This is a genomic window from Citrobacter sp. Ca225, assembly GCF_030337175.1.
Taxonomy (GTDB): Bacteria; Pseudomonadota; Gammaproteobacteria; order Enterobacterales; family Enterobacteriaceae; genus Citrobacter_A; species Citrobacter_A amalonaticus.
In genome coordinates, this window is sequence record NZ_JAOWCD010000042.1 from 1 (window position 1) to 49,817 (window position 49,817).

Consider the following 49,817-nt stretch of genomic DNA (forward strand, 5'->3'; position numbering starts at 1 on the left):
ATTGCTTTCATGCAGCGCCGGCACGCCGCCCCGCGCCAGCCAGAGCGATTCGCTGCGGCTGAAGGCCGTTTCACCGGGAAACAGCGGCTCAAAGTGGATGCTTCTGCCGCCGTTATCGTTAATGATCAGTTCGTTATCGTGGATTTGTAAGCGGATATCGAAGGGCGCTTTCCAGCCGGGGCCAAAAATACCCACCGGTGCAGGCGTTTTCGTCCGGTAGCTGTTGTAAGTCCTCGAGAGCACAAACGGCAACGGACCCGGCAGGGCGAAATCGGTTTCACCGGGCTGCACCTTAGCACCCAGCAACGGATTGACCGGGTTACCGGAAGTCATCCCTCCCGGGCAGACCGAACAGGCCACGCCTGTTGGCGCACCAATCATCACGCCCGCCGAGCCCTGAACAATGCTACCGCCCGTCTGCGTCATGTCGCCCTGACGCGCCGCCGGTTTTCCGCTCATGCTCAGTCCCTTTTGTTGTCATTCCCGCGATGGATACACAATAAATTTCTGAAGCAGAAAATAAAGTTTCACGTTTAAAGAAAAGATAAAACTAAGAATTTATTTAGATAAGTTAAAGGAATGTTCTTTTTGATTGATTGCGGCGGCCAAAAGAATGTTCTGCCATTTCGGCAGTGAGACTTCCAAAAATACGACCCCATTATTAGTGATCCACTTCACCTTTTAAATCACCTTGCCGAATTTTGTTATTTACCCTGACAAAAAATTGCTACGATAAGCTCAGTCTTAACACAGGCGGTGAGCAATGGATAAAGAACGCATCATTCAGGAATTTGTGCCGGGCAAACAGGTCACGCTGGCGCATCTCATTGCGCATCCAGGTGAAGAACTGGCGAAAAAGATCGGCGTTCCCGAAGCAGGTGCCATTGGCATTATGACCCTGACGCCGGGTGAAACGGCCATGATTGCCGGCGATCTGGCGATGAAGGCGGCTGACGTACACATCGGTTTTCTCGACAGATTCAGCGGCGCGCTGGTGATCTACGGCTCGGTTGGCGCGGTAGAAGAGGCCTTATTGCAAACGGTCAGCGGGCTGGGTCGGTTATTAAATTTCACGCTCTGCGACCTGACGAAAAGCTAATTTTGAGGTGCTCATGAAACGTATTGCGTTTGTTGGCACTGTCGGCGCGGGAAAAACAACGCTTTTTAATGCATTACAGGGAAATTATTCCCTCGCCAGAAAAACCCAGGCCGTGGAATTTAATGAAAATGGCGATATCGATACGCCGGGGGAATATTTTAGTCATCCCCGCTGGTATCACGCCTTAATTACTACGCTGCAGGATGTAGATACGTTGATTTATGTCCATGCGGCCAATGACAAAGAAAGTCGCTTACCTGCCGGGCTGTTAGATATCGGTGCCAGTAAACGACACATCGCCGTGATCAGCAAAACGGATATGCCGGATGCCGACGTAACCGCAACGCGGGAATTACTGCGCGGAATTGGGTTTCAGGAGCCGATTTTCGAGCTCAACAGCCATGACCCGCAAAGCGTGCAGCACCTGGTGGACTATCTGACTGAGCTCAGCCAAAAGGAGGAAGGGGCAGGTGAAAAAACTTATCACAGCTAACGATATACGTGCGGCGCACGCACGAGGCGAACAAGAGATGTCGGTGGTGCTGCGCGCCAGCATCATCACTCCGGAAGCCCGTGAAGTCGCGGAGTTACTGGGCATCACGATTGTGGAGCGCGAGGGATCCGCGCCAACGGCAGCGTGCAGTGTCGACGAGGCCAAATCTGAAACCCAGCGCATTCGTGAAACTATCATCGCGCAACTACCAGAAGGGCAGTTTACCGAAAGCCTGGTTTCACAGCTGATGGACAAGGTGCTGAAGGAAAAACAGTCGCTGGAGCAGGGTGAGATGCAACCGGGTTTTCACTCGGTGACCGGCAAAGGCGGCATCAAAGTGATCGACGGCAGCAGCGTTAAGTTTGGCCGCTTCGATGGCGCGCAGCCACACTGCGTAGGCCTGACCGATCTCGTCACCGAGCAGGACGGCAGCAGTATGGCCGCCGGGTTCATGCAGTGGGATAACGCATTCTTCCCATGGACGCTGAACTACGACGAAATCGACATGGTGCTCGACGGTGAATTGCATGTGCGCCATGAAGGCGAAACGATGATCGCTAAAGCCGGGGACGTCATGTTCATCCCGAAAGGCTCGAGCATTGAATTTGGCACGCCGACGACCGTGCGCTTCCTGTACGTTGCGTGGCCTGCGAACTGGCAATCGGTATGAAAGATTTCATCACCGAAGCATGGCTCAGAGCGAACCATACGCTCAGCGAAGGGGCGGAAATCCATCTCCCCGCTGACGCTCGCCTGACGCCCTCTGCCCGCGAACTGTTGGAAGGCCGTCATCTGCGCATCAAGTTTCTGGATGAGCAGGGCAGTCTGTTTGTCGACGACGAGCAACAGCAGCCGCAGCCGGTGCACGGGTTAACCAGTAGCGATACGCATCCCCAGGCCTGCTGTGAACTGTGTCGCCAGCCGGTGGCGAAAAAGCCTGACACCTTGACCCACCTGACGGCGGACAAAATGGTCGCCAAAAGCGATCCGCGTCTGGGCTTTCGCGCCGCGCTGGACAGCACCATCGCGCTGGCGGTGTGGCTGCAAATCGAACTGGCGGAGCCGTGGCAGCCCTGGCTTGCGGATATTCGTTCGCGGCTGGGCAACATTATGCGCGCCGATGCGATGGATGAACCCCTGGCGGCACAGTCCATCGTTGGGCTGAACGAGGATGACCTGCATCGTCTTTCCCATCAACCGTTGCGTTATCTGGAGCACGATCATCTGGTACCTGAAGCCAGTCATGGTCGTGAGTCCGCGCTGCTGAATCTGCTACGTACCAAAATTCGCGAGACGGAAACGATCGCCGCTCAGGTCTTTATCACCCGCGGATTTGACGTCCTGCGCCCGGATATTTTGCAGGCGCTGAACCGTCTCTCCAGCGCGGTCTACGTGATGATGATTCTGTGTGTCACCAAACACCCACTCACCGTCAACCAGATCCAACAGCGACTGGGAGGTGAACAATGATCATTGAACGCGCCCGTGAACGGGCTCAGCAGGCGCCGGCCCGGGTGGTCTTCCCAGATGCGTTAGACGAACGCGTGCTGAAAGCGGCGCACTACCTGCAACAGCACGGTCTGGCGCACCCCATTCTGGTGGCCAGTCCGTTTGCACTGCGCCAGTTTGCCCTCACACATCGGGTGGCGCTGGACGGTATTCAGGTTATCGACCCGTACAGCAATCTGGCGATGCGTGAAGCGTTCGCCCAGCGCTGGCTCGCCCGGTCTGGAGAGAAAACGCCGCCGGATGCCCTTGAGAAACTCAATGACCCGCTGATGTTTGCTGCGGCGATGGTAAGCGCAGGCCAGGCGGATGTCTGTATCGCTGGCAACCTTTCATCCACAGCTAACGTGCTGCGTGCGGGCTTACGCATTATTGGCCTGCAGCCGGGATGTAAAACGCTGTCGTCCATTTTCCTGATGCTGCCGCAGTACGTCGGACCCGCGTTAGGGTTTGCCGACTGCAGCGTGGTGCCGCAGCCGACGGCGGCGCAACTGGCAGATATCGCGATCGCCAGCGCCGACACCTGGCGCGCCATCACCGGTGAAGAACCGCGTGTGGCGATGCTGTCATTCTCCAGTCAGGGTAGCGCCCGTCATCCCTGTGTGGCGAACGTGCAGCAGGCAACGGAGATTGTTCGCGAACGTGCGCCCACGCTACTGGTGGATGGCGAATTGCAGTTTGACGCCGCCTTTGTGCCGGAGGTCGCTGCGCAAAAAGCGCCCGCCAGCCCTTTGCGCGGTAACGCCAACGTGATGGTTTTTCCGTCACTGGAGGCCGGCAATATTGGTTACAAAATCGCCCAGCGTCTGGGAGGGTATCGTGCCGTCGGGCCGCTGATTCAGGGGCTTGCCGCACCGCTTCATGACCTTTCGCGAGGCTGTAGCGTACAGGAAATTATCGAACTGGCGTTGGTGGCAGCCATGCCGCGCCAGACTGACGTGAGACGCGAACGTGACTCACAAACCCTGGTTGTATAAATGGTCCCGTTCTGGACCCCATGAGAGGAAAACACAATGGAAGCTTTAGGAATGATTGAAACCCGGGGCCTGGTTGCACTGATTGAGGCCTCTGATGCGATGGTAAAAGCCGCACGTGTGAAGCTGGTTGGTGTGAAACAGATTGGCGGCGGTCTGGTGACTGCGATGGTTCGTGGCGATGTCGCGGCCTGCAAAGCAGCAACAGATGCCGGTGCCGCTGCGGCACAGCGTATCGGCGAACTGGTCTCCGTTCACGTGATTCCGCGTCCGCATGGCGATCTGGAAGAAGTCTTCCCGATCAGCTTCAAAGGCGACAGCAACATCTAAGCAGGACTGGGGGCCGGATGGCGCTGCGCTTATCCGGCCTACAGGATCGCAGCACAACGTAACCCACGGAGGCGGGTATGAAACTGGCAGTCGTCACAGGACAAATCGTTTGTACCGTACGCCATCAAGGACTGGCACACGATAAATTGTTGATGGTGGAGATGATCGATGCCCAGGGAAATCCCGACGGGCAGTGTGCCGTCGCCATTGACAGCATCGGGGCGGGAACCGGGGAGTGGGTGCTGCTGGTTAGCGGCAGTTCTGCTCGCCAGGCGCATCGCAGCGAAGCGTCCCCTGTCGATCTGTGCGTGATTGGTATCGTCGATGAAGTGGTGGCTGGCGGTCAGGTGATATTCCACAAATAGGACTGAACATCATGAATCAACAGGATATTGAACAGGTGGTGAAAGCGGTACTGCTGAAAATGAAAGACAGCAGTCAACCTGCGACCGCCGTTCATGAAATGGGCGTCTTTGCCTCCCTGGATGATGCGGTGGCGGCAGCAAAAGTCGCTCAGCAGGGGCTGAAGAGCGTGGCGATGCGCCAGCTTGCCATTCACGCCATCCGTGAAGCGGGCGAAAAGCATGCCAAAGAATTAGCGGAACTTGCCGTCGCAGAGACCGGCATGGGACGCGTCGACGATAAATTTGCCAAAAACGTGGCACAGGCTCGCGGGACGCCGGGCGTGGAGTGCTTATCGCCGCAGGTACTCACCGGCGATAACGGCCTGACGCTGATCGAAAATGCGCCGTGGGGCGTCGTCGCCTCAGTGACGCCATCTACTAACCCGGCGGCGACGGTGATTAATAACGCCATCAGCCTGATTGCCGCGGGTAACAGCGTCGTGTTCGCTCCCCATCCGGCGGCGAAAGGCGTTTCACAACGCGCTATCACACTGCTTAACCAGGCGGTGGTGGCGGCAGGTGGCCCGGAAAACCTGCTGGTGACCGTAGCGAACCCGGATATTGAAACTGCGCAGCGGTTGTTTAAGTACCCAGGCATTGGTCTGCTGGTCGTCACCGGCGGCGAAGCGGTGGTCGACGCTGCCCGCAAACACACCAATAAACGTCTGATTGCCGCCGGTGCCGGTAATCCGCCGGTGGTCGTCGATGAGACGGCGGATCTGGCGCGGGCTGCACAATCCATCGTCAAAGGCGCTTCTTTCGATAACAACATCATTTGCGCGGATGAAAAGGTACTGATTGTCGTCGATAGCGTGGCGGATGAGCTGATGCGCCTGATGGAAGGCCAGCAGGCAGTCAAACTGAGCGCCGCACAGGCCGAACAGCTCCAGCCGGTGCTGCTGAAAAATATCGATGAACGCGGCAAAGGCACTGTCAGTCGTGACTGGGTTGGACGCGACGCGGCAAAAATCGCCGCCGCCATTGGCCTGCAAGTTCCGCCGCAAACCCGTCTGCTGTTTGTTGAAACGTCAGCCACGCATCCTTTTGCCGTCACGGAACTGATGATGCCGGTTCTGCCGGTGGTGCGGGTGGCAAATGTCGACGAGGCGATTGCGCTGGCGGTGCAACTGGAAGGCGGCTGCCACCATACCGCTGCGATGCACTCACGCAACATCGACAACATGAACCGGATGGCGAACGCCATTGATACCAGCATCTTTGTCAAGAATGGACCGTGCATTGCCGGGCTGGGGCTGGGCGGTGAAGGCTGGACCACCATGACCATCACCACGCCAACCGGGGAAGGGGTGACCAGCGCGCGTACGTTTGTGCGTCTGCGTCGCTGTGTATTGGTGGATGCGTTTCGAATTGTATAAGGGATGAATGATGGCGCACGACGAAGAAAATTGGCTCACGCCAAGACTGCAAAAAGCCGCTGACCTGTGTAATCAGGCGCCTGCGACGAGCGATTCCGCGCTGTGGCTGGGTGTTGATCTCGGCACCTGCGACGTGGTGTCGATGGTTGTCGACGGTGACGGACAGCCGGTCGCGGTGTGTCTTGACTGGGCTGACGTCGTGCGCGACGGCATCGTCTGGGATTTCTTCGGTGCGGTCACAATTGTGCGCCGCCATCTCGATACGCTCGAACAACAGCTCGGTAGCCGGTTTACCCACGCAGCGACGTCGTTCCCGCCGGGCACCGACCCGCGCATTTCCATCAACGTGCTGGAATCTGCCGGGCTGGAGGTCAGCCATGTGCTGGATGAACCAACCGCGGTCGCCGATCTGCTGCAACTGGATAACGCCGGTGTCGTGGATATCGGTGGCGGCACGACCGGGATCGCCATCGTCAAACAGGGCAAAGTGACGTACTCGGCGGATGAAGCGACGGGCGGCCACCACATTTCGCTGACGCTGGCCGGAAACCGGCGCATCGAACTGGAAGAGGCCGAGCAGGTCAAGCGCAGCAACGCGCAGGAGATTTGGCCGGTGGTGAAACCGGTCTACGAAAAAATGGCGGAGATCGTTGCTCGTCATATCGAAGGACAAGAAATAGCCGATTTATGGCTGGCGGGCGGCTCTTGTATGCAACCGGGCGTAGAGGCGTTGTTTCGCCAGCGCTTTCCTGAACTCCAGGTACATCTGCCCCGGCATAGCCTGTTTATGACACCGCTGGCGATCGCCAACAGCGGGAGAGAGAAAGCGGAGGGAATCTATGCAAGCTGAATTGCAGACGGCGCTCTTTCAGGCATTCGATACCCTGAATCTGCAACGCATGAAAACGTTCAGCGTACCGCCGGTCACGCTGTGCGGGCTCGGGGCGCTCAGTTCCTGCGGACAGGAAGCGCAATCGCGAGGCTTAAGCCATCTGTTCGTGATGGTCGACAGTTTCCTGCATCAGGCGGGGATGACCGCGTCGTTAGAGCGCAGTCTGGCGATGAAAGGCGTGGCGATGACGGTCTGGCCGTGTCCGATGGGTGAGCCGTGCATCACCGACGTCTGCGCAGCGGCCGCCCAATTGCGCGAGTCAAAATGCGACGGCGTTGTTGCCTTTGGCGGCGGTTCGGTGCTGGATGCGGCAAAAGCAGTCGCCCTGCTGGTGACGAATCCACATCAGACGCTGGCCCAGATGACGGAATACAGCAGCTTACGCCCGCGACTGCCGTTGATTGCTGTCCCCACCACCGCCGGAACCGGATCGGAAACCACGAACGTAACGGTGATTATCGACGCGGCGACAGGACGCAAGCAGGTGCTGGCACATGCGACGCTGATGCCGGACGTGGCAATCCTTGATGCCGCGCTGACTGAAGGCGTACCGCCTCATGTGACGGCAATGACCGGGATTGATGCGCTGACGCACGCGGTTGAGGCATACAGCGCGCTGAATGCCTCGCCGTTTACCGACAGCCTGGCGATTGGCGCGATTGCGATGATTGGCAAATCGCTGCCGAAAGCGGTGGGCTACGGTCACGACCTCGCCGCACGGGAGAGCATGCTGCTGGCCTCCTGCATGGCAGGAATGGCGTTTTCCAGCGCCGGGCTGGGGCTGTGTCATGCGATGGCGCATCAGCCTGGCGCCACATTGCACATTCCGCACGGCCAGGCGAACGCCATGCTGCTGCCAACGGTGATGGGCTTTAACCGTATGGTGTGTCGCGAACGCTTTAGCCATATCGGACGCGCCTTGACCAATAAGAAAGCAGACGATCGCGACGCTATCGCCGCCGTCAGCGAACTGATTGCGGAGGTGGGCCTGAACAAACGGCTCGCTGATGTCGGCGCAAAACCAGAACACTACAGCGTCTGGGCGCAAGCCGCGCTGGAGGATATTTGTATACGCAGCAACCCACGCACCGCCACGCAGAGCGACATTATTGAGTTGTACGCGGCGGCACAATAAAAGCATACCAGGACGTAGGCCAGATAAGGCGTTCGCGCCGCCACCCGGCAAAACGCGACATCATTGCCTGATGACGCTGCGCTTATCCGGTCTACGAAAACCCTGGCAAATGGAGATAAGGGTATGGGAATTAACGAAATCATCATGTACATCATGATGTTCTTTATGCTGATTGCCGCCGTGGACAGGATCCTGTCGCAGTTCGGCGGGTCGGCGCGTTTCCTCGGGAAGTTCGGCAAAAGTATTGAGGGATCCGGCGGTCAGTTCGAAGAAGGGTTTATGGCGATGGGCGCTCTGGGACTGGCGATGGTCGGTATGACCGCGCTGGCGCCGGTGTTAGCCAAACTGCTCGGGCCGGTGATTATTCCGCTGTATGAAATGCTTGGCGCGAACCCATCCATGTTCGCCGGAACGCTGCTGGCGTGCGATATGGGCGGCTTCTTCCTTGCCAAAGAGCTGGCGGGTGGCGACGTCGCGGCGTGGCTCTACTCGGGGTTGATTCTGGGGGCAATGATGGGGCCCACCATCGTGTTCTCTATCCCCGTTGCGCTGGGCATTATTGAGCCGTCTGACCGCCGTTATCTGGCGCTTGGGGTTCTGGCAGGCATTGTCACGATCCCTATCGGCTGTATTGCCGGTGGTCTGGTCGCGATGTATTCGGGCGTTGAGATCAACGGACAACCGGTCGAGTTCACCTTCGCGCTGATCCTGATGAACATGATCCCGGTGATTATCGTCGCCGTGCTGGTGGCGCTGGGGTTGAAATTCATCCCGGAAAAAATGATCAACGGCTTCCAGATCTTCGCCAAATTCCTCGTTGCGCTGATCACCATTGGTCTCGCCGCGGCAGTCATCAAGTTCCTGCTGGGCTGGGAGCTGATCCCCGGTCTCGACCCCATCTTTATGGCACCTGGCGACACCCCCGGTGAAGTGATGCGTGCCATTGAAGTGATCGGTTCTATCTCCTGCGTACTGCTCGGGGCGTATCCGATGGTGCTGTTACTGACCCGTTGGTTTGAGAAACCGCTGATGCGCGTCGGAAGCCTGTTGAAAATCAACAATATGGCAGCTGGCGGCATGGTGGCGACACTGGCGAATAACATCCCGATGTTCGGCATGATGAAGCAGATGGATACCCGCGGCAAAGTGATCAACTGCGCCTTCGCCGTCTCCGCAGCCTTCGCGCTGGGTGACCACTTAGGCTTCGCGGCGGCCAACATGAACGCCATGATCTTCCCGATGATTGTCGGCAAATTGATTGGCGGTGTTACGGCGATTGGCGTGGCCATGATGCTGGTGCCAAAAGATGAAAACGTTCCGGCAGAAACGGAAGTGGAGGCGCAATCGTGAACACGCGCCAGCTACTGAGCGTCGGTATCGATATCGGCACCACGACCACGCAGGTGATCTTCTCGCGCCTGGAACTGGTTAACCGTGCGGCAGTGTCGCAGGTGCCCCGTTACGAATTCATCAAACGCGACATTAGCTGGCAAAGCCCGGTCTTCTTTACCCCCGTCGATAAGCAGGGCGGGTTACGGGAGGACGACCTTAAAGCGCTGATCCTCGCGCAGTATCAGGCGGCGGGGATCGCGCCGGAATCGGTTGATTCAGGAGCCATCATCATCACCGGCGAGAGCGCGAAAACCCGCAACGCGCGCCCGGCGGTGATGACACTCTCCCAGTCGCTCGGTGACTTTGTGGTTGCCAGTGCCGGACCGCATCTGGAATCGGTGATTGCCGGTCACGGCGCCGGGGCGCAAACCCTGTCTGAACAGCGGATGTGCCGGGTGCTGAACATCGACATCGGCGGCGGCACTTCGAACTATGCGCTGTTTGATGCCGGAAAGGTGAGCGGCACCGCCTGTCTGAACGTCGGCGGGCGTCTGCTGGAGACCGACGGTCAAGGGCGCGTCGTACATGCCCATCAACCCGGTCAGAAGATTGTCGATGAGGTATTCGGGGTGGGTACCGATGCCCGTTCACTGACCGTCGCGCAGTTAGGGCAGGTGGCGCAGCGGATGGCGAGTCTGATCGTAGAAGTGATCGACGGCGCGTTGTCGCCGCTGGCGCAAACGCTGATGCAAACCGGGTTACTGCCAGCGGACGCGAAGCCGGAGGTCATCACCCTGTCCGGCGGCGTGGGAGAGTGCTATCGCAATCTGCCTGCCGATCCGTTCTGCTTTTCTGATATTGGGCCGCTGCTGGCGACGGCGCTGCATGAGCATCCGCGTCTGCGTGCGATGAACGTGCAGTTTCCGGCGCAGACCGTGCGCGCTACGGTGATTGGCGCAGGGGCGCACACGCTGTCGCTCTCGGGCAGCACCATCTGGCTGGAAGGGGTTCAGTTGCCGCTGCGCAATCTGCCGGTGGCGATCCCGATGGATGACGCCGATCTGGTTGGCGCGTGGCAACAAGCGCTGACGCAGCTCGATCTGGATCCACAGACTGACGCATACGTACTGGCGCTTCCCGCCTCGTTGCCGGTGCGTTACGCCGCATTACTTACGGTCATCGACGCGCTGCTGGCCTTCATCGCGCGTTACCCGAATCCGCATCCCCTGCTGGTGGTGGCCGAGCAGGACTTTGGTAAAGCGCTGGGCATGCTGTTGCGCCCACAGTTACAGCAACTCCCGCTGGCGGTCATTGACGAAGTGATTGTCCGGGCGGGCGACTATATCGACATTGGTACGCCTTTGTTTGGCGGATCGGTTGTGCCGGTGACGGTGAAATCACTCGCATTTCCTTCCTGAGGGAACGACTTATGAAACTAAAGACCACATTGTTCGGCAATGTTTATCAGTTTAAGGATGTAAAAGAGGTGCTGGCAAAAGCCAACGAACTGCGTTCGGGGGATGTGCTGGCCGGCGTCGCGGCGCAAAGCTCGCAGGAGCGTGTCGCGGCGAAACAGGTGTTGTCGGAAATGACGGTGGCGGATATTCGCAATAACCCGGTGATTTCCTATGAAGAGGATTGCGTCACACGCCTGATTCAGGACGATGTCAACGAAACGGCCTACAACCGCATTAAGAACTGGAGCATCAGCGAGCTGCGTGAGCATGTGCTGAGCGATGACACCTCGGTTGATGATATTGCCTTTACGCGTAAAGGACTGACCTCGGAAGTGGTGGCGGCAGTGGCGAAGATCTGCTCTAACGCCGATCTGATCTACGGCGGCAAGAAAATGCCGGTGATCAAAAAGGCCAACACCACGATCGGTATTCCGGGCACCTTCAGCTGTCGTCTGCAGCCGAACGATACCCGTGATGATGTGCAGAGTATTGCCGCGCAAATCTACGAAGGGCTCTCTTTTGGTGCCGGCGATGCAGTGATTGGCGTCAACCCGGTGACCGACGATGTGGAGAACTTAAGCCGCGTACTGGACACGGTTTATGGGGTGATCGACAAGTTCAACATCCCGACCCAGGGCTGTGTGCTGGCGCACGTTACCACGCAGATTGAAGCGATCCGTCGCGGTGCGCCGGGTGGACTGATCTTCCAGAGTATCTGCGGCAGTGAAAAGGGCTTAAAAGAGTTCGGCGTAGAGCTGGCAATGCTGGACGAAGCGCGTGCGGTAGGGGCGGAGTTTAACCGGATCGCCGGAGAAAACTGCCTGTATTTCGAAACCGGACAGGGCTCGGCGCTGTCCGCCGGGGCGAACTTCGGGGCGGACCAGGTAACGATGGAAGCACGTAACTACGGCCTGGCGCGTCATTACGATCCATTCCTGGTGAACACCGTGGTGGGCTTTATCGGGCCGGAGTATCTCTACAATGACCGCCAGATTATTCGTGCCGGTCTGGAAGATCACTTTATGGGCAAGCTGAGCGGCATCTCGATGGGCTGTGACTGCTGCTACACCAACCATGCCGATGCCGATCAGAACCTCAACGAAAACCTGATGATTCTGCTCGCCACCGCGGGCTGTAACTACATCATGGGTATGCCGCTTGGCGACGACATCATGCTCAACTACCAGACCACCGCCTTCCACGATACGGCGACCGTACGCCAGTTGCTGAATCTGCGTCCGTCGCCGGAGTTTGAACGCTGGCTGGAAACGATGGGCATTATGGCAAACGGTCGCCTGACCAAACGGGCGGGCGATCCGTCACTGTTCTTCTGATGACGCGGGGATGACAAACAATGGATCAAAAACAGATTGAAGAAATTGTACGCAGCGTAATGGCGTCAATGGGACAGACACAGCCGCAGACCGCCGCCCCGTCGCAGTCCTGCGACAAACCTCAGTGTGCGGCACCGTCGACTACAGAGAGCTGCGCGCTGGATTTAGGCTCCGCTGAAGCAAAAGCCTGGATTGGCGTGGAGAACCCGCATCGCGCAGAGGTGCTGACCGAACTGCGGCGCAGTACCGCAGCGCGCGTTTGCACCGGGCGTGCCGGTCCGCGTCCACGCACTCAGGCGCTGCTGCGTTTTCTCGCCGACCACTCACGCTCAAAAGACACCGTACTGAAAGAGGTGCCGGAAGAGTGGGTGAAAGCGCAGGGACTGCTGGAAGTGCGTTCGGAAATCAGCGACAAAAATCTCTACCTGACGCGCCCGGATATGGGCCGCCGTTTGAGTCAGGAAGCCATAGAGGCGCTGAAATCGCAGTGCGTCGCAAATCCGGATGTTCAGGTGGTGGTGTCTGACGGCCTGTCTACCGATGCGATCACCGCGAACTATGAAGAGATCCTGCCCCCGCTGCTGTCCGGTCTGAAGCAGGCCGGACTGAAGGTCGGGACACCGTTCTTTGTCCGCTATGGCCGCGTGAAGATTGAAGACCAGATCGGCGAGATCCTCGGAGCGAAAGTGGTGATTCTGCTGGTCGGTGAACGTCCAGGACTGGGGCAGTCGGAGAGTCTCTCCTGCTACGCGGTCTATTCACCGCGCGTGGCGACGACGGTGGAGGCCGACCGTACCTGTATTTCCAACATCCACCAGGGCGGTACGCCGCCGGTAGAAGCCGCTGCTGTCATCGTGGATTTGGCCAAACGCATGCTGGAGCAGAAAGCGTCCGGCATCAACATGACCCGTTAAGGAGGCATCATGCCAGCATTAGATTTGATTCGACCGTCGGTCAGCGCGATGCGCGTGATTGCTTCCGTGAACGACGGGTTTGCACGCGAACTTAAATTACCGTCGCATATACGTAGCCTCGGTCTCATCACGGCAGATTCTGATGACGTGACGTATATTGCCGCAGACGAAGCGACAAAACAGGCGATGGTTGAAGTGGTGTATGGCCGTTCGCTGTACGCCGGGGCGGCCCATGGGCCATCGCCGACAGCCGGTGAAGTGTTGATTATGTTGGGCGGTCCAAACCCGGCGGAAGTGCGCGCCGGGCTGGATGCGATGGTGGCGCATATCGAAGGCGGCGCGGCGTTCCAGTGGGCGAACGATGCGGAAAACACCGCGTTCCTGGCGCATGTGGTATCGCGTACCGGCTCTTATCTGTCGTCAACGGCAGGGATCGCGCTGGGCGATCCGCTGGCTTATCTGGTGGCACCGCCGCTGGAAGCAACGTATGGCATTGATGCGGCAATGAAATCAGCAGATGTTCAACTGGTGACCTACGTGCCGCCTCCGTCAGAAACTAACTACTCGGCGGCGTTTTTGACCGGTAGCCAGGCTGCCTGTAAAGCTGCCTGTAATGCCTTTGCCGATGCGGTTCTGGACATCGCCCGTAATCCTGTTCAGCGCGCGTAACGGAGGTCATCAATGATCAATGCACTGGGGTTACTGGAAGTGGAGGGCATGGTTGCCGCCGTGGACGCGTCGGATGCCATGCTGAAAGCGGCTAATGTCAACCTGCTGAGTCATGAAGTGCTTGACCCGGGCAAAGTGACGCTGGTGGTGGAAGGCGATCTGGCGGCGTGTCGTGCGGCGCTGGATGCCGGAAGCGCCGCAGCACAGCGGACAGGCCGCGTCATCAGCCGCAAAGAAATTGGTCGGCCAGAAGACGACACCCAGTGGCTGATCGGCGGATTTAAGCGCGCGTCGAAATCCCCTGAGCAGAAGATAGCGCCGAAGCCTGAAGCACCTGTACGGTCTGAATACGCCGACGCGCTGCTGGCGCAGCTCGCTACAGCGCGTCAGGGAATGACGGCAGGAGAGGTCGCCGCGCACTTTGGCTGGCCGCTTGAAGAGGCCAGAAACGCACTGGAACAGCTCTTCACTGACGGGGCGTTGCGTAAACGCAGTAGTCGCTATCGCTTAAAAAATTAACCTGTCGGAGGGCCGGGCGTCTTACCAGGCGTCCGGCATAAAAGATCATGAAAAAGACCCGTTCAGCCAGTTTGCACCATCTTTATCATGAAGCGTTACCCGAAGACGTTAAACTCACGCCAAAGGTGGAAGTGGACAACGTTCACCAGCGGCGGACCACGGATGTTTATGAGCACGCCCTGACCATTACTGCCTGGCAGCAGATTTACGATCAACTGCATCCGGGGAAGTTTCATGGTGAATTCACGGAAATCTTGCTCGATGACATTCAGGTTTTTCGCGAATACACCGGACTGGCGCTGCGTCAGTCATGCCTGGTGTGGCCGAATTCGTTCTGGTTTGGCATTCCGGCCACGCGGGGCGAGCAGGGATTTATTGGCGCACAGTGTCTCGGCAGCGCCGAGATTGCGACCCGCCCGGGCGGTACGGAGTTCGAGCTGAGCACGCCGGATGATTACACGATTCTCGGGGTAGTGATTTCAGAGGATGTGATTTCCCGTCAGGCACAGTTTTTACATAATCCGGAAAGGGTGCTGCATATGCTGCGCAACCAGTCGGCGCTGGAGGTCAAAGAGCAGCACAAGGCGGCGCTGTGGGGCTTTGTCCAGCAGGCGCTGGCGACTTTTAGCGAGAACCCGGAGAATCTTCATCAACCCGCAGTGCGTAAGGTGCTGGGGGATAATCTGTTGTTGGCGATGGGCATGATGCTGGAGGACGCGCATCCTATCAACTCGGCGGAGAGTATCAGCCACCAGGGCTACCGCAAACTGCTCTCCCGGGCGCGTGAGTATGTGCTGGAAAATATGTCGGAGCCGCTGACGGTACTCGACCTCTGCAACCAGCTTCACGTCAGCCGTCGTACGTTGCAGAATGCATTTCACGCCATTTTGGGGATTGGACCGAATGCGTGGCTGAAAAGGATCCGCCTGAATGCGGTGCGACGGGAATTAATCAGCCCGTGGTCGCAGAGTACCACGGTCAAGGATGCGGCAATGCAGTGGGGGTTCTGGCATTTAGGGCAGTTCGCCACCGACTACCAGCAATTGTTTGCCGAGAAGCCGTCGCTGACGTTGCACCAGCGTATGCGCCAGTGGATGTGATGAACGCAGGCTGCAATGGATTGTAGGCCTGGTAAGGCGTAAGCCGCCATCAGGCAATTACACCCACTCACGCACCTGAATAAAATCGCTGAGAGCGGCCTCCGGGCTGCCAGCGTCCGGCTGCCAGTCGTATTCCCAACGCACCAGCGGCGGCATCGACATCAGGATGGATTCTGTGCGCCCGCCGGTCTGAAGCCCAAACAGGGTGCCACGATCCCACACCAGATTAAACTCCACGTAACGACCGCGACGATAGAGCTGGAAGTTACGCTCACGTTCACCCCAGCTCATCGCCTTGCGGCGCTCAACGATCGGCAGATACGCCTCGGTATAGCCTTCGCCGACGGCCTGCATGAAGGCGAAACAGTGGGCAAAATCCGGCGTGTTCAGATCGTCAAAAAACAGCCCGCCGATGCCACGCTGCTCGTTGCGATGTTTGAGGAAGAAATAGTCATCGCACCACTTTTTGTAACGTGGATAGACATCGTCGCCAAACGGCTGACACAGATCGCGCGCGATGCGATGCCAGTGAATGGCGTCTTCTTCAAAGCCGTAGTAGGGCGTTAAGTCAAAACCGCCGCCAAACCACCAGACCGGGTCGGCACCCGGCTTTTCGGCAATAAAAAAACGCACGTTGGCATGGCTGGTGGGAATATAAGGGTTGAGCGGGTGCACGACCAGCGACACGCCCATCGCTTCAAAACTGCGTCCTGCCAGTTCCGGGCGATGGGCCGTGGCCGATGCTGGCATGGCGTCACCGTGTACGTGAGAAAAATTGACGCCAGCCTGTTCGAAGATGCCGCCGTTACGCAGCACCCGACTCCGTCCGCCGCCGCCCGCGTCACGCTGCCAGCTATCTTCGACAAACTCCGCGCCGTCAATGGCGGTGAGCTGCTGGCAAATGGCATCCTGCAAGTTCAGCAGGAACTGTTTTACGCGTAGAGCATCGGGTTTCATGATTACCGTTTCTTCGAATGGGCTTTCTGATTATCAAACCAATGGAAATAGCTGATCACACCATTAGCGATGGCGGTGGCGATCTTCTGACGAAATGCCGTGGTGCCCAGCAGTCGCTCCTCTTCCGGATTGGTGATGAACGAGGTTTCAACCAGTACCGACGGGATTGACGGTGATTTTAGCACCACAAACGCCGCCTGTTCCGTATTCCGGCTGTGCAGTTTATGTACCGGTTTGATCTTCCTGAGAATATGTGACCCCAGCGTCAGGCTGTTTTTGATGGTATCCGTCTGTACCAGGTCAAAGAGCACCTGTTGCAACAGGTGATCCTTGTCGGTCGTTTTCTTACCGGCGACTTCGTCGGCGCGGTTTTCGCGGTCGGAAAGGTATTTCGCCATGGCGCTACTGGCCCCGCGATTGGAGAGGGCAAACACCGACGCGCCCGCCGCGCTGGGATTGGTAAAGCCGTCCGCGTGGATTGACATAAACAGATCCGCGCCGTGCTTGTGGGCGATTTCGACGCGGTCATACAGGGGAATAAAGGTATCGCCTGAACGCGTCAAACGGCAGTCGATCCCCTGGTTGCGCAAAATGGAACGCACATTTTTCGCAATCGCCAGCACAACATGCTTTTCTTTGGAGCCGTTGCGGCCAATGGCGCCGGTGTCGATACCGCCGTGGCCCGGGTCCAGCACGACAATGCGCTTGCCACCCGATTTTTTCGTGGCAGGCTGACTGTGACCATTGTTGGTTTTCAGTGGGGCTTCTTTGGCTGTGGCGTTCGCCATCCCTGTTAATGTCAGTGCCGCCAGTCCGGCTTTCAGCACCTGGCGGCGCGATGTGAGAGTTTTTAGCGGTTTAAAAGTGCTCATACGGCCTGAGTTGTAAAAAAAAGAGTCCTGATGTTATATCGTATCGCGTAATCCGTTACGACGCTTGATGTTGAGAATTGTTTTACTTTTCATTTCAATACGTGACAATCCGCTATTATGCCATTTTTTCCGCCGTTTCGCGTCAGATATTGGCTAAATGGGGCGTTCGCGCCATAATCGGAGTTTTAACCTTGAAAAGGGCCTCAATACCATGGAGATACGCGTTTTTCGCCAGGAAGATTTCGAAGAGGTGATCACCCTCTGGGAGCGCTGCGATTTGTTGCGTCCGTGGAATGACCCGGAAATGGATATCGAGCGGAAGGTGAACCATGACGTTAGCCTGTTTCTCGTTGCGGAAGTAAACGGGGAAGTGGTGGGGACGGTGATGGGCGGCTACGACGGTCATCGCGGATCGGCCTATTATCTTGGCGTGCACCCGGAATTTCGCGGTCGCGGCATCGCCAATGCGCTGCTTAACCGGCTTGAGAAAAAACTCATTGCGCGCGGTTGCCCGAAGATTCAGATCATGGTGCGTGAAGATAACGACGTGGTGTTGGGGATGTATGAGCGACTCGGCTATGAGCATTCCGACGTGCTGTGTCTCGGAAAACGCCTGATCGAAGATGAAGAATATTGAGTTTCATCCTGCAGATTACGACGGCCACGGCCATTTGCGTCTGCCCTTTTTGTTCTGGCTTGTGCTGCTGCTTCAGGCGCGGACCTGGGTGCTGTTTGTGATCGCCGGTTCTTCTCGCGAGCAGGGTACTGCGCTGCTGAATCTGTTCTATCCCGATCACGACAATTTTTGGCAGGGGCTGCTGCCGGGCATACCGGCAGTGTTGGCGTTCTTGCTGAGCGGACGACGCAACGCGTTTCCCCGGATATGGCATATGCTGTACGCGCTGCTGATTGTGGCTCAGGTGGTCCTGCTCTGTTGGCAGCCCGTTCTCTGGTTCAATGGCGATCCTGTCAATGGCGCGGGTCTGGCGCTGGTGGTGGCGGATATCGTGGCACTTTTGTGGCTATTGACCAACCGACGGATGCGCGCCTGTTTTACTCTGGAGAAAGAATAACGGAACTTTTTGGTGAAGCCGGACTCCAGGTAACGTTGATCATTAATGAAAGGAAGTGAGATGAAATCGCTGCGTGTAGTGTTATGTGCTATGCCGCTGGTGCTGACCGGCTGTTCGACGCTGTCGTCGGTAAACTGGTCTGCCGCCAATCCGTGGAACTGGTTTGGTTCATCGACAGAAGTAACCGAACAGGGCGTTGGCGCACTCACGGCATCGACGCCGCTAAATGAACAGGCCATTGCCGATGCGCTGGACGGCGACTATCGCCTGCGCAGTGGCATGAAGACCGAGAATGGCAATGTGGTGCGCTTTTTCGAAGCCATGAACGGCGACAAGGTGGCGATGGTCATTCACGGCGAGCAGGGAAACATCAGCCGCATTGATGTCCTGGATAGCGGGATTCCTTCCAGCGCGGGCGTTGAAATTGGCACACCGTTTAGCGACCTCTACAGCAAAGCGTTCGGCAATTGTCAGCCTGCCAGCCACGCTGAGCAGAGCGCAGTAGAATGTAAAGCCGAAGGCAGTCAACACATCAGCTATCTCTTTACCGGTGAATGGAAGGGGCCTGAAGGGTTAATGCCGCCGGACGATACGCTGAAAGCGTGGAAAGTGAGCAAAATTATCTGGCGTCGTTAATTTGCGTCTGAACAAACCCTCGAACGTAAAAACAGGGTAAAATAACGCCCATCAATGCCACGATTGCGTGGCATTCTCATTTTTCAGGAGGAATGATGTCTCAGGTTCAGAGTGGCATTTTGCCAGAGCATTGCCGTGCGGCGATTTGGATTGAAGCGAATGTAAAAGGCGACGTTGATGCCCTGCGTGGTGCCAGCAAAGCGTTCGCCGATAAACTGGCGACCTTCCAGGCGACATTCCCGGATGCCCATCTGGGTGCGGTCGTGGCCTTCGGCAACAACACCTGGCGCGCCCTGAGCGGCGGAGTGGGGGCTGAAGAGCTGAAAGACTTTATCCCTTACGGTAAAGGGCTGGCCCCGGCGACCCAGTACGATGTGCTGATCCACATTCTTTCTCTGCGTCACGATGTGAATTTCTCTGTCGCTCAGGCGGCGATGGAAGCCTTCGGCGATTGCATTGAGGTCCAGGAAGAGATCCAAGGTTTCCGTTGGGTGGAAGAGCGTGATCTCAGCGGCTTTGTCGACGGTACGGAAAACCCGGCAGGGGAAGAGACGCGCCGCGAAGTGGCGGTCATCAAAGACGGCGTGGATGCGGGTGGCAGCTACGTCTTTGTTCAGCGCTGGGAACACAATCTGAAGCAGCTCAACCGCATGAGTATTCACGATCAGGAGATGATGATCGGGCGTACCAAAGAAGCCAACGAAGAGATCGATGGCGACGATCGCCCGGTAACGTCGCACCTGAGCCGTGTAGATCTGAAAGAAGACGGCAAAGGGCTGAAAATTGTTCGCCAGAGCCTGCCATACGGCACCGCCAGCGGTACTCATGGTCTCTATTTCTGCGCCTACTGTGCGCGTCTGCATAACATTGAACAGCAACTGCTGAGCATGTTTGGCGACACCGACGGCAAACGTGACGCCATGCTGCGCTTCACCAAACCGGTGACCGGCGGGTATTACTTTGCGCCGTCGCTGGACCGTTTGCTGGCACTGTAATTTTCCGCTTACGCACGTCGCTACGACCAGCATAAAAATAGTGTCCCCGCCCCGGCGGGGATGATTTTTATCTAAGATTTACCTTAATTAGTGAGCTGTTCCTCAGCACGTATCCTTTTTTCCTGTATTTTCAATGTTAATGGAGTGTGAGACTTCATATTCACAAGGAGAGCATTGAAATGGGTAAACTCACGGGCAAAACAGCATTGATTACGGGCGCATCACAGGGCATTGGCGAAGGCATCGCCAAAGTGTTTGCCCGGCATGGGGCGAACTTAATCTTGCTGGATATCTCCGATGAGATTGAAAAGCTGGCGGATGAACTCGGTGGCCGCGGGCATCGCTGTACGGCGGTGATTGCGGATGTGACCAATCCCGCCTCCGTGGCGGCGGCGTTGAAGAAAGCGAAAGAGGTGGAAGGCCGCATCGACATTCTGGTCAACAATGCAGGCGTCTGCCGTCTGGGCAGCTTCCTCGACATGAGCGACGAAGATCGCGACTTCCACATTGATGTGAATATCAAAGGCGTCTGGAACGTGACCAAAGCGGTCCTGCCGGAGATGATTAAGCGTAAAGACGGACGCATCGTGATGATGTCCTCGGTCACTGGCGATATGGTCGCCGATCCGGGCGAAACGGCCTATGCGTTGTCGAAGGCCGCGATTGTCGGGCTGACCAAATCGCTGGCGGTGGAGTACGCCCAGTCGGGGATTCGCGTGAATGCGATTTGCCCGGGCTACGTGCGTACCCCGATGGCGGAAAGCATTGCGCAGCAGTCTAACCCGGACGATCCGGAATCAGTGCTGACCGAAATGGCGAAGGCGATCCCGCTGCGTCGACTGGCCTGCCCGCTGGAAGTGGGTGAACTGGCCGCCTTCCTGGCGTCGGATGAGTCCAGCTATCTCACGGGCACGCAAAACGTGATTGACGGCGGCAGCACGTTGCCGGAGACCGTCAGCGTCGGAATCTGACGACCGCACAACCCCTTCTGACCATCAGGAGGGGTTTCTCTTATTCCCTTTTCAACTTTCAAATCAGTAAACGGTATATAAAACCGTTACTCCTTTCACACTCGTTATAAATATTATGGCTATTAGAAAGTCATCAAATTTATAAGGGTGCGCAATGGCCGTTAACTTACTGAAAAAAAGATATCTGACGCTGATGGCGTCGTTGTTACTGGTCGGTCAGGCGCAGGCGACGGAGCTATTGAACAGCTCGTACGACGTCTCCCGCGAACTGTTTGCTGCCCTTAACCCGCCGTTTGAACAGCAGTGGGCGAAAGATAACGGCGGCGATAAGCTGACGATTAAACAGTCGCACGCGGGCTCCTCAAAGCAGGCGCTGGCAATTTTACAGGGACTGAAAGCCGACGTCGTGACCTACAATCAGGTGACCGATGTGCAGATCCTGCATGACAAAGGCAAGCTGATTCCGGCTGACTGGCAAAGCCGTCTGCCGAACAACAGCTCACCGTTTTACTCCACGATGGGATTCCTGGTACGTAAAGGCAACCCGAAGAACATTCGCGACTGGAACGACCTTGTCCGTTCTGATGTGAAGCTGATCTTCCCGAACCCGAAAACCTCCGGTAACGCCCGTTACACCTATCTGGCTGCCTGGGGCGCCGCCGATAACGCGGACGGCGGCGATAAAGCCAAAACCGAACAGTTCATGACCCAGTTCCTGAAAAACGTCGAAGTGTTTGATACCGGCGGTCGCGGTGCGACCACGACGTTTGCTGAGCGCGGACTGGGCGATGTGCTGATTAGCTTTGAGTCCGAAGTGAACAACATTCGCAAACAGTATGAAGCGCAGGGTTTTGAAGTGGTTATCCCGAAAACCAATATTCTGGCTGAGTTCCCGGTTGCCTGGGTGGATAAAAATGTGCAGGCCAACGGCACCGAGAAAGCGGCGAAAGCCTATCTGAACTGGCTGTACAGCCCGCAGGCGCAAACCATCATCACGGACTACTACTACCGCGTGAACAACCCGGAGGTGATGGACAAGCTGAAAGATAAATTCCCACAGACCGAACTGTTCCGCGTGGAAGAAAAATTTGGCTCCTGGCCTGAGGTGATGAAAACCCATTTCACCAGCGGTGGTGAACTGGACAAACTGCTGGCGGCGGGGCGTAAGTAATGTTTGCAGTCTCCTCCCGACGCGTATTGCCTGGCTTTACTTTAAGCCTGGGCACCAGCCTGCTGTTCGTTTGCCTGATTTTGCTGCTGCCGCTCAGTGCGTTAGTGATGCAACTGGCACAGATGAGCTGGGCGCAATACTGGGATGTGATTACCAATCCGCAGGTGGTTGCTGCCTATAAAGTGACGCTATTGTCGGCGTTTGTGGCGTCGATTTTTAACGGTGTGTTTGGCCTGCTGATGGCGTGGATTTTAACTCGCTATCGTTTTCCAGGGCGCACGTTGCTGGATGCGTTGATGGACCTGCCGTTTGCGCTGCCGACGGCAGTTGCCGGTCTGACGCTGGCTTCGCTGTTTTCCGTTAACGGTTTCTACGGCGAATGGCTGGCAAAATTTGATATCAAGGTGACATACACCTGGCTTGGCATTGCGGTGGCGATGGCGTTCACCAGTATTCCGTTCGTGGTGCGTACCGTGCAACCGGTACTCGAAGAGTTAGGCCCGGAATATGAAGAAGCGGCGGAAACCCTGGGCGCCACGCGGCTGCAAAGCTTTCGCAAGGTGGTCCTGCCGGAACTGTCACCTGCGCTGGTGGCCGGTGTCGCGCTGTCGTTTACCCGCAGCCTTGGCGAGTTCGGCGCAGTGATTTTCATCGCCGGTAACATTGCCTGGAAAACGGAAGTCACCTCGCTGATGATTTTTATTCGTTTGCAGGAGTTTGATTACCCTGCCGCCAGCGCGGTTGCCTCGGTGATCCTCGCGGCATCGTTATTGCTGCTGTTTTCAATTAACACCCTGCAAAGTCGCTTTGGCCGACGTGTGGTAGGTCACTAATGGCGGAAGTTACTCAATTGAAGCGTTATGACGCCCCCCGCATCAACTGGGGAAAATGGTTTCTGATTGGCACCGGCATGCTGGTGTCGGTGTTCATCCTCTTGGTGCCGATGATCACCATTTTCGTCCAGGCGTTCAGCAAAGGGGTGATGCCCGTGCTACAGAATCTGGCCGATCCGGATATGCTGCATGCCATCTGGCTGACGGTGTTGATCGCCCTGATTGCGGTGCCGGTGAACCTGGTGTTTGGCGTTCTGCTGGCCTGGCTGGTGACCCGTTTTAACTTTCCGGGCCGCCAGTTGCTGCTGACGCTGCTGGATATTCCTTTTGCCGTCTCGCCGGTGGTGGCGGGGCTGGTGTATCTGCTGTTTTACGGTTCCAACGGCCCGTTGGGCGGCTGGCTGGACGAGCATAATCTGCAAATTATGTTCTCCTGGCCGGGGATGGTGCTGGTGACCATCTTCGTCACCTGTCCGTTTGTGGTACGTGAACTGGTGCCGGTGATGCTCAGTCAGGGCAGTCAGGAAGATGAGGCGGCGATTTTGCTGGGCGCATCCGGCTGGCAGATGTTCCGTCGCGTGACGCTGCCGAACATTCGCTGGGCGCTGCTGTATGGCGTGGTGCTGACTAACGCCCGTGCGATTGGCGAGTTTGGCGCGGTGTCGGTGGTTTCCGGCTCAATTCGCGGCGAAACCCTGTCGCTGCCGTTACAGATTGAATTACTGGAGCAGGACTACAACAGCGTCGGCTCTTTTACCGCTGCGGCGCTATTGACGCTGATGGCGATTATTACCCTGTTTTTGAAGAGCATGTTGCAATGGCGCCTGGAGAATCAGGAAAAACGCGCGCAACAGGAGGAAAATCATGAGCATTGAGATTGCCAATATTAAGAAGTCTTTTGGTCGCACCCAGGTGCTGAACGATATCTCACTGGATATTCCTTCAGGTCAGATGGTTGCCTTGCTGGGGCCGTCCGGTTCCGGTAAAACCACACTGCTGCGCATTATTGCCGGGCTGGAACACCAGTCCAGCGGACATATTCGCTTCCATGGTACCGACGTCAGCCGCCTGCATGCGCGCGATCGTAAGGTGGGATTTGTCTTTCAGCACTACGCGCTGTTCCGCCATATGACGGTGTTCGACAACATCGCCTTTGGCCTGAGCGTCCTGCCGCGTCGTGAGCGTCCCAATGCGGCGGCGATTAAAGCCAAAGTGACGACACTGCTGGAGATGGTGCAACTGGCACACCTGGCGGATCGCTTCCCGGCGCAGCTTTCAGGTGGGCAAAAACAACGTGTCGCGCTGGCCCGCGCGTTAGCGGTTGAACCACAAATTCTGCTGCTGGATGAGCCGTTTGGTGCCCTTGATGCGCAGGTGCGTAAAGAGCTGCGCCGATGGCTGCGTCAACTGCATGAAGAGCTGAAATTCACCAGCGTCTTTGTCACGCACGATCAGGAAGAGGCCACTGAAGTGGCGGACCGCGTGGTGGTAATGAGCCAGGGGAATATTGAACAGGCCGATGCGCCGGATCAGGTCTGGCGTGAACCGGCGACCCGCTTTGTACTGGAATTTATGGGTGAAGTGAACCGCCTGCAAGGCACCATTCGTGGTGGGCAGTTCCACGTTGGCGCACACCGCTGGCCGCTGGGCTATACGCCTGCGTATCAGGGGCCGGTCGATCTGTTCCTGCGTCCATGGGAAGTCGATATCAGCCGCCGTACCAGTCTGGATTCGCCGTTGCCTGTTCAGGTTATTGAAGCCAGCCCGAAAGGTCATTACACCCAATTGGTCGTGCAGCCGCTCGGGTGGTATCACGACCCGTTGACCGTGGTCATGCAAGGGGACGATGCTCCGGTACGCGGCGAGCGTCTGTTTGTAGGCCTGCAAAATGCACGCTTGTATAACGGCAATCAGCGTATTGAACGTCATGATGATGTTGTTTTCGCAGAAATAGCGTAATCTCAGAGCGTTTATTATGTAGGCCGGATAAGGCAGTTATGCTGCCTCCGGCAATACACATTTGCCTGATGGCGCTGGGTTTATCAGGTCTGGGTTGTGGACTGAAATTGTGAACACATTAGAACAAACTATTGGCAACACGCCGCTGGTGAAGCTGCAGCGGTTGACGCCGGATAATGGCACTGAAATTTGGGTCAAACTGGAAGGCAATAACCCGGCGGGGTCGGTGAAAGATCGTGCTGCGTTATCGATGATTGTTGAAGCGGAAAAACGCGGGGAGATTACGCCTGGTGATGTATTAATTGAGGCTACCAGCGGGAACACTGGCATTGCGCTGGCGATGATTGCGGCCCTGAAAGGCTATCGTATGAAGCTACTGATGCCGGACAACATGAGCCAGGAACGCCGCGCCGCGATGCGCGCCTACGGTGCCGAGCTGATTCTGGTGACCAAAGAGCAGGGGATGGAAGGGGCGCGCGATTTAGCGCTGGAGATGGCTCAGCGCGGCGAAGGCAAGCTGCTGGACCAGTTCAATAACCCTGATAACCCATACGCGCATTACACCACTACGGGGCCGGAAATCTGGCGGCAAACGTCCGGACGTCTCACCCATTTTGTTTCCAGCATGGGGACGACCGGTACTATCACCGGGGTTTCTCGCTTTCTGCGCGAGCAGGCCCGCGCGGTCACTATTGTGGGTCTGCAACCGGAAGAGGGCAGCAGCATTCCGGGGATTCGCCGCTGGCCAGCGGAATACATGCCGGGCATTTTTAATGCTCAGCTTGTCGATCAGGTCGTGGATATTCACCAGCGAGACGCGGAGAACACTATGCGTGAACTGGCGGTACGTGAAGGGATCTTCTGTGGCGTCAGCTCTGGCGGCGCGGTCGCCGGTGCAATACGGATTGCGAAAGCCAATCCGGGCGCGGTGGTCGTGGCGATTATTTGCGATCGCGGCGATCGTTATCTCTCTACCGGCGTGTTTGGCGAAGAGCACTTCAGCCAGGGCGCGGGGATTTAACCCCATTGCCCGGCGATGACCGGGCATGCGGATTAACCCTGACGTTTTTTCACCAGCAGATCCAGGAACTGCCAGAGTTTTTCATTCATTTCCTTATAATCCCATTCGCGCATTTCCGCCTTCGAGCGAATAAAGCGCTTCCCTTTGGCTTCCGCCAGCTCTTGCTCAGAATGTTGAATCAGTCCTTCCACCGCCTCGGCAGTAAATTCCATATGGCACTGGAAGCCGTAGACAAAGTTGCCGTATTGCACGATCTGTCGTGGACAGCCGATGCTTGTGGCAAGCACCGTGGCCTGATCGGTAAGCCCTGGCATGTCGTTATGCCAGTGGCCGACCGTCAGCGGAGAGCCGAAGTGGGCAAGCAACGGATGCTGTTTTCCTGCTTCGGTCAGCGTAATGGGATAGTGACCAATCTCTTTTTCTGGACTCTGGCAGACCCTGGCTCCCAGCGCTTCGCCAATCAACTGTGAACCCAGACAGATCCCGACCACGATCCGACCCGCCGAGATAGCCTGGTTGATCAGGTGTTGTTCAGCCTTAGAGTCAAAATAAGGGCACTCTGCAAGCGTGGTGCGCGGTGACTGCGGGCCGCCAAACACGACCAGCATATCAAAGCCATCGGCGTTGGCCGGAACCGGTTCGCTGTCATAGACGCGGGTCCAGGTGATGTGATGACCGCGCGTTTCAGCCCACGGCAAATAAGCGCCTGCCGATTCAAATGATTCGTGAATAATAAAATGGACGTGCACGGATACTCTCCTGTTATTGGCTCAGCGCCTGATGAAGATGGCCGGCCAGGCGGTTGATGTCGTTGTCATTGAGTGTGGAAAGGGTGATACGCAGACCCTGTGCGGGCGTGTTAACGCCGAAAGCGTCGCCTTCACGCACCAGCCAACCGGATTTCGCCAGCGCGAATGCAACGTTTTGGCTGGCTTCGGCAAGGGGTAGCCACAGGTTCAGACCATCGCCGGGGAAAATATTGTTGATGCCTTGTGCGTGCAGTGCCTGCGCCAGTTTGCGCTGCTGATCGGCGTAAAACTGGCGGGATTCGGCGAGCGTTTGCTGCCAGACGGGGTCTGCCAGACAGGTGTAAACCAGATCCTGCAAAATGTGGCTGACCCACTGACTGCCGGCGTTTAGACGCAGGCGTAATTTTGCTGACGTCGCGGGATCGCTGGCGACAATGGCAAGACGCAGGTCTGGCCCCAGCGTTTTCGACATTGAGCGAACGATCGACCAGTGGAGTGTTTCTGCCGCAATCACCGGATGCCACGCGCAGGCGGAAAGCAGGGCAAAGTGGTCGTCAACAATCACCAGTACCTGTGGGTATCGTGCGAGGATGGCCTGTAATGCGCCAGCGCGTGCGGCGCTTAAACTGCATCCCGTCGGGTTGTGCGCCCGAGGTGTAACGATCACTGCCCGGGCGCCTTTACTCAGCGCCTGTTCGAGCCCCTCTGGTCGCATCCCTTCACTGTCGACGCGCACCGGGCTGGCGCTGAATCCGGCGTATCGCAGCATATTGATACTGCTTAAAAAGCAAGGGTCTTCAACCACCACGCTATCGCCGGGCAGCAGATGGGCGCTCAGCAGGCGTTCAATGGCGTCAATTGCGCCGCTGGTGATATCAATTTCACCCGCAGCGGGAACGGCATCCTGCATCCACTGCGTGGCCCAGCGCTTTAGCTCCGGGGAAACCGGCGTGTCACCGTACAGGCGGTGGTCGTGATGACATTTTGCAAAGTAACGGCTCAGGTCCGGCAGGCGAGTCGGGTCAGGATTTCCGCTGGAGAGATCGTGAAGCGGCGTGTGGGGGTCGCCGCCTTCGCGTGCGATGGGCGTCGAGGCGCTTTTAATAACGGTGCCATTGCGGCCACGACTTTGCGCCAGTCCGGATGTCACCAGGCGTTTGTAAGCCGCTGCAACAGTATTGCGATTTACATTGAGTTGCGCAGCCAGTTCCCGTACCGGCGGCAATGTTTCACCTGCAGACAACACGCCGCTGGTGACGTGTTGCCGTATACTGTCAAAGATTTCGCTGGCGGTTTTTCCGTCGATCATTATTGACCTATGACAAAATGAATTTTAGCATATGACGATAATAGTGAGGCACCCGCCCGCTGTCCAGTGAGAGGAGAAGTTAATGGAGCAGGAGAGTGATATTCAGTCAGTGCTCTTCGACGATAAGCATCGGGCGTTGCAGACCGATATTGTCGCCGTTCAGTCACAGGTGGTGTATGGCAGCGTCGGCAATAGCATCGCTGTGCCAGCCATCAAAGCAAAGGGTTTGCGGGTGACGGCGGTGCCTACCGTCCTGTTCAGTAATACTCCGCACTATGACACGTTCTACGGGGGCGTTATTCCGGCCGACTGGTTCCGCGGTTATTTGCTGGCGTTAAGCGAGCGTGATGCGCTGCGCGAGTTAAAGGCTGTGACCACCGGTTATATGGGCAGCGCAGAACAAATCGTGCTGCTGGCGCAATGGTTGCAAAACGTTCGTCAAACGCATCCTGACATTCCTGTTCTGGTCGATCCGGTGATTGGCGATACCGACAGCGGAATGTATGTGAAAGCCGAGATACCGGATGCCTATCGACATCACCTGCTGCCGCTGGCGCAGGGGCTGACGCCGAATGTCTTCGAACTGGAGATGCTCAGCGATATGCCGTGCCGCACCCTGGAGGAGGCTGTTATCGCGGCGAGATCGCTGCTGACCGACACGCTGAAGTGGATTGTCATCACCAGCGCGCCAGGACAGGACAGTGAAACCATCAATGTGGCGGTGGTCACGGCCCAAACGCTGGATGTGATTGAGCACCCGCGGGTAGAAACCGATCTGAAAGGGACCGGCGATCTGTTCTGTGCCGAGTTGATTAGCGGCATTGTGTTGGGGAAATCGTTGACGCAGGCAACGCAACAGGCCGCGGAACGCGTACTGGCGGTGATGACCTGGACGCAGCAATGCGGATGTGACGAACTTATACTGCCTCCGGCAGGGGAGGCGCGATGAAGAGTTATCGGTTAGTGGTTCGTCAGCAGGGACGTATCGTGGGACATTTTGAAACCAGCGGGCTGAATGCGCTGGAAGATATCTGCGTGGCGCGCGCGATGTTTGGCATCACGGGCGGCTATCAATGCGAACTGTTGGTTTCTGATTCAGAAAAGCGGATGCTGGAGAGCGGGCCGGAAGGGATGAAAATCCTGATGCGTGAAAAGTGTTATCGCCCGGTGACCTCACCATTGTAACCGCGAACTGATGCCGGATGGCGGCGTATGCGCCATCAGGCGGGTTTTGCCATCCGGTAGATAAAAAAATGGCGCCAGAAGGCGCCATTTTTCTCTGCGGCAAGAATTATTTCTTGATGCGGATAACCGGGGTTTCACCCACAGTCACGCTACCGGACAGTTTGATCAGTTCTTTGATTTCGTCCATGTTGGAGATAACAACCGGAGTCAGGGTTGACTTGGCTTTTTCTTCCAGCAGCGGCAGATCGAATTCAATTACCGGGTCACCCACTTTCACACGCTGTCCTTCTTCAGCGATACGCTTGAAGCCTTCGCCTTTCAGCTCAACGGTGTCGATACCGAAGTGAACAAACAGTTCGATACCGCTATCGGATTCGATAGAGAACGCATGGTTGGTCTCAAAGATTTTGCCGATGGTACCGTCAACCGGTGCAACCATCTTATTACCGGTTGGTTTGATAGCGATGCCATCACCCACGATTTTTTCAGCAAAAACGACATCCGGTACGTCTTCGATGTTGACGATCTCGCCAGAGAGCGGTGCAACAATCTCAATAGTTCCGGTGTCTTTCTTATCATCAGAAACCAGAGACTTCAGTTTATCGAACAAACCCATGATCTTCTCCTAAGCAGTAAATTGGGCCGCATCTCGTGGATTAGCAGATTGTTTTTTCTTCAATGAACTTGTTAACCAGCGTCATTAACTCGTCCGTTGTCGGTTGAGCAAGAGCCTGCTCTGCTAACACCTTCGCATCTTCGAAGTTCGTGTTACGGATAATCTTCTTAATGCGCGGGATAGAAATGGCGCTCATAGAGAATTCGTCCAGACCCATCCCCAGCAACAGAAGTGTAGCACGTTCGTCGCCTGCAAGCTCACCACACATGCCAGTCCATTTACCTTCAGCATGAGAAGCATCAATAACTTGCTTGATCAATGTGAGGACAGATGGCGACATTGGCTGGTAGAGATGTGAAATCATATCATTACCACGGTCAACTGCCAGAGTGTACTGCGTTAAATCATTGGTGCCGATACTAAAGAAATCAACTTCTTTGGCTAAATGACGAGCAATCGTTGCCGCAGCCGGTGTTTCCACCATCACGCCAATCTCAATGGTCTCGTCAAAAGCTTTACCTTCGTCACGCAGTTCCTGTTTGTAGATTTCGATCTCTTTACGCAGTGCGCGAACTTCTTCAACAGAGATGATCATCGGGAACATAATGCGCAGTTTGCCGAAAGCAGACGCGCGCAGGATAGCGCGAACCTGATCGCGCAGGATCTCTTTACGATCCATCGCGATACGCACAGCACGCCAGCCCAGGAACGGGTTTTCTTCTTTCGGGAAGTTCATGTACGGCAGCTCTTTGTCGCCGCCGATGTCCATGGTACGCACGATCACCGCCTGAGAGCCACACGCTTCAGCCACGGCTTTGTAAGCTGCAAACTGTTCTTCTTCAGTCGGCAGCGCGTCGCGATCCATAAACAGGAATTCAGTACGGTACAGACCCACACCTTCCGCACCGTTGCGCTCTGCGCCTTCGACGTCACGCACGGTACCGATGTTGGCGCACACTTCAACCTGATGGCCATCCAGGGTGATGGCAGGCAGATCTTTCAGTTTAGCCAGTTCCGCTTTTTCAGTGGCAACTTGCTCCTGAACGGCGCGCAGTTTTTCAATTTCTTCGTTGGTCGGGTTGACGTAAACCTGGTTGTTTACGGCATCCAGAATCAGATAATCGTCGTTTTTCACCTGAGAGGTGACGCTACCGGTACCCACGATGGCTGGCAGTTCCAGAGAACGCGCCATGATAGAGGTGTGGGAAGTGCGGCCGCCCACGTCGGTAATGAAACCCAGCACCTTTTTCAGGTTCAGCTGTGCGGTTTCTGACGGGGTCAGGTCAGCAGCAACCAGGATGACTTCATCCTGAATTGCGCTCAGGTCAATAATTGCCAGCCCGAGGATGTTGCGCAGCAGGCGCTTACCGATGTCACGTACGTCAGCCGCACGTTCTTTCAGGTATTCATCATCCAGTTCTTCCAGGGCAGTGGCCTGACCTTCGATAACTTCATGCGCAGCTGCGTCAGCCGTCATGTGTTTATCTTTAATCAGGGCTATGATTTCCTGCTCCAGCTCCTCATCTTCGAGCAGCATAATATGCCCTTCGAAAATGGCTTCTTTTTCTTCACCGAACGTTTCACCAGCTTTCGTTTTGATCGCTTCTAACTGTGCAGATGCCTTGGCACGACCGCTCAGAAAACGTTCAACTTCCTGATCAACCTTGTCGGCAGAAATTTTTTTCCGGTCAATGACGATTTCGTCTTCTTTCAGCAAAAGTGCTTTGCCGAAAGCGATACCCGGGGATGCTAAAATGCCTGAAATCATAACCCTACCTTACTTGTGACTGATTTTTAAAAGAACCCGGAAAAACTTATTCCAGTTCCGCCATCAGCTTGACCAGATGTTCTACGGCTTTCTGCTCGTCTTCACCTTCTGCAGAGATGGTCACGACGGTACCCTGAGTCAGACCCAGAGTTTGCAGTTTAAACAGGCTTTTCGCGCTGGCGCTTTTGCCGTTGGAAGTCACAGTAATCTCAGAAGTGAAGCCTTTCGCTTCTTTAACAAACTGAGCAGCAGGGCGGGTGTGCAGACCGTTCGGAGCGGTAATGGTAACTTCTTGCTGGAACATTGTATTTCCCCAACTTATAGGTTTAGTGTTGTGGAACTAAAGTCTAGCCTGGCGGTTTGACTTTAGCCTGTATTGTTAGCGCCGGCGTAAACGGGCGCGACACACCAGGTGTTTTACGCCATCCGTTGCTGTCAACCTCTGGCCGCTGACGTTTCGCTCGTCATTAAACATTATGCCGCTAAATCAATACTTGAACCAAATCATAAAATCGATTCAGCTAGCAGTTTTCCTGTAACGATTAATTTCGCGCTTCAAAATAATTAATCAGGTTAAATACCAGACCTGGCGGGGTGAAGCAATGGCAGGTGGGGTGAAAGTTTGAAGCAGGCCACAAAAAAGCACCTGAAAAGGTGCTTTTTTACGCGTTTTTAACATGCTGGCATTACTGTTGCAATTCTTTCTCTGTGAAGAGATCGGCAAACAGTGCAGTGCTCAAATAACGCTCACCCGATGACGGTAGGATAACCACAATATTCTTATTGGTAAAGGTTTCATCTTCCTGAAGCTTAAGCGCGGCAGCCACTGCGGCTCCGGAGGAGATACCGGCAAGAATGCCTTCCTCTTCCATTAGGCGGCGGGCGGTGGAGATCGCCTCTTCGTTGGTGATGGCGACCACTTTGTCGATCAGTTTCAGATCCAGGTTACCCGGAATGAAACCGGCGCCGATACCCTGAATTTTGTGCGGACCTGGCTTCAGCTCTTCGCCTGCCAGCGCCTGAGCGATGACCGGGGAATCCGTTGGCTCAACGGCAACGGTAATCAGGTCGGTTTTGCCTTTGGTGCCTTTAATATAGCGGGTGACGCCGGTTAGCGTCCCGCCAGTCCCCACGCCGGAGATGAAAACGTCAACCTGGCCGTCGGTATCTTCCCAGATTTCCGGACCGGTGGTTTTTTCGTGGATTTCTGGGTTTGCCGGGTTGCTGAACTGCTGAAGCAACAGATATTTCGCCGGATCGCTGGCGACAATCTCTTCTGCTTTCTGAATGGCGCCTTTCATGCCTTTTGCACCTTCGGTCAGCACCAGGTTGGCACCCAGCGCTTTCAGCAGTTTACGACGTTCGATACTCATGGTTTCCGGCATGGTCAGCGTCAGTTTGTAACCACGTGCCGCCGCGACATAGGCCAGCGCGATACCCGTGTTGCCGCTGGTGGGTTCAACCAGCTCGACGCCCGGTTTCAGCACGCCGCGTTTTTCAGCATCCCAAATCATATTGGCACCGATACGGCATTTCACGCTGAAGCTCGGGTTACGTGATTCCACCTTCGCCAGAATGCGTCCGTTACCGATACGGTTCAGTCGAACCAGCGGCGTATGACCGATAGTCAGCGAGTTGTCTTCAAAAATCTTACTCATGGCCTGTCCTTAACTGTATGAAATTGGGATACCTTCCCAGCATACCCTTCAAACGAATATGGGGAAGTAAGGATTTCGCATATCTATATGCTATGAAGAAATAATGGGTATCAGTATGGAATAAGAGGCGTTATAAACAACCTCTTATTTACACAAACTTTCGTTATTTCCATAACGCGTGCTTAGCACGATAGCAATCCACCCACATCGCCGTGGCGCCACAGACTGCCACTGGCATGATGAAGAGATTAAGAACCGGGATCAGGGTAAACAGGCTGGTGAGCGCACCAAACTGCATATTGGTGACCTTACGGCTGCGCAGAGCAGTGCGCATCTCTTTAAACGGCACTTTATGGTTGTCAAAAGGGTAATCGCAATACTGAATGGCCAGCATCCAGGCGCTGAACAGGAACCACAGTACGGGGGCGACGGTTTGCCCGATGCCGGGAATAAAGTAAAGGATCAGCAGTACGATGGCGCGTGGCAGATACCAGGCCAGCTTTTGCCATTCGCGTTTCATAATCCGCGGCACATCTTTCATGATCCCCAGAATGCCCGTGTCCGGCGGCGTTGCGCCGGTGAGTCGCGCTTCCAGTTGCTCCGCCAGCAGCCCGTTAAACGGCGCGGCAATCCAGTTGGCCAGGGTCGAGAAAAAATAGCCAAACACCAGCAGCACAGAGATGACCGCGACAGGCCACAGCAGATAGCTCAGCCATTGCAGCCAGTCCGGGACGTGACTCATAAGCGACGGGATCCAGACATCCAGCTGTGTGAACAGCCACCAGAACGCACTGCCCATTAGCAGGATGTTGACCAGTAGCGGTAAAATGACATAGCGACGGATCCCTGGTTGCGAAACCAGTTTCCATCCCTGAGCAAAGTAGTAAAAACCGCTGCGTGGCGCAGTGACAGATGATGACACCATAGTCAGGACATGCTCCTTTTCGTATAAGTCCTAAGCGAACACGGGTATCTTACCGGGTTATCGCACACAGAACAGTTCGGAAATGTTCGAAAAAACAGCAAAAAGCACGATTTCGTTCATCTTTATGCTGTGAAAGCTAAGAGTACACTTGCACTTGACGTAATCGGCAAATACTCTTAGTGAGTAAATGTTTGCCGTGGTGGCAAGGTGTTAGAACAACAGAGAATATAATGATGCAGGATTTGCGTCTGATATTAATCATTGTTGGCGCGATCGCCATAATCGCTTTACTGGTACATGGTTTCTGGACCAGCCGTAAAGAACGATCTTCTATGTTCCGCGATCGTCCACTGAAACGCATGAAATCAAAACGCGACGACGACTCGTATGACGATGATGTCGAAGCAGACGAAGGCGTGGGTGAAGTTCGTGTTCACCGCGTGAATCATGCCCCTGGCAACCCGCAGGAGCATGAAGCTCCTCGTCAGTCGCCGCAACACCAGTACCAGCCGCCTTATGCGTCGGCACAACCGCGTCAGCCGGTTCAGCCATCGTCTGAAGTGCCGGTACAGCCGCAGCATGCCCAGCGTCCGCCGCAGCAGCCGGTACACCAGCCACAGCCTGCGCCGCAGCAATCCGCTCAGCCGCAGCCAGTGCATCAGCCTGCGCCACCGCAACCAGTGCATCAGCCGCAGCCGGTTCAACAACAGCCCGCCGCGCCGCAGATTCAGCCCGTTCAGCCGACTGCACCGCAGCCGTCGCCACAGGCTTTCCAGCCTGCAGAACCCGTGGTCGAGCCACAGCCTGAGCCCGTCGTTGAAGAAGCACCAGCCCCGGAAAAGCCTCAGCGTAAAGAAGCGGTGATCATCATGAACGTCGCCGCCCATCATGGCAGCGAGCTTAACGGTGAAGTGCTGCTCAACAGCATTCAGCAGGCCGGATTCAAGTTTGGCGACATGAATATTTTCCATCGTCATCTGAGTCCGGATGGCAGCGGCCCGGCGTTATTCAGCCTGGCGAATATGGTTAACCCGGGTACGTTTGATCCAGAAATGGTCGACTTCACCACGCCGGGCGTGACCATCTTTATGCAGGTGCCGTCTTACGGCGATGAACTGCAGAACTTCAAACTGATGCTGCAATCCGCACAGCATATTGCCGATGAAGTCGGTGGTGTGGTGCTCGACGATCAGCGTCGGATGATGACGCCGCAAAAATTGCGCGAGTATCAGGACCGTATCCGCGAAGTGAAAGACGCGAACGCCTGATACACTCAAGGCACGACAACTTCCTTTCTGAACCCCCGCCTGTCGGGGGTTTTTTATCATTGATGGTGCGATATGGAATCAATCGAACAACAACTGACCGAACTGCGAACCACGCTTCGCCATCATGAGTATCTTTACCATGTGATGGATGCGCCGGAAATCCCCGATGCAGAATATGACCGCCTGATGCGCGAGCTGCGTGAACTGGAAGCGCAACACCCGGAGCTGATTACTCCGGACTCTCCGACCCAGCGCGTGGGCGCTGCGCCGCTGGCGTCTTTCAGCCAGATTCGTCATGAAGTGCCGATGTTGTCGCTGGACAACGTCTTTGATGAGGAGAGTTTCCTGGCGTTTAACAAGCGCGTGCAGGACCGTCTTAAGAGCAGTGACAAGCTGACCTGGTGCTGTGAGCTGAAACTGGACGGTCTGGCGGTCAGCATTCTCTATGAAAACGGGGTGCTGGTGAGTGCCGCAACTCGCGGTGATGGTACGACCGGTGAGGACATTACCTCAAACGTGCGGACTATTCGCGCCATTCCGCTGAAACTCCACGGCGATAACATTCCGACGCGTCTGGAAGTGCGAGGCGAAGTTTTCCTGCCGCAGGCGGGTTTTGAAAAGATCAATGAAGATGCTCGCCGCACGGGCGGAAAGCTGTTTGCTAACCCGCGAAATGCGGCAGCGGGCTCGCTGCGCCAGCTCGATCCGCGTATCACCGCGAAGCGACCACTCACTTTCTTCTGCTATGGCGTTGGCGTGCTGGAAGGCGGCGAACTGCCTGATACTCATCTGGGGCGTCTGCTGCAATTCAAAGCATGGGGGTTGCCGGTCAGCGATCGCGTGACGCTGTGCGACTCGCCGGAAGCGGTGCTGGCGTTTTACCACAAGGTGGAAGAGGACCGTCCGACGCTGGGTTTCGACATCGATGGGGTGGTGATTAAGGTCAACTCGATGGCGCTACAGGAGCAACTGGGTTTCGTCGCACGTGCGCCGCGCTGGGCGGTGGCCTTTAAATTCCCGGCGCAGGAACAGATGACCTTTGTTCGTGACGTGGAGTTCCAGGTCGGACGCACCGGAGCAATTACTCCCGTTGCGCGTCTTGAACCGGTACAGGTCGCGGGTGTGCTGGTGAGTAACGCCACGCTGCATAATGCCGATGAAATCGAACGTCTTGGCCTGCGCATTGGCGATAAGGTGGTAATTCGCCGTGCTGGCGATGTTATTCCGCAGGTGGTCAACGTGGTGCTTTCCGAGCGTCCGGACGACACGCGTCCGGTAGCATTTCCGACGCATTGCCCGGTATGCGGTTCAGACGTTGAGCGCGTGGAAGGTGAAGCGGTTGCTCGCTGTACCGGCGGTCTGATTTGCGGCGCGCAGCGTAAAGAGTCTCTTAAGCATTTTGTGTCTCGTCGTGCGATGGACGTGGACGGGATGGGCGACAAAATTATCGACCAACTGGTCGAGAAAGAGTATGTCCACACGCCGGCGGACCTGTTTCGGCTGACAGCCGGGAAACTGACCGGTCTCGACCGAATGGGGCCGAAGTCGGCGCAAAACGTGGTGGATGCGCTGGAAAAATCGAAATCGACCACCTTTGCCCGTTTCCTGTATGCACTCGGTATCCGGGAAGTTGGAGAGGCCACGGCCGCTGGTCTGGCCGCTTACTTCGGTACTCTGGAAGCGCTGGAAGTGGCGTCTATTGACGAGCTGCAAAAAGTCCCCGATGTGGGCATTGTGGTCTCCACCCATGTGTTCAATTTCTTTGCTGAAGAGAGCAATCGCGAAGTCATCGGGCAACTGCTGGCGGAAGGCATTCACTGGCCTGCACCGGTAGTGATCAATGCGGAAGAGATTGACAGTCCATTTGCCGGGAAAACGGTAGTGCTGACGGGAAGCCTGAGCCAGATGTCGCGCGATGATGCTAAAGCGCGGCTGGTGGAGCTCGGTGCGAAAGTGGCGGGCAGCGTCTCGAAGAAGACCGATCTGGTTATTGCTGGCGAAGCGGCCGGGTCCAAACTGGCAAAAGCGCAGGAGCTGGGGATTGCAGTGATTGACGAAGCGGAAATGCTCCGCCTGCTGGGTGTCTGAGATGGAGAAAGAGCAGCTCGTTGAGATTGCCAACACGGTGATGCCGTTTGGTAAATATAAAGGGCGTCGGCTGATCGATGTGCCAGAAGAGTATCTGCTGTGGTTTGCCCGCAAGGATGAGTTTCCGGCGGGTAAACTGGGCGAGCTGATGCAAATTACGCTGCTAATCAAAACCGAAGGGCTGAGCCAGCTGGTTCAGCCCCTGAAGCGCCCGCTTTAAACTTTGGCGGCGCGGCTGTCCTGCTGCTCCTGTAACTGTTCGGTCTGGCGCTTATAGCGGCGAGCCAGTACCGCACAGACCATCAACTGAATCTGGTGGAAGATCATCAGCGGCAGCACCATCATCCCAATGACGGACGTCGGGAAAAGGATGTTGGCCATGGGGACGCCGTTTGCCAGACTCTTTTTCGACCCGCAGAAAACAATCGTGATTTCGTCGGCTTTGTTGAAGCCGCATTTGCGCGCCACAACGATGTTTACAGCAATCACGATGGCGAGCAACACGATGCTGACCACGACGATAAACAGCAGCGATCCCCAGCCCACTTTGTGCCAGATCCCGTTCACGACGGCTTCGCTGAAGGCGGAATAAACCACCAGCAAAATTGACGTTTGATCGGTCTTCGCAATCCATTTTTTATTTCGTGCGACCCACTTGCCGATCCACGGGCGGGAAAGGTGTCCGAGCACAAACGGCAACAGCAGTTGCAGCATGATTTTCCCGACCTGCTCCAGACTGCCTTCTGCGCCATGAATATTCATCACCAGACTAACCAACAGCGGGGAGAGGAAAATCCCCAGCAGGCTGGAGGCTGAGGCTGAGCAGACCGCCGCCGCAACGTTTCCTCCCGCCAGCGACGTAAAGGCAATCGCCGACTGTACCGTAGCGGGCAAAATGCACAGATACAGAAAGCCGGTGTACAGCATCGGATCAACGTTGACCGGCGCCCACCAGGCAAACAATACGCCGAGCACCGGGAACAGAATGAAGGTGCTACACATCACCCACAGGTGTAACCGCCAGTGACTGCCGCCCGCGATAATGGCTTCGCGCGAAAGCTTTGCTCCGTGCATAAAGAACAGGAGCGCGATGGCCGCGGTGGTGATGCCTTCAACAACAGGCACAAAATCTCCCTCAGCGGGGAAAAATGAGGCCAGCAGGACGACCGTAATCAGGGTCAGCGTAAACGGATCGAGGATACGAAAAATATTCATAAATACTCCAGGAATTCGGTGTCCTTATTTTGCGTTTTTCATTTTGAGAAATAAAATTGATTTATTGCATCTATATATGAATCGAATCGATGAATTATTCACTGCGTCAACTTCGGGTGTTTGTCACTGTAGCCCAGGAAAAAAGTTTTAGCCGTGCAGGCGAGTGCATTGGCCTGAGTCAGTCGGCAGTGAGCCACAGTATTAAAGAACTAGAGCGCCAGACGGGCGTTAAACTGCTGGATCGCACGACGCGAGAAGTGGTGCTGACGGACGCCGGTCAACAACTGGCGGGTCGTCTGGAGCGACTGCTGGATGAGCTACACATCACGCTGCGTGAAGCGGGTAGGGTGGGCACGCAACTCACCGGGACGGTCCGCGTGGCGGCAAGCCAGACGATCTCCGCCCATCTCATTCCGCAGTGCATTGCGCAAAGTAACTTGCGCTATCCGGCGATCGATTTTGTCCTGCACGATCGACCGCAGCAGTGGGTACTGGAGAGTATCCGCCAGGGAGAAGTGGATTTTGGTATTGTGATTGATCCGGGGGCGGTGAGCGATCTGCAATGTGAAGCTGTGCTCTCCGAGCCTTTTCTCCTGCTTTGCCATGAGTCACACCCGCTGGCGACACGGGAATGGGTAAACTGGCAGGATCTCCGGGAGGAACGGCTGGTCTTACAGGATTATGCATCGGGTAGCCGGCCGCTCATTGACGCGGCGCTTGCGCACTTTGCGATAGAGGCCAATATTGTGCAGGAGATTGGTCATCCGGCGACGCTGTTTCCGATGGTAGAAGCAGGAATAGGTATTAGCATTTTGCCTGCGCTGGCGTTACCGCTGCCGCAGGGGAGCCACTTGCAGGTGAAGCGACTGACGCCGGTGGTGGAGCGGCAACTGATGCTGGCGCGTCGCAAGAATCGCTCGCTGTCGACAGCCGCCCAGGCGCTGTGGGAGGTCGTTCGCACCCAGGCGAATGCATTAACAAATTTACGTGCGCAGGATCCGCTTTATCAGATATAAACATCAATCTGATGGTCGTCGGAAGGATGATTAACGCCTTGCGCGTTTACCTGGGCTTGTTCCTGCTTTTGCTGAGCTTCTTCGGCCTGCTGGTGCTGTAACTGCGCCAGTTGTGCCTGCAACACTTTGATCTGTGTCTGGAGCATTTCTTGTTGTTTTTTCTTCTCTTCCGCGCTGCCAGTGCTATCCGGCACCTCTTTGAGCTTCTGCGTCAGTTGGGTGATTTTCTCCACAATCTGGGCGATCTGCGCGGCGGTACTGTTACCTGAAGCGGTTTTTACGCTACTCCCGCCGCTTTGAACGGAAGGGGTTGAGACGTTGATGGTGGTCATCGTGGTTTCCTTTTGCCATTAAACCTACGATATCGGCATAGAAAGACAGACCTTCAGTGCATCCTCCTATTTCTGGCAGGGACAATTAGCCTTCATACGCGCTTGCCGGGCCCAGGATTGATATACATTTGCTATCGATCATCCGGGAAAACTGTATTGGTAATCGATTGCGTACTCTCGCTATAACCATTACCTCCCTCACTCAATGAGTGACTAGCTGATTATAAGGACATCTCATGACTGACTCCCACTTTTCCCAGAATCCCTGGAACAGCGCTGATATTATCCGCGGCTATAAACCTGACTTCACGCCGCGCGTCGCTTTTATCCTTGGATCGGGTTTAGGCGCGCTGGCTGAGCAGATAGAAGATGTGGTGGCGATCTCTTACGAGAAGCTGCCTGGGTTCCCGGTGAGTACCGTTCACGGGCATGCCGGTGAGTTAGTGCTCGGTCATCTGGCCGGGGTTCCGGTCGCCTGTATGAAAGGACGCGGGCACTTCTACGAGGGGCGCGGCATGACCGTGATGACCGACGCTATTCGCACAATGAGGCTACTGGGTTGCGAACTGCTGTTCTGCACCAATGCGGCGGGGTCTCTGCGTCCGGAAGTGGGGCCAGGGAGTCTGGTGGCGCTGAGTGACCATATCAACACCATGCCAGGAACGCCGATGGTTGGGCCGAACGATGAACGCTTTGGTGAGCGTTTCTTCTCGCTGGCGAATGCCTATGATGCCGATTATCGTGCGATTTTACAGACCGTAGCTGCCGACGAGGGTTTTACGCTGAGTGAAGGCGTATTTGTTTCTTATCCGGGACCTAACTTTGAGACGGCCGCAGAGATTCGCATGATGCAAATTATCGGCGGCGATGTGGTGGGGATGTCGGTGGTACCTGAAGTTATCACCGCCCGCCACTGCGGACTGAAAGTGGTTGCCGTGTCGGCGATCACCAATCTGGCGGAAGGACTGGGGGATGTGAAACTCTCGCACGCGCAAACCCTGGCGGCGGCTGAACTTTCACGTCAGAACTTTATCGACCTGATTTGCGGGTTCCTGCGTAAACTGGCCTGAAACCGATAATAATAATGACCCCGCCAGCAGGCGGGGTTCGTACTCTACGGCAAGGAAGAAAAAAATGGGTATTGCGTCCCGATTAAAGATCATGTCGTTTATGCAATATTTTATCTGGGGAAGCTGGCTGGTCACCCTGGGTTCATACATGATTAACACCCTTCATTTTACCGGTGCCAACGTGGGTATGGTGTACAGCTCAAAAGGGCTGGCGGCGATTATTATGCCCGGCATTATGGGGATTATTGCGGACAAATGGCTGCGGGCAGAGCGTGCTTATATGCTTTGTCATCTGCTCTGTGCGGGCGCGCTGCTCTACGCGACGACGGTGACCGATCCGGACACCATGTTCTGGGTGATGTTGATCAACGCAATGGCCTTCATGCCGACGATTTCGCTTTCCAACAGTGTCTCATATTCCTGTCTGGCGCAATCAGGGCAGGATCCGGTGACGGCATTTCCGCCTATTCGCGTTTTTGGCACGATTGGTTTTATCGTTGCGATGTGGACCGTCAGCCTGATGGGCCTGGAGCTGAGCAATGCGCAACTGTACATTGCGTCTGGCGCATCGCTGCTACTGGCTGCCTACGCACTCACGCTGCCGAAAATTCCGGTCGCCGAGAAGAAAGCGAGCGCGTCGTTTGCCAGTAAGCTGGGGCTGGATGCGTTTGTGCTGTTTAAAAATCCGCGGATGGCGATTTTCTTTCTGTTTGCCATGATGCTGGGTGCAGTGCTGCAAATTACCAACGTTTTTGGTAACCCCTTCCTGCACGACTTTGCCCGCGATCCGCAGTTTGCCGACAGTTTTGTGGTGAAATACCCGTCCATCTTACTCTCTGTCTCGCAGATGGCGGAAGTCGGCTTTATTCTGACTATCCCGTTCTTCCTCAAACGCTTTGGCATCAAAACGGTCATGCTGATGAGCATGTTGGCGTGGACATTGCGCTTTGGCTTCTTTGCCTTTGGCGACCCGTCTCCACTCGGATTTGTTCTGCTGCTGATGTCGATGATCGTCTACGGTTGCGCATTCGATTTCTTCAACATTTCAGGCTCGGTCTTCGTTGAACAGGAAGTGGATTCGAAAATTCGTGCCAGTGCGCAGGGGCTGTTTATGACGATGGTCAATGGCGTCGGCGCGTGGGTTGGCTCCATCCTGAGCGGTATGGCGGTGGATTACTTCTCAGTGGATGGCGTGAAGGACTGGCAAACTATCTGGCTGGTCTTTGCGGCGTATGCCCTGGTGCTGGCGGTGATTTTTGCGCTGTGCTTTAAGTACAAGCATGAACCTGAAAAGCAGGCACAGCCCTCGCTGGCCCGTTAATCCCCCTTTGCGGCGGGCATATGTTGCCCGTCGTTCCTGTTCTGCGACGCAATGTGGTAATTTGGCGCATCAGTCCTCTCCTCAGGAGCGCATTACCCATGGAACGCACGCCTCGTATCGATCTCAAGTTACTGCGTTATTTTCTTGCTGTCGCCGAAGAGTTACATTTTGGACGCGCCGCCGCTCGTCTGAATATGTCGCAGCCTCCATTGAGTATTCATATTAAAGAGCTGGAACAGGAGCTCGGCACGCTGCTGTTTATCCGCCATTCGCGCAGCGTAGCGTTGACCCATGCAGGGAAAATCCTGATGGAAGAGTCACGACGTCTGCTTTCCAGCGCCAGCCAGGTGTTAGCACGCGTCGAACAGATCGGGCGCGGTGAGGCAGGGCGGATCGAACTGGGCGTGATCGGCACGGCGATGTGGGGAAAAATGCGCCCGGTAATGCGGCAATTCCTGAAGGACAATCCTAACGTTGAGGTGCTGTTTCGTGAAAATATGCCAGCGATGCAGATGGCCATGCTGGAGCGACGTGAACTGGATGCCGGTGTCTGGCGAATGGCGGTTGAGCCAGCGCCTGGGTTTACCAGCCTGCGATTGCATGAATCCTCTTTTCTGGTGGCGATGCCAGAAGAGCATGCGCTGACTGTGCGGGAGACCGTACCATTAGAAGCCCTGCGTAACGAATATTTCGTCACCATGCCTTCGATACACACTGACTGGGCATTCCTGCAACGCGTTTGCCAGAGTGCGGGGTTCTCTCCGATGATCATACGTGAAGTGATGGAGCCGCAAACGGTACTGGCGATGATCAGTATGGGAATTGGCATTACGCTGATTGCCGACAGCTACGCGCAGATGAACTGGCCGGGTGTGGTGTTCCGTCCATTAGAAGAGCGTATTCCGGCTGATTTGTACATCGTGTATGACCAGCAACAGGCGACACCCGCACTGGAACACATGATTAATGCCTTAACGGCGTAACGGGTACATCGCGTACTTTTTTGCTTCAACGTACCCGAACCGATCCCCGTTGTGGTGCCAGGACGTCTGGCCGTAGACCAATCATTGTATAGCATCACCAAATGATCCTATGCGGTTGATGGTTACGCAGGGAATATATGTCTGAACCAATTTCCGCAAGGATTATTCACAATTTCGGTAAATGAAAATGTAGCAATGTATATGCGGTAGGTGAAATTTAAATTTGTTCTTTTTTATTGAATTTTTCCGTTCGGGGCGTATGCTGAAGTAAAATAAATGGAGGTTGTAATGTGCGAAAGGATATTAAGGAACGCTTCTTTTGATCATGAAGGCACTATTCTGAGAGACTGTCAGGAACTATTCACAGAGCCAGGGTTATCTTCTGGGGCTGATCCTGTATTATTCAGATCGTTAACCCCCGGAGAGTTAAAGCTGGCGCAAACTCTATTTAAGAATATCATCAACTACGACAGAGTAAAAATATATTGTGACCGCAATCATTCAAGGTATCAATCTAAAGTAATAACCAATACCAGAAATGGTGAGATTCTTTTGAGTATAAACGAGTATAAATCTGATTTTTCAGCCGATTATACAAACTACCATGATTCTGTAACATATCCTCATTTGTTTATATTTGCCATTTCTTTTGTCTGGCAATATTATCGGCATGACTCTTCTTTTCATGATAATACCTATGCATCAACACGCTGGGATTCATATCATCTTGGTGAGCCTCATTTTATTTTTTACTCTATGGAACAACAGGCGGCAATGATTGCTGATTACTGGTTGCTGAAGAAACATGATTTTATGGAGTATGAAAAATTAAGCAGCTATAAAAAACATGAGCAATTTAATTTTAATATAAGAAAGGAGTTATTGGATAAATACCAATCTATTTTATGGATGCATATTCAAACTAGGTAATCATCCTGGCAATTTAATAGGCATTTTGTTGGAGTTATTACCTTTCTCGTATACATCCTTACCAAAACGTTCGAAAAACACCCTTATAGTTTTATTACTTTCCCACGCTTGCCACCGTCATCAATAAAATACGTTCCTAAACGCAATTTATCACTATCATCCTTTCTCATTAGAGTAAACTCCTCTACTAATGAATAATGTGTATAGGTTGAGCGATAAGTAAGCATCACCACATTAGCATTAATAACATTACTGGATATTAAATCAGACTTTATGAAATCGCCTAAGATTTCTTTTTTTCTCCTCATTAACATAAAAAAAACTTCTTTGCTTGTAATTTTCTGGAAATCATTAGTTCCATTTGCATACATATTAGAGAAATCATTTTTATTATATAAACTTTGAATGTAAACAACCTCTTGCTGAGCCTCGTTTCTTACTTCCGCATCACTCTGTATTAAAGAATGCGTTACAAGTCTTCCTATAAATACGACAAGTACAGCAAAAAAGAACGCTACCGCAATCAATATGCATTTCTTGCTCTTCATTTAATTACCCCAACAATTCTGTCACGCATCGAGAAATTTGAGAACACGTTAACTCCCCACCAAAAAAACCTAACCCAGGACCAGCGCTGAGTGCTCCTGAATAATTGCCAGCCGAATCCTTTGTTCCTGAACCAGAAAATTTACCCAATAATCTTCCTGAATGTATAATCCCTTTCGACTTGGTTTCTCCAGGAAATATACCACCACCAGAAATAGTCCCTGATATTGATAGCCCACCAGCAATTCCTACTCCGCTGTGCTCACAAAGAATATAGTACGCACAAATGTCACTATTTCCTGATGCCCTATTATTTGTCCCAATTGATATTTCAGTAGCAAAACTTCCTCCGCTAGATGTATCCAAAGAACCGCCAATATCAACTGAAAGAGAACAAGATGGTGGTAAATATGTTGGCCCATTAGCTACGTCTATTGCAGCAGCAGAATTATCGTAAGACATTTGACCTTCCGATGCGGCATTGGCAGCGGAATCTGCCCATCAAGGTAGAAACAGACTTTAATCTCATCACTATTATAATAATATTGAACGCCACTCGACATTCTTGAAAAATTAATTGCCTGACCCCATGCCCCCTCTTGTTAAGGATATCTACATTCTGTTTGAGATTTATAGGTATCATCCTCGATCGGAGAGGAACGATATTTTTGGCTATACCCTGCGGCCATTTTTTTTGCTTCGATGAGTTCTTCATTACTCATTTTTTTGGTAAGAAAATCAAGTTCATGTTGAGTACTTAAAGAACCATTAATATACGCAACATAATACCATGCGTAGGCTTTTTTATAATCTATCGGCGCTTCTCCATTATTTTCAGTATAAAATGACCCAAGATTAATCTGTGCCTGGACATACCCCTGGCATGCTGAAGCTTCGACCAGAGGTAAAACTTTATCCCGATCATTCGAATGGAGTCCTAATCCTTTGCCATAAAAAGCCCCCAGTGAATTTCTTGCACTCATAGAACCAAGAGCAACAGCTTTAAGATACCATTTCTCAGCATCAATATTATTTTTTTCAACCCCTAAACCGTTAGCATAAATTTGCCCCAGGTTGTTCATTGCATTGGTATCATTTTTTTCTGCAGCCTTTAATAGCCATTTTTTTGCTTCTGGATAATTTTTTTGTACGTTGGGGTTTGCGAGATACAGTGTGCAAGATTCACTTGGGCCTTTGTCATGCCTTGCTCAGCTGCTTTTTTATACCACTTTATCGCTTGTTGGGGATCACTTAAAGTGCCCCAACCATTCTCATAGTAAAGGCCAAGGTTAAATTGTGCCTGTGCATAACCTTGCATCGCCGCCTTATTATACCAGTAGAGCGCTTTTGCGTAATTTTGACTTATACCATCACCATTTCCATAAGCAACTCCCAAATCTGTTTGAGCCTCCATATTTCCACTTTTTGCTAACTTGGTTAGATATGATATATCAACCGCCCTTTTTCTTTCTTTTAGATTCAAGTTTTTATTTAAGTAATGAAAACAAGAAATAATTAGTAAGAATGTTAGAGTTAATGTGATTTTTATTATCAATTTGTTTTTTTTCATGTTACTGTGACACCTTTATAAGTAAGATGAATGAATTTTCACTATATTATAATAAATAATGACTATTGTTTTTGTTCATAGGATAAAAGTGTATCAATAAGATAATCTGATACCTTATTTTGAAACTTGCTGCTTCCTTTATTTATAATGCTTTTCCCGCAGATCCACGCTAAATTCTTTGGATTTCTTTCACCATCTTTTATCATAGAATTAGCCACGTTTTCGATACATGCTGAACCTTTTTCTGCTACGGTCGCCACTCCGAAACTCATACCAGCCATAGCAATGACGGCTGAACCTTCTGATATCCCGAGTACATATTCAGATAGCGGATTGTAGGCATTATGCATTGTTTCCATGTTATGTATCACTCCCGCTGCATCACCCGGTGACAGATGGGTTACAGCTGAACTTGCCTGCTGGCAATAATTGCTAAACCCATTACCAAAATCTCCTATCCCGTTTAAACCTAAAGGATCTCTATATGCGACAGGATTTAACGGATATTGATACAGATTCCACCCGCCTTCCAACCCAATCGGATCCTGCGTGATATACCTTCCCTGTGCTGGGTCGTAGTACCGGTGCCGGTTATAGTACAGTCCGGTCTCTTTATCCCACTGCTGCCCCGGCAGACGGATGAGCTGTTCCAGGTTATACGGGTTATCTTCCCGCAGGATATTCCCCCATTCATCAAACTCTGCGCGCCACGCAATGGCCCCGTTAACGTCAATCAGTGCCAGCGGCAGGCCCCGGTGGTCGCAGTGGTACAGGTGGATTTTACGTTCCGGCGTGTATTCCGGTTCCAGCTGATTTTTCATCTGTTCCGGCGTCAGGCCGCACTGTGCCAGCCACGTCCGGCTGGCTTCGCTGAGTTCCCCGCGCCGTAGTTCCGCTTCCAGATTATCCACCATCGCCACCAGTTCCGGCGGGAAGGTCACGTTTGCTTCCTGCTGAAATTTCTCCGCCAGCGTGCGGCGGGTGGCTCTGGTCAGTTCTCCGGTAGCCGTTTCAATACGGATGAGCGGCGTGAAGCTCCCAGGCAGGTACACGGTCTGGATGCGGGTTTTGTCCGTCTGCGTGGTGGTCAGCCGGTTGCCATCCCAGGCGTACCACACGGTTTCCTGCAGCGCCGGCTGTGAACACGAGCCATCGTGATATACCGTACATGCCCACACCCGTTTGCTGACGCGGCGGCCCGGCGGGTCGTAAAGATAGCGGCTTTCCGTCAGCACGTTGCCCTGTTGCATCCGGCGGTAGTGCGTCAGCCGGTGCTGGTTATCATAGCGGTAATGATGCACGACGCTGCCGTGCGGGCGTATCCGGCGCTCGTCTTTCTCTGTCAGCCTGCCGTGTTCGTCATAATGGTAAAAATTCTCCACATCCTGGGTGATGCGGTTATCCGGGAAGCGTTCCGGCAGCATCGGGTATCTATCCCGTTGCGCTGTCCGGTTGCCCGCGGGGTCGGTGAACGTCCACTGCGCCAGGTCGTGGTGGGGCGACTGAATGTGTGTGCCGAGGAGCCTCCCGGCGTCGCTGTACTGATAATCCCGCTGCTCATGCTGCCCGCGGATGCGGACCAGCTGTCCGCCGCTGTTCCAGGTGTAGTCACGGTTAAGCTGGTGAATGTTGAGATGATGGAGCTGTAGCTGACCGGCCGGGGTGTATGCCGTGGTCAGGTCGTATTCGCCGAAGTGGCGCTGTCTCTCCCGGTGCAGGCGGTCGCGGGTAAACTCAACCAGCGGCGTGTCGCCGAGCTTCATGCCGGTCAGATAACCGCTGCCGTAAGTGAGCCATTCTACCGGCGGCAGATTATCGGGGATAGTCCGGGTCGCCAGCCCCTTCGTATAATCGTGCCGGGTGATGTGCTGCCACAGCAGCTCTCCCGTTTCGGGATGCTGCACCGTCTGGCGTTCAAGGTTCATCCGTCCCTGTTTATCGTACTCATACTGCACGGCGACGCGGTGGCCGTCGCTGAGATGGCTGACTTCGGCCAGCCAGCCGCGCGCGTTGTACTGCCAGCGCTCTGCCTCCTCGTCATTCACCGTTCGGTATGTCAGCCGGTCTGACGCATCGTAATGCCAGAGGGTGACAAGGCTTTCGTCCTCACTGCGGATAAGCTGCCCGGTAATACCGTACTGATAACGCTGCGTCCTGCCGTCAAAGCCCGCTTCCTGCACCAGCCTGTCCAGCACATCATAAGCGAAGGTGGTGTGGCTGCCGTTTTCGTTGGTCAGTTGCGTCACACGACCTGCGGCATCGTATTCTACCCGGCGTGTCAGGCCGCCAGTGATGGTGCTCACCGGATGTCCTGCGGCATCATACTGCGTCTCCGTGAGTACGCCGTCCGGGCCAGTGACCGCCATCAGGTCGCCCGCGATGCTGTACTCATAGCGGGTTTCGTGGCCCTGTGCATTTTTCTGGCTGACCAGTCTGCCCCGGTCATCGTAAGCACGGTACTGGCTGAGGCCTTCTTCCTGATGAAGGGCAGTGACCTGACCGAAGCGGTCATATTCGTAACGGGTCTGGTAGCCTGAGCAGTCGGTGAAGCTCAGCAACTGCCCGTAGCGGCTCCACGTCATCTGTTTCCGGCTGCCGGTGGCGTCTTCGGTGGCGGACGGGTATTCACTGTGCGGGTCAGCATACACATAGCGGGTGGTGCTGCCGTCGCGCAGGATTTCGGCGGTGAGTCTGCCCTGAACGTCGTATTCCTGCCGGCTTTGCAGGCCGTCCGGGTATACGGTGTCCGTCAACTGGCGCTGGCTGTTGTAATAAAATTCAGTACGCCTGCCGTCTGGCGCGACGATTTCTTTTAACTGGCCGGAGCCGGGACTCAGGCGGTATTCCGTCTTGCGGCCCGCCGCATCGGTCTGTGCAATAAGTCTCCCTGCCGGGTCGTATTCACTGTGAATGGCGCTGCCATCGGAGCGTTCCTGTTTCACTACCCGCTTCAGCCCGCCTTCGCCTTCGGTGTAAAGCACTTCCCGGCGGTTCAGGCTGTCGGTGATAATGACGCGGTTCTGTTCATACGAGTAGGTATAGCTTAAGCCTTCCGGGTTACGCTGTTCCGTTACCCGCCCGGCGATGTCATAGCGATAGCGTATCTCTGGTCTGCCCGCATAACGGTGTGCCACCATGCGTCCCGGATGCGGCGGGTCATACGTAAAATGGCGTACTGCCGTGCCGCTGCGGTCGTATACCGTTGCCAGTTCGCCACGCGGGGAATAGTCGTATCGCGCCAGCGGC

General features: G+C 54.8%; 54 protein-coding genes. 37 read left to right on the plus strand and 17 right to left on the minus strand.

Annotation, left to right across the window (positions count from 1 at the left end; all coding sequences use genetic code 11):
* Positions 1–459: DUF6531 domain-containing protein (locus OGW13_RS01280; protein ID WP_287115489.1), on the minus strand; the 459-nt coding region annotated here is incomplete at its 3' end.
* A gap of 304 nt (positions 460–763) precedes the next feature.
* Here OGW13_RS01280 and eutS point away from each other — a divergent pair.
* The 17 genes from eutS (at position 764) to eutR (ending at position 15,534) form a co-directional block, all read left to right on the plus strand.
* Positions 764–1,099 carry an ethanolamine utilization microcompartment protein EutS gene (gene eutS / locus OGW13_RS01285; RefSeq protein ID WP_042317647.1) on the plus strand — a complete coding sequence of 112 codons (336 nt, stop codon included), beginning with the start codon at positions 764–766 and terminating at the stop codon, positions 1,097–1,099.
* A gap of 13 nt (positions 1,100–1,112) precedes the next feature.
* Positions 1,113–1,592, plus strand: a complete 480-nt coding sequence (gene eutP, locus OGW13_RS01290) for an ethanolamine utilization acetate kinase EutP (protein ID WP_042999879.1) — start codon at positions 1,113–1,115, stop codon at positions 1,590–1,592.
* Positions 1,570–2,262, plus strand: coding sequence for an ethanolamine utilization acetate kinase EutQ (gene eutQ, locus OGW13_RS01295; RefSeq protein WP_061069793.1), 693 nt, complete (start codon positions 1,570–1,572; stop codon positions 2,260–2,262). Before eutP ends, eutQ begins: the two co-directional genes overlap by 23 nt.
* A complete protein-coding gene (gene eutT / locus OGW13_RS01300) occupies positions 2,259–3,062 on the plus strand; it encodes an ethanolamine utilization cob(I)yrinic acid a,c-diamide adenosyltransferase EutT (RefSeq protein ID WP_042999881.1) in 804 nt (267 codons plus the stop codon). Before eutQ ends, eutT begins: the two co-directional genes overlap by 4 nt.
* Complete coding sequence (pta, locus tag OGW13_RS01305; RefSeq protein ID WP_042999882.1) at positions 3,059–4,075, plus strand: phosphate acetyltransferase; 1,017 nt, start codon at positions 3,059–3,061, stop codon at positions 4,073–4,075. The genes eutT and pta overlap by 4 nt, the downstream gene beginning before the upstream one ends.
* A gap of 36 nt (positions 4,076–4,111) precedes the next feature.
* Positions 4,112–4,402, plus strand: a complete 291-nt coding sequence (gene eutM / locus OGW13_RS01310; RefSeq protein ID WP_000387720.1) for an ethanolamine utilization microcompartment protein EutM — start codon at positions 4,112–4,114, stop codon at positions 4,400–4,402.
* A gap of 77 nt (positions 4,403–4,479) precedes the next feature.
* Positions 4,480–4,767: an ethanolamine utilization microcompartment protein EutN gene (eutN, locus tag OGW13_RS01315; protein WP_042317652.1), complete on the plus strand. Its 288-nt coding sequence runs from the start codon at positions 4,480–4,482 to the stop codon at positions 4,765–4,767.
* Between the two features lie 11 nt (positions 4,768–4,778).
* Positions 4,779–6,182 carry an aldehyde dehydrogenase family protein gene (locus OGW13_RS01320; RefSeq protein ID WP_042999883.1) on the plus strand — a complete coding sequence of 468 codons (1,404 nt, stop codon included), beginning with the start codon at positions 4,779–4,781 and terminating at the stop codon, positions 6,180–6,182.
* A 10-nt stretch (positions 6,183–6,192) separates the two neighbouring features.
* Positions 6,193–7,032: an ethanolamine utilization protein EutJ gene (gene eutJ, locus OGW13_RS01325; RefSeq protein WP_042999884.1), complete on the plus strand. Its 840-nt coding sequence runs from the start codon at positions 6,193–6,195 to the stop codon at positions 7,030–7,032.
* The gene (gene eutG / locus OGW13_RS01330; RefSeq protein WP_287115490.1) at positions 7,022–8,209 is read left to right on the plus strand and encodes an ethanolamine utilization ethanol dehydrogenase EutG; all 1,188 of its coding nucleotides are present in this window, start codon (positions 7,022–7,024) and stop codon (positions 8,207–8,209) included. Before eutJ ends, eutG begins: the two co-directional genes overlap by 11 nt.
* Before the next feature lie 123 nt (positions 8,210–8,332).
* Positions 8,333–9,559 carry an ethanolamine utilization protein EutH gene (eutH, locus tag OGW13_RS01335; protein WP_042999886.1) on the plus strand — a complete coding sequence of 409 codons (1,227 nt, stop codon included), beginning with the start codon at positions 8,333–8,335 and terminating at the stop codon, positions 9,557–9,559.
* Complete coding sequence (gene eutA, locus OGW13_RS01340) at positions 9,556–10,959, plus strand: ethanolamine ammonia-lyase reactivating factor EutA (protein ID WP_044258361.1); 1,404 nt, start codon at positions 9,556–9,558, stop codon at positions 10,957–10,959. Before eutH ends, eutA begins: the two co-directional genes overlap by 4 nt.
* Before the next feature lie 11 nt (positions 10,960–10,970).
* Positions 10,971–12,332, plus strand: a complete 1,362-nt coding sequence (gene eutB, locus OGW13_RS01345; RefSeq protein ID WP_042999888.1) for an ethanolamine ammonia-lyase subunit alpha — start codon at positions 10,971–10,973, stop codon at positions 12,330–12,332.
* Positions 12,333–12,352: 20 nt separating this feature from the next.
* Positions 12,353–13,246, plus strand: a complete 894-nt coding sequence (eutC, locus tag OGW13_RS01350; RefSeq protein ID WP_042999889.1) for an ethanolamine ammonia-lyase subunit EutC — start codon at positions 12,353–12,355, stop codon at positions 13,244–13,246.
* Positions 13,247–13,255: 9 nt separating this feature from the next.
* A complete protein-coding gene (gene eutL / locus OGW13_RS01355) occupies positions 13,256–13,915 on the plus strand; it encodes an ethanolamine utilization microcompartment protein EutL (protein ID WP_042999890.1) in 660 nt (219 codons plus the stop codon).
* 12 nt (positions 13,916–13,927) lie between these two features.
* Positions 13,928–14,434, plus strand: a complete 507-nt coding sequence (eutK, locus tag OGW13_RS01360) for an ethanolamine utilization microcompartment protein EutK (protein WP_044258365.1) — start codon at positions 13,928–13,930, stop codon at positions 14,432–14,434.
* A 47-nt stretch (positions 14,435–14,481) separates the two neighbouring features.
* Entirely contained in the window at positions 14,482–15,534 is a 1,053-nt protein-coding gene (gene eutR, locus OGW13_RS01365) for an HTH-type transcriptional regulator EutR (protein ID WP_042999892.1), read from the plus strand.
* 57 nt (positions 15,535–15,591) lie between these two features.
* Here the strand turns inward: eutR and hemF are convergent, their stop codons facing one another.
* Positions 15,592–16,491, minus strand: coding sequence for an oxygen-dependent coproporphyrinogen oxidase (gene hemF / locus OGW13_RS01370; RefSeq protein ID WP_287115491.1), 900 nt, complete (start codon positions 16,489–16,491; stop codon positions 15,592–15,594).
* 2 nt (positions 16,492–16,493) lie between these two features.
* Positions 16,494–17,363 carry an N-acetylmuramoyl-L-alanine amidase AmiA gene (gene amiA / locus OGW13_RS01375; protein ID WP_200050859.1) on the minus strand — a complete coding sequence of 290 codons (870 nt, stop codon included), beginning with the start codon at positions 17,361–17,363 and terminating at the stop codon, positions 16,494–16,496.
* A gap of 211 nt (positions 17,364–17,574) precedes the next feature.
* Here amiA and OGW13_RS01380 point away from each other — a divergent pair, with 211 nt between their 5' ends.
* The 10 genes from OGW13_RS01380 to cysM all read left to right on the plus strand — a co-directional run bounded on the left by OGW13_RS01380 (position 17,575) and on the right by cysM (position 26,022).
* Positions 17,575–18,000 (plus strand): GNAT family acetyltransferase, encoded by a 426-nt coding sequence (locus OGW13_RS01380; RefSeq protein WP_042317665.1) that lies wholly within the window; start codon positions 17,575–17,577, stop codon positions 17,998–18,000.
* Positions 17,987–18,436 carry a DUF2919 domain-containing protein gene (locus OGW13_RS01385; protein ID WP_156595544.1) on the plus strand — a complete coding sequence of 150 codons (450 nt, stop codon included), beginning with the start codon at positions 17,987–17,989 and terminating at the stop codon, positions 18,434–18,436. The genes OGW13_RS01380 and OGW13_RS01385 overlap by 14 nt, the downstream gene beginning before the upstream one ends.
* Before the next feature lie 60 nt (positions 18,437–18,496).
* The gene (locus OGW13_RS01390) at positions 18,497–19,072 is read left to right on the plus strand and encodes an RpoE-regulated lipoprotein (RefSeq protein ID WP_044258372.1); all 576 of its coding nucleotides are present in this window, start codon (positions 18,497–18,499) and stop codon (positions 19,070–19,072) included.
* Between the two features lie 95 nt (positions 19,073–19,167).
* Positions 19,168–20,067 (plus strand): Dyp-type peroxidase, encoded by a 900-nt coding sequence (locus OGW13_RS01395; RefSeq protein WP_287115492.1) that lies wholly within the window; start codon positions 19,168–19,170, stop codon positions 20,065–20,067.
* Between the two features lie 179 nt (positions 20,068–20,246).
* The gene (ucpA, locus tag OGW13_RS01400) at positions 20,247–21,038 is read left to right on the plus strand and encodes an SDR family oxidoreductase UcpA (protein WP_044258374.1); all 792 of its coding nucleotides are present in this window, start codon (positions 20,247–20,249) and stop codon (positions 21,036–21,038) included.
* Between the two features lie 154 nt (positions 21,039–21,192).
* Positions 21,193–22,209 carry a thiosulfate/sulfate ABC transporter substrate-binding protein CysP gene (gene cysP, locus OGW13_RS01405; protein WP_044327214.1) on the plus strand — a complete coding sequence of 339 codons (1,017 nt, stop codon included), beginning with the start codon at positions 21,193–21,195 and terminating at the stop codon, positions 22,207–22,209.
* Positions 22,209–23,042 (plus strand): sulfate/thiosulfate ABC transporter permease CysT, encoded by an 834-nt coding sequence (gene cysT / locus OGW13_RS01410; protein ID WP_042999900.1) that lies wholly within the window; start codon positions 22,209–22,211, stop codon positions 23,040–23,042. Before cysP ends, cysT begins: the two co-directional genes overlap by 1 nt.
* Positions 23,042–23,917: a sulfate/thiosulfate ABC transporter permease CysW gene (cysW, locus tag OGW13_RS01415; RefSeq protein ID WP_042999901.1), complete on the plus strand. Its 876-nt coding sequence runs from the start codon at positions 23,042–23,044 to the stop codon at positions 23,915–23,917. The genes cysT and cysW overlap by 1 nt, the downstream gene beginning before the upstream one ends.
* On the plus strand, positions 23,907–25,001 hold the full coding sequence (gene cysA, locus OGW13_RS01420; protein WP_044258378.1) for a sulfate/thiosulfate ABC transporter ATP-binding protein CysA: 1,095 nt from the start codon (positions 23,907–23,909) through the stop codon (positions 24,999–25,001). The genes cysW and cysA overlap by 11 nt, the downstream gene beginning before the upstream one ends.
* A gap of 109 nt (positions 25,002–25,110) precedes the next feature.
* Positions 25,111–26,022 (plus strand): cysteine synthase CysM, encoded by a 912-nt coding sequence (gene cysM, locus OGW13_RS01425; protein WP_043001860.1) that lies wholly within the window; start codon positions 25,111–25,113, stop codon positions 26,020–26,022.
* Between the two features lie 32 nt (positions 26,023–26,054).
* Here the strand turns inward: cysM and OGW13_RS01430 are convergent, their stop codons facing one another.
* Both OGW13_RS01430 and ptsJ read right to left on the minus strand, forming a co-directional pair.
* Positions 26,055–26,771: a type 1 glutamine amidotransferase gene (locus OGW13_RS01430; RefSeq protein ID WP_042999903.1), complete on the minus strand. Its 717-nt coding sequence runs from the start codon at positions 26,769–26,771 to the stop codon at positions 26,055–26,057.
* 13 nt (positions 26,772–26,784) lie between these two features.
* Positions 26,785–28,080, minus strand: a complete 1,296-nt coding sequence (ptsJ, locus tag OGW13_RS01435) for a MocR-like B6 salvage transcription factor PtsJ (RefSeq protein WP_042999904.1) — start codon at positions 28,078–28,080, stop codon at positions 26,785–26,787.
* Between the two features lie 82 nt (positions 28,081–28,162).
* Here ptsJ and pdxK point away from each other — a divergent pair, with 82 nt between their 5' ends.
* Both pdxK and OGW13_RS01445 read left to right on the plus strand, forming a co-directional pair.
* The gene (gene pdxK, locus OGW13_RS01440; protein WP_044258381.1) at positions 28,163–29,029 is read left to right on the plus strand and encodes a pyridoxine/pyridoxal/pyridoxamine kinase; all 867 of its coding nucleotides are present in this window, start codon (positions 28,163–28,165) and stop codon (positions 29,027–29,029) included.
* Positions 29,026–29,265: a hypothetical protein gene (locus tag OGW13_RS01445; protein WP_042999906.1), complete on the plus strand. Its 240-nt coding sequence runs from the start codon at positions 29,026–29,028 to the stop codon at positions 29,263–29,265. Before pdxK ends, OGW13_RS01445 begins: the two co-directional genes overlap by 4 nt.
* A gap of 106 nt (positions 29,266–29,371) precedes the next feature.
* Here the strand turns inward: OGW13_RS01445 and crr are convergent, their stop codons facing one another.
* From crr to cysZ, 5 genes are all read right to left on the minus strand, one after another.
* Positions 29,372–29,881 (minus strand): PTS glucose transporter subunit IIA, encoded by a 510-nt coding sequence (crr, locus tag OGW13_RS01450; RefSeq protein WP_000522253.1) that lies wholly within the window; start codon positions 29,879–29,881, stop codon positions 29,372–29,374.
* Positions 29,882–29,921: 40 nt separating this feature from the next.
* Positions 29,922–31,649, minus strand: a complete 1,728-nt coding sequence (gene ptsI / locus OGW13_RS01455; RefSeq protein WP_042999907.1) for a phosphoenolpyruvate-protein phosphotransferase PtsI — start codon at positions 31,647–31,649, stop codon at positions 29,922–29,924.
* Positions 31,650–31,695: 46 nt separating this feature from the next.
* Positions 31,696–31,953: a phosphocarrier protein Hpr gene (ptsH, locus tag OGW13_RS01460; RefSeq protein WP_000487600.1), complete on the minus strand. Its 258-nt coding sequence runs from the start codon at positions 31,951–31,953 to the stop codon at positions 31,696–31,698.
* 382 nt (positions 31,954–32,335) lie between these two features.
* Positions 32,336–33,307 carry a cysteine synthase A gene (cysK, locus tag OGW13_RS01465; protein WP_042999909.1) on the minus strand — a complete coding sequence of 324 codons (972 nt, stop codon included), beginning with the start codon at positions 33,305–33,307 and terminating at the stop codon, positions 32,336–32,338.
* A gap of 163 nt (positions 33,308–33,470) precedes the next feature.
* Positions 33,471–34,232: a sulfate transporter CysZ gene (gene cysZ / locus OGW13_RS01470; RefSeq protein ID WP_044327908.1), complete on the minus strand. Its 762-nt coding sequence runs from the start codon at positions 34,230–34,232 to the stop codon at positions 33,471–33,473.
* 230 nt (positions 34,233–34,462) lie between these two features.
* Between cysZ and zipA the strand changes: the two genes are divergently transcribed.
* The 3 genes from zipA to OGW13_RS01485 all read left to right on the plus strand — a co-directional run bounded on the left by zipA (position 34,463) and on the right by OGW13_RS01485 (position 37,808).
* Entirely contained in the window at positions 34,463–35,500 is a 1,038-nt protein-coding gene (gene zipA, locus OGW13_RS01475) for a cell division protein ZipA (RefSeq protein WP_287115493.1), read from the plus strand.
* 72 nt (positions 35,501–35,572) lie between these two features.
* Positions 35,573–37,588, plus strand: coding sequence for an NAD-dependent DNA ligase LigA (gene ligA / locus OGW13_RS01480; protein ID WP_287115494.1), 2,016 nt, complete (start codon positions 35,573–35,575; stop codon positions 37,586–37,588).
* 1 nt (position 37,589) lies between these two features.
* Positions 37,590–37,808 (plus strand): DUF3820 family protein, encoded by a 219-nt coding sequence (locus tag OGW13_RS01485; protein ID WP_042317684.1) that lies wholly within the window; start codon positions 37,590–37,592, stop codon positions 37,806–37,808.
* On the opposite strand, the gene OGW13_RS01490 is transcribed toward OGW13_RS01485, so the two are convergent.
* Positions 37,805–38,803: a bile acid:sodium symporter family protein gene (locus OGW13_RS01490; protein ID WP_287115495.1), complete on the minus strand. Its 999-nt coding sequence runs from the start codon at positions 38,801–38,803 to the stop codon at positions 37,805–37,807. The two genes, OGW13_RS01485 and OGW13_RS01490, sit on opposite strands and share 4 nt — an antisense overlap.
* Before the next feature lie 89 nt (positions 38,804–38,892).
* Here OGW13_RS01490 and OGW13_RS01495 point away from each other — a divergent pair, with 89 nt between their 5' ends.
* Positions 38,893–39,819 (plus strand): LysR family transcriptional regulator, encoded by a 927-nt coding sequence (locus tag OGW13_RS01495; protein ID WP_042999914.1) that lies wholly within the window; start codon positions 38,893–38,895, stop codon positions 39,817–39,819.
* On the opposite strand, the gene OGW13_RS01500 is transcribed toward OGW13_RS01495, so the two are convergent.
* Positions 39,810–40,151: a FlxA-like family protein gene (locus OGW13_RS01500; protein ID WP_287115496.1), complete on the minus strand. Its 342-nt coding sequence runs from the start codon at positions 40,149–40,151 to the stop codon at positions 39,810–39,812. The genes OGW13_RS01495 and OGW13_RS01500 overlap by 10 nt on opposite strands.
* A 236-nt stretch (positions 40,152–40,387) precedes the next feature.
* On the opposite strand from OGW13_RS01500, the gene xapA reads away from it, so the two are divergent.
* The 4 genes from xapA to OGW13_RS01520 all read left to right on the plus strand — a co-directional run bounded on the left by xapA (position 40,388) and on the right by OGW13_RS01520 (position 44,455).
* Positions 40,388–41,221: a xanthosine phosphorylase gene (gene xapA / locus OGW13_RS01505; RefSeq protein ID WP_061069804.1), complete on the plus strand. Its 834-nt coding sequence runs from the start codon at positions 40,388–40,390 to the stop codon at positions 41,219–41,221.
* A gap of 64 nt (positions 41,222–41,285) precedes the next feature.
* On the plus strand, positions 41,286–42,542 hold the full coding sequence (locus OGW13_RS01510; RefSeq protein WP_042999917.1) for a nucleoside permease: 1,257 nt from the start codon (positions 41,286–41,288) through the stop codon (positions 42,540–42,542).
* Between the two features lie 98 nt (positions 42,543–42,640).
* Positions 42,641–43,525: a LysR family transcriptional regulator gene (locus OGW13_RS01515; RefSeq protein ID WP_061069805.1), complete on the plus strand. Its 885-nt coding sequence runs from the start codon at positions 42,641–42,643 to the stop codon at positions 43,523–43,525.
* Between the two features lie 276 nt (positions 43,526–43,801).
* A complete protein-coding gene (locus tag OGW13_RS01520; RefSeq protein WP_225851823.1) occupies positions 43,802–44,455 on the plus strand; it encodes a hypothetical protein in 654 nt (217 codons plus the stop codon).
* Between the two features lie 83 nt (positions 44,456–44,538).
* Here the strand turns inward: OGW13_RS01520 and OGW13_RS01525 are convergent, their stop codons facing one another.
* From OGW13_RS01525 to OGW13_RS01545, 5 genes are all read right to left on the minus strand, one after another.
* A complete protein-coding gene (locus OGW13_RS01525) occupies positions 44,539–45,003 on the minus strand; it encodes a hypothetical protein (protein ID WP_287115497.1) in 465 nt (154 codons plus the stop codon).
* A 4-nt stretch (positions 45,004–45,007) separates the two neighbouring features.
* Positions 45,008–45,463 (minus strand): hypothetical protein, encoded by a 456-nt coding sequence (locus tag OGW13_RS01530; protein ID WP_287115498.1) that lies wholly within the window; start codon positions 45,461–45,463, stop codon positions 45,008–45,010.
* 140 nt (positions 45,464–45,603) lie between these two features.
* The gene (locus tag OGW13_RS01535) at positions 45,604–46,173 is read right to left on the minus strand and encodes a tetratricopeptide repeat protein (RefSeq protein ID WP_353622470.1); all 570 of its coding nucleotides are present in this window, start codon (positions 46,171–46,173) and stop codon (positions 45,604–45,606) included.
* Entirely contained in the window at positions 46,113–46,571 is a 459-nt protein-coding gene (locus OGW13_RS01540) for a tetratricopeptide repeat protein (protein ID WP_287115500.1), read from the minus strand. The genes OGW13_RS01535 and OGW13_RS01540 overlap by 61 nt, the downstream gene beginning before the upstream one ends.
* 62 nt (positions 46,572–46,633) lie before the next feature.
* A partial coding sequence (locus OGW13_RS01545; protein WP_287115501.1) for an RHS repeat protein occupies positions 46,634–49,817 on the minus strand: 3,184 nt, incomplete at its 5' end.

What these genes read in the sequence shown, in the direction of transcription:
- eutS (WP_042317647.1), top strand. Translation starts at nt 764, where the DNA reads ATGGATAAAGAACGCATCATTCAGGAATTTGTGCCGGGCAAACAGGTC.
- eutP (WP_042999879.1), top strand. Translation starts at nt 1,113, where the DNA reads ATGAAACGTATTGCGTTTGTTGGCACTGTCGGCGCGGGAAAAACAACG.
- eutT (WP_042999881.1), top strand. Translation starts at nt 2,259, where the DNA reads ATGAAAGATTTCATCACCGAAGCATGGCTCAGAGCGAACCATACGCTC.
- pta (WP_042999882.1), top strand. Translation starts at nt 3,059, where the DNA reads ATGATCATTGAACGCGCCCGTGAACGGGCTCAGCAGGCGCCGGCCCGG.
- eutM (WP_000387720.1), top strand. Translation starts at nt 4,112, where the DNA reads ATGGAAGCTTTAGGAATGATTGAAACCCGGGGCCTGGTTGCACTGATT.
- eutN (WP_042317652.1), top strand. Translation starts at nt 4,480, where the DNA reads ATGAAACTGGCAGTCGTCACAGGACAAATCGTTTGTACCGTACGCCAT.
- OGW13_RS01320 (WP_042999883.1), top strand. Translation starts at nt 4,779, where the DNA reads ATGAATCAACAGGATATTGAACAGGTGGTGAAAGCGGTACTGCTGAAA.
- eutJ (WP_042999884.1), top strand. Translation starts at nt 6,193, where the DNA reads ATGGCGCACGACGAAGAAAATTGGCTCACGCCAAGACTGCAAAAAGCC.
- eutG (WP_287115490.1), top strand. Translation starts at nt 7,022, where the DNA reads ATGCAAGCTGAATTGCAGACGGCGCTCTTTCAGGCATTCGATACCCTG.
- eutH (WP_042999886.1), top strand. Translation starts at nt 8,333, where the DNA reads ATGGGAATTAACGAAATCATCATGTACATCATGATGTTCTTTATGCTG.
- eutB (WP_042999888.1), top strand. Translation starts at nt 10,971, where the DNA reads ATGAAACTAAAGACCACATTGTTCGGCAATGTTTATCAGTTTAAGGAT.
- eutC (WP_042999889.1), top strand. Translation starts at nt 12,353, where the DNA reads ATGGATCAAAAACAGATTGAAGAAATTGTACGCAGCGTAATGGCGTCA.
- eutL (WP_042999890.1), top strand. Translation starts at nt 13,256, where the DNA reads ATGCCAGCATTAGATTTGATTCGACCGTCGGTCAGCGCGATGCGCGTG.
- eutK (WP_044258365.1), top strand. Translation starts at nt 13,928, where the DNA reads ATGATCAATGCACTGGGGTTACTGGAAGTGGAGGGCATGGTTGCCGCC.
- eutR (WP_042999892.1), top strand. Translation starts at nt 14,482, where the DNA reads ATGAAAAAGACCCGTTCAGCCAGTTTGCACCATCTTTATCATGAAGCG.
- hemF (WP_287115491.1), bottom strand. Translation starts at nt 16,491, where the DNA reads ATGAAACCCGATGCTCTACGCGTAAAACAGTTCCTGCTGAACTTGCAG.
- amiA (WP_200050859.1), bottom strand. Translation starts at nt 17,363, where the DNA reads ATGAGCACTTTTAAACCGCTAAAAACTCTCACATCGCGCCGCCAGGTG.
- OGW13_RS01380 (WP_042317665.1), top strand. Translation starts at nt 17,575, where the DNA reads ATGGAGATACGCGTTTTTCGCCAGGAAGATTTCGAAGAGGTGATCACC.
- OGW13_RS01385 (WP_156595544.1), top strand. Translation starts at nt 17,987, where the DNA reads ATGAAGAATATTGAGTTTCATCCTGCAGATTACGACGGCCACGGCCAT.
- OGW13_RS01390 (WP_044258372.1), top strand. Translation starts at nt 18,497, where the DNA reads ATGAAATCGCTGCGTGTAGTGTTATGTGCTATGCCGCTGGTGCTGACC.
- OGW13_RS01395 (WP_287115492.1), top strand. Translation starts at nt 19,168, where the DNA reads ATGTCTCAGGTTCAGAGTGGCATTTTGCCAGAGCATTGCCGTGCGGCG.
- ucpA (WP_044258374.1), top strand. Translation starts at nt 20,247, where the DNA reads ATGGGTAAACTCACGGGCAAAACAGCATTGATTACGGGCGCATCACAG.
- cysP (WP_044327214.1), top strand. Translation starts at nt 21,193, where the DNA reads ATGGCCGTTAACTTACTGAAAAAAAGATATCTGACGCTGATGGCGTCG.
- cysT (WP_042999900.1), top strand. Translation starts at nt 22,209, where the DNA reads ATGTTTGCAGTCTCCTCCCGACGCGTATTGCCTGGCTTTACTTTAAGC.
- cysW (WP_042999901.1), top strand. Translation starts at nt 23,042, where the DNA reads ATGGCGGAAGTTACTCAATTGAAGCGTTATGACGCCCCCCGCATCAAC.
- cysA (WP_044258378.1), top strand. Translation starts at nt 23,907, where the DNA reads ATGAGCATTGAGATTGCCAATATTAAGAAGTCTTTTGGTCGCACCCAG.
- ptsJ (WP_042999904.1), bottom strand. Translation starts at nt 28,080, where the DNA reads ATGATCGACGGAAAAACCGCCAGCGAAATCTTTGACAGTATACGGCAA.
- pdxK (WP_044258381.1), top strand. Translation starts at nt 28,163, where the DNA reads ATGGAGCAGGAGAGTGATATTCAGTCAGTGCTCTTCGACGATAAGCAT.
- OGW13_RS01445 (WP_042999906.1), top strand. Translation starts at nt 29,026, where the DNA reads ATGAAGAGTTATCGGTTAGTGGTTCGTCAGCAGGGACGTATCGTGGGA.
- crr (WP_000522253.1), bottom strand. Translation starts at nt 29,881, where the DNA reads ATGGGTTTGTTCGATAAACTGAAGTCTCTGGTTTCTGATGATAAGAAA.
- ptsI (WP_042999907.1), bottom strand. Translation starts at nt 31,649, where the DNA reads ATGATTTCAGGCATTTTAGCATCCCCGGGTATCGCTTTCGGCAAAGCA.
- ptsH (WP_000487600.1), bottom strand. Translation starts at nt 31,953, where the DNA reads ATGTTCCAGCAAGAAGTTACCATTACCGCTCCGAACGGTCTGCACACC.
- cysK (WP_042999909.1), bottom strand. Translation starts at nt 33,307, where the DNA reads ATGAGTAAGATTTTTGAAGACAACTCGCTGACTATCGGTCATACGCCG.
- cysZ (WP_044327908.1), bottom strand. Translation starts at nt 34,232, where the DNA reads ATGGTGTCATCATCTGTCACTGCGCCACGCAGCGGTTTTTACTACTTT.
- zipA (WP_287115493.1), top strand. Translation starts at nt 34,463, where the DNA reads ATGATGCAGGATTTGCGTCTGATATTAATCATTGTTGGCGCGATCGCC.
- ligA (WP_287115494.1), top strand. Translation starts at nt 35,573, where the DNA reads ATGGAATCAATCGAACAACAACTGACCGAACTGCGAACCACGCTTCGC.
- OGW13_RS01485 (WP_042317684.1), top strand. Translation starts at nt 37,590, where the DNA reads ATGGAGAAAGAGCAGCTCGTTGAGATTGCCAACACGGTGATGCCGTTT.
- OGW13_RS01490 (WP_287115495.1), bottom strand. Translation starts at nt 38,803, where the DNA reads ATGAATATTTTTCGTATCCTCGATCCGTTTACGCTGACCCTGATTACG.
- OGW13_RS01495 (WP_042999914.1), top strand. Translation starts at nt 38,893, where the DNA reads ATGAATTATTCACTGCGTCAACTTCGGGTGTTTGTCACTGTAGCCCAG.
- OGW13_RS01500 (WP_287115496.1), bottom strand. Translation starts at nt 40,151, where the DNA reads ATGACCACCATCAACGTCTCAACCCCTTCCGTTCAAAGCGGCGGGAGT.
- xapA (WP_061069804.1), top strand. Translation starts at nt 40,388, where the DNA reads ATGACTGACTCCCACTTTTCCCAGAATCCCTGGAACAGCGCTGATATT.
- OGW13_RS01510 (WP_042999917.1), top strand. Translation starts at nt 41,286, where the DNA reads ATGGGTATTGCGTCCCGATTAAAGATCATGTCGTTTATGCAATATTTT.
- OGW13_RS01515 (WP_061069805.1), top strand. Translation starts at nt 42,641, where the DNA reads ATGGAACGCACGCCTCGTATCGATCTCAAGTTACTGCGTTATTTTCTT.
- OGW13_RS01520 (WP_225851823.1), top strand. Translation starts at nt 43,802, where the DNA reads ATGGAGGTTGTAATGTGCGAAAGGATATTAAGGAACGCTTCTTTTGAT.
- OGW13_RS01525 (WP_287115497.1), bottom strand. Translation starts at nt 45,003, where the DNA reads ATGAAGAGCAAGAAATGCATATTGATTGCGGTAGCGTTCTTTTTTGCT.
- OGW13_RS01530 (WP_287115498.1), bottom strand. Translation starts at nt 45,463, where the DNA reads ATGTCTTACGATAATTCTGCTGCTGCAATAGACGTAGCTAATGGGCCA.
- OGW13_RS01540 (WP_287115500.1), bottom strand. Translation starts at nt 46,571, where the DNA reads ATGAAAAAAAACAAATTGATAATAAAAATCACATTAACTCTAACATTC.